The organism is Planococcus sp. CP5-4_YE (assembly GCF_019042655.1).
Taxonomy (GTDB): domain Bacteria; phylum Bacillota; class Bacilli; order Bacillales_A; family Planococcaceae; genus Planococcus.
In genome coordinates, this window is sequence record NZ_JAHPZO010000003.1 from 115344 (window position 1) to 172729 (window position 57386).

62 protein-coding genes and 1 riboswitch (2 of these 63 cut by a window edge) are annotated in these 57386 nt (G+C 48.2%); of the genes, 7 read left to right on the forward strand and 55 right to left on the reverse strand.

Translation table 11 applies throughout. The features are described 5' to 3' along the window. From gcvPA to comGA, 10 genes are all read right to left on the reverse strand, one after another. Nucleotides 1-1115 carry the 5' portion of an aminomethyl-transferring glycine dehydrogenase subunit GcvPA gene (gcvPA, locus tag KTG14_RS04955; protein ID WP_216970163.1) on the reverse strand. It extends 253 nt beyond the left edge of the window, so only the first 1115 of its 1368 coding nucleotides appear in the window; its start codon is at nt 1113-1115; the stop codon falls past the left edge of the window. 27 nt (nt 1116-1142) lie between these two features. Next, nucleotides 1143-2243 carry a glycine cleavage system aminomethyltransferase GcvT gene (gcvT, locus tag KTG14_RS04960; protein ID WP_216969908.1) on the reverse strand — a complete coding sequence of 367 codons (1101 nt, stop codon included), beginning with the start codon at nt 2241-2243 and terminating at the stop codon, nt 1143-1145. 159 nt (nt 2244-2402) lie between these two features. Further along, nucleotides 2403-2493, reverse strand: a riboswitch (glycine riboswitch). 130 nt (nt 2494-2623) lie between these two features. Then, the gene (locus tag KTG14_RS04965) at nt 2624-3148 is read right to left on the reverse strand and encodes a shikimate kinase (RefSeq protein ID WP_216969909.1); all 525 of its coding nucleotides are present in this window, start codon (nt 3146-3148) and stop codon (nt 2624-2626) included. A 19-nt stretch (nt 3149-3167) separates the two neighbouring features. After that, nucleotides 3168-3371 carry a hypothetical protein gene (locus KTG14_RS04970; protein WP_216969910.1) on the reverse strand — a complete coding sequence of 68 codons (204 nt, stop codon included), beginning with the start codon at nt 3369-3371 and terminating at the stop codon, nt 3168-3170. Next, a complete protein-coding gene (locus KTG14_RS04975) occupies nt 3349-3789 on the reverse strand; it encodes a competence type IV pilus minor pilin ComGF (protein ID WP_216969911.1) in 441 nt (146 codons plus the stop codon). Before KTG14_RS04975 ends, KTG14_RS04970 begins: the two co-directional genes overlap by 23 nt. Further along, nucleotides 3777-4049, reverse strand: a complete 273-nt coding sequence (locus KTG14_RS04980) for a hypothetical protein (RefSeq protein ID WP_254178002.1) — start codon at nt 4047-4049, stop codon at nt 3777-3779. The genes KTG14_RS04975 and KTG14_RS04980 overlap by 13 nt, the downstream gene beginning before the upstream one ends. A gap of 13 nt (nt 4050-4062) precedes the next feature. Further along, nucleotides 4063-4557 carry a competence type IV pilus minor pilin ComGD gene (gene comGD, locus KTG14_RS04985; RefSeq protein ID WP_258048457.1) on the reverse strand — a complete coding sequence of 165 codons (495 nt, stop codon included), beginning with the start codon at nt 4555-4557 and terminating at the stop codon, nt 4063-4065. Next, on the reverse strand, nt 4491-4808 hold the full coding sequence (gene comGC, locus KTG14_RS04990; protein WP_216969913.1) for a competence type IV pilus major pilin ComGC: 318 nt from the start codon (nt 4806-4808) through the stop codon (nt 4491-4493). The genes comGD and comGC overlap by 67 nt, the downstream gene beginning before the upstream one ends. Nucleotides 4809-4819: 11 nt before the next feature. After that, a complete protein-coding gene (gene comGB, locus KTG14_RS04995) occupies nt 4820-5863 on the reverse strand; it encodes a competence type IV pilus assembly protein ComGB (RefSeq protein WP_216969914.1) in 1044 nt (347 codons plus the stop codon). After that, nucleotides 5835-6860: a competence type IV pilus ATPase ComGA gene (comGA, locus tag KTG14_RS05000; RefSeq protein WP_216969915.1), complete on the reverse strand. Its 1026-nt coding sequence runs from the start codon at nt 6858-6860 to the stop codon at nt 5835-5837. The genes comGB and comGA overlap by 29 nt, the downstream gene beginning before the upstream one ends. 286 nt (nt 6861-7146) lie before the next feature. On the opposite strand from comGA, the gene KTG14_RS05005 reads away from it, so the two are divergent. Next, the gene (locus tag KTG14_RS05005) at nt 7147-7389 is read left to right on the forward strand and encodes a DUF2626 domain-containing protein (RefSeq protein WP_068462036.1); all 243 of its coding nucleotides are present in this window, start codon (nt 7147-7149) and stop codon (nt 7387-7389) included. A gap of 56 nt (nt 7390-7445) precedes the next feature. Here KTG14_RS05005 and KTG14_RS05010 read toward each other — a convergent pair whose 3' ends face one another. Then, nucleotides 7446-8081 carry an MBL fold metallo-hydrolase gene (locus tag KTG14_RS05010; protein WP_216969916.1) on the reverse strand — a complete coding sequence of 212 codons (636 nt, stop codon included), beginning with the start codon at nt 8079-8081 and terminating at the stop codon, nt 7446-7448. A gap of 153 nt (nt 8082-8234) precedes the next feature. Between KTG14_RS05010 and KTG14_RS05015 the strand changes: the two genes are divergently transcribed. Then, a complete protein-coding gene (locus KTG14_RS05015) occupies nt 8235-8417 on the forward strand; it encodes a DUF2759 domain-containing protein (RefSeq protein ID WP_058380897.1) in 183 nt (60 codons plus the stop codon). A gap of 96 nt (nt 8418-8513) precedes the next feature. On the opposite strand, the gene KTG14_RS05020 is transcribed toward KTG14_RS05015, so the two are convergent. The 13 genes from KTG14_RS05020 to KTG14_RS05080 all read right to left on the reverse strand — a co-directional run bounded on the left by KTG14_RS05020 (nt 8514) and on the right by KTG14_RS05080 (nt 21622). Continuing rightward, nucleotides 8514-10418, reverse strand: a complete 1905-nt coding sequence (locus KTG14_RS05020; protein WP_216969917.1) for an LTA synthase family protein — start codon at nt 10416-10418, stop codon at nt 8514-8516. Nucleotides 10419-10573: 155 nt separating this feature from the next. After that, the gene (locus KTG14_RS05025) at nt 10574-10780 is read right to left on the reverse strand and encodes a YqgQ family protein (protein ID WP_211654013.1); all 207 of its coding nucleotides are present in this window, start codon (nt 10778-10780) and stop codon (nt 10574-10576) included. Next, nucleotides 10777-11352, reverse strand: coding sequence for a 5-formyltetrahydrofolate cyclo-ligase (locus KTG14_RS05030; RefSeq protein WP_216969918.1), 576 nt, complete (start codon nt 11350-11352; stop codon nt 10777-10779). Before KTG14_RS05030 ends, KTG14_RS05025 begins: the two co-directional genes overlap by 4 nt. A gap of 115 nt (nt 11353-11467) precedes the next feature. Continuing rightward, complete coding sequence (gene rpmG / locus KTG14_RS05035; protein ID WP_082799233.1) at nt 11468-11617, reverse strand: 50S ribosomal protein L33; 150 nt, start codon at nt 11615-11617, stop codon at nt 11468-11470. Nucleotides 11618-11796: 179 nt separating this feature from the next. Next, the gene (gene phoU / locus KTG14_RS05040) at nt 11797-12456 is read right to left on the reverse strand and encodes a phosphate signaling complex protein PhoU (protein ID WP_216969919.1); all 660 of its coding nucleotides are present in this window, start codon (nt 12454-12456) and stop codon (nt 11797-11799) included. Nucleotides 12457-12527: 71 nt separating this feature from the next. Further along, nucleotides 12528-13349, reverse strand: a complete 822-nt coding sequence (gene pstB, locus KTG14_RS05045) for a phosphate ABC transporter ATP-binding protein PstB (protein WP_254178003.1) — start codon at nt 13347-13349, stop codon at nt 12528-12530. Nucleotides 13350-13375: 26 nt separating this feature from the next. Next, nucleotides 13376-14254 carry a phosphate ABC transporter permease PstA gene (gene pstA, locus KTG14_RS05050; protein ID WP_058380903.1) on the reverse strand — a complete coding sequence of 293 codons (879 nt, stop codon included), beginning with the start codon at nt 14252-14254 and terminating at the stop codon, nt 13376-13378. Between the two features lies 1 nt (nt 14255). Then, nucleotides 14256-15182: a phosphate ABC transporter permease subunit PstC gene (gene pstC, locus KTG14_RS05055; RefSeq protein WP_216969920.1), complete on the reverse strand. Its 927-nt coding sequence runs from the start codon at nt 15180-15182 to the stop codon at nt 14256-14258. Nucleotides 15183-15253: 71 nt separating this feature from the next. Continuing rightward, nucleotides 15254-16222, reverse strand: coding sequence for a PstS family phosphate ABC transporter substrate-binding protein (locus KTG14_RS05060; protein WP_216969921.1), 969 nt, complete (start codon nt 16220-16222; stop codon nt 15254-15256). A 192-nt stretch (nt 16223-16414) separates the two neighbouring features. After that, nucleotides 16415-18583, reverse strand: coding sequence for a penicillin-binding transpeptidase domain-containing protein (locus KTG14_RS05065; protein ID WP_216969922.1), 2169 nt, complete (start codon nt 18581-18583; stop codon nt 16415-16417). A gap of 113 nt (nt 18584-18696) precedes the next feature. Then, nucleotides 18697-19305: a superoxide dismutase gene (sodA, locus tag KTG14_RS05070; protein ID WP_216969923.1), complete on the reverse strand. Its 609-nt coding sequence runs from the start codon at nt 19303-19305 to the stop codon at nt 18697-18699. Between the two features lie 117 nt (nt 19306-19422). After that, nucleotides 19423-19905, reverse strand: coding sequence for a DUF456 domain-containing protein (locus KTG14_RS05075; RefSeq protein ID WP_216969924.1), 483 nt, complete (start codon nt 19903-19905; stop codon nt 19423-19425). An 85-nt stretch (nt 19906-19990) separates the two neighbouring features. Further along, nucleotides 19991-21622 (reverse strand): Na/Pi cotransporter family protein, encoded by a 1632-nt coding sequence (locus KTG14_RS05080; protein ID WP_216969925.1) that lies wholly within the window; start codon nt 21620-21622, stop codon nt 19991-19993. 170 nt (nt 21623-21792) lie between these two features. Between KTG14_RS05080 and KTG14_RS05085 the strand changes: the two genes are divergently transcribed. From KTG14_RS05085 to KTG14_RS05095, 3 genes are all read left to right on the forward strand, one after another. Further along, nucleotides 21793-22308, forward strand: coding sequence for a DUF1189 family protein (locus tag KTG14_RS05085; RefSeq protein ID WP_216969926.1), 516 nt, complete (start codon nt 21793-21795; stop codon nt 22306-22308). A gap of 176 nt (nt 22309-22484) precedes the next feature. Then, entirely contained in the window at nt 22485-23612 is a 1128-nt protein-coding gene (ispG, locus tag KTG14_RS05090; protein ID WP_058380911.1) for a flavodoxin-dependent (E)-4-hydroxy-3-methylbut-2-enyl-diphosphate synthase, read from the forward strand. A gap of 12 nt (nt 23613-23624) precedes the next feature. After that, nucleotides 23625-24212: a hypothetical protein gene (locus tag KTG14_RS05095; RefSeq protein WP_216969927.1), complete on the forward strand. Its 588-nt coding sequence runs from the start codon at nt 23625-23627 to the stop codon at nt 24210-24212. Nucleotides 24213-24322: 110 nt separating this feature from the next. Here KTG14_RS05095 and KTG14_RS05100 read toward each other — a convergent pair whose 3' ends face one another. The 5 genes from KTG14_RS05100 to KTG14_RS05120 form a co-directional block, all read right to left on the reverse strand. After that, nucleotides 24323-24733: a Fur family transcriptional regulator gene (locus KTG14_RS05100; protein ID WP_068462005.1), complete on the reverse strand. Its 411-nt coding sequence runs from the start codon at nt 24731-24733 to the stop codon at nt 24323-24325. After that, entirely contained in the window at nt 24730-25584 is an 855-nt protein-coding gene (locus KTG14_RS05105; RefSeq protein ID WP_216969928.1) for a metal ABC transporter permease, read from the reverse strand. Before KTG14_RS05105 ends, KTG14_RS05100 begins: the two co-directional genes overlap by 4 nt. Beyond that, nucleotides 25577-26350, reverse strand: coding sequence for a metal ABC transporter ATP-binding protein (locus tag KTG14_RS05110; protein WP_216969929.1), 774 nt, complete (start codon nt 26348-26350; stop codon nt 25577-25579). Before KTG14_RS05110 ends, KTG14_RS05105 begins: the two co-directional genes overlap by 8 nt. A gap of 255 nt (nt 26351-26605) precedes the next feature. Beyond that, nucleotides 26606-27508 (reverse strand): deoxyribonuclease IV, encoded by a 903-nt coding sequence (locus KTG14_RS05115; RefSeq protein ID WP_216969930.1) that lies wholly within the window; start codon nt 27506-27508, stop codon nt 26606-26608. Nucleotides 27509-27520: 12 nt separating this feature from the next. Next, nucleotides 27521-28816: a DEAD/DEAH box helicase gene (locus KTG14_RS05120; RefSeq protein ID WP_216969931.1), complete on the reverse strand. Its 1296-nt coding sequence runs from the start codon at nt 28814-28816 to the stop codon at nt 27521-27523. A gap of 131 nt (nt 28817-28947) precedes the next feature. Between KTG14_RS05120 and KTG14_RS05125 the strand changes: the two genes are divergently transcribed. Continuing rightward, nucleotides 28948-29928 carry a 4-hydroxy-3-methylbut-2-enyl diphosphate reductase gene (locus KTG14_RS05125; protein ID WP_216969932.1) on the forward strand — a complete coding sequence of 327 codons (981 nt, stop codon included), beginning with the start codon at nt 28948-28950 and terminating at the stop codon, nt 29926-29928. A 41-nt stretch (nt 29929-29969) separates the two neighbouring features. Here KTG14_RS05125 and KTG14_RS05130 read toward each other — a convergent pair whose 3' ends face one another. From KTG14_RS05130 to ccpN, 8 genes are all read right to left on the reverse strand, one after another. Beyond that, nucleotides 29970-31082 (reverse strand): Nif3-like dinuclear metal center hexameric protein, encoded by a 1113-nt coding sequence (locus KTG14_RS05130; RefSeq protein WP_216969933.1) that lies wholly within the window; start codon nt 31080-31082, stop codon nt 29970-29972. Continuing rightward, the gene (locus tag KTG14_RS05135; RefSeq protein ID WP_216969934.1) at nt 31069-31782 is read right to left on the reverse strand and encodes a tRNA (adenine(22)-N(1))-methyltransferase; all 714 of its coding nucleotides are present in this window, start codon (nt 31780-31782) and stop codon (nt 31069-31071) included. The genes KTG14_RS05130 and KTG14_RS05135 overlap by 14 nt, the downstream gene beginning before the upstream one ends. Before the next feature lie 59 nt (nt 31783-31841). Beyond that, complete coding sequence (gene cccA / locus KTG14_RS05140; RefSeq protein WP_216969935.1) at nt 31842-32231, reverse strand: cytochrome c550; 390 nt, start codon at nt 32229-32231, stop codon at nt 31842-31844. 191 nt (nt 32232-32422) lie between these two features. Next, entirely contained in the window at nt 32423-33562 is a 1140-nt protein-coding gene (locus KTG14_RS05145; protein ID WP_211653996.1) for an acyl-CoA dehydrogenase, read from the reverse strand. A 211-nt stretch (nt 33563-33773) separates the two neighbouring features. Then, nucleotides 33774-34928, reverse strand: a complete 1155-nt coding sequence (gene rpoD / locus KTG14_RS05150) for an RNA polymerase sigma factor RpoD (RefSeq protein WP_058380923.1) — start codon at nt 34926-34928, stop codon at nt 33774-33776. A gap of 33 nt (nt 34929-34961) precedes the next feature. Beyond that, nucleotides 34962-36767 (reverse strand): DNA primase, encoded by a 1806-nt coding sequence (dnaG, locus tag KTG14_RS05155; RefSeq protein ID WP_216969936.1) that lies wholly within the window; start codon nt 36765-36767, stop codon nt 34962-34964. Nucleotides 36768-36991: 224 nt separating this feature from the next. Then, the gene (locus tag KTG14_RS05160; RefSeq protein WP_216969937.1) at nt 36992-37801 is read right to left on the reverse strand and encodes a pyruvate, water dikinase regulatory protein; all 810 of its coding nucleotides are present in this window, start codon (nt 37799-37801) and stop codon (nt 36992-36994) included. A 10-nt stretch (nt 37802-37811) separates the two neighbouring features. Continuing rightward, nucleotides 37812-38450: a transcriptional regulator CcpN gene (ccpN, locus tag KTG14_RS05165; RefSeq protein WP_101190223.1), complete on the reverse strand. Its 639-nt coding sequence runs from the start codon at nt 38448-38450 to the stop codon at nt 37812-37814. Between the two features lie 311 nt (nt 38451-38761). On the opposite strand from ccpN, the gene KTG14_RS05170 reads away from it, so the two are divergent. Further along, nucleotides 38762-40138, forward strand: a complete 1377-nt coding sequence (locus tag KTG14_RS05170; protein ID WP_216969938.1) for a glycine--tRNA ligase — start codon at nt 38762-38764, stop codon at nt 40136-40138. Nucleotides 40139-40162: 24 nt separating this feature from the next. Here the strand turns inward: KTG14_RS05170 and recO are convergent, their stop codons facing one another. From recO to grpE, 18 genes are all read right to left on the reverse strand, one after another. Continuing rightward, nucleotides 40163-40948, reverse strand: a complete 786-nt coding sequence (gene recO, locus KTG14_RS05175; protein WP_068488373.1) for a DNA repair protein RecO — start codon at nt 40946-40948, stop codon at nt 40163-40165. A gap of 12 nt (nt 40949-40960) precedes the next feature. Next, a complete protein-coding gene (gene era, locus KTG14_RS05180; RefSeq protein WP_182093269.1) occupies nt 40961-41878 on the reverse strand; it encodes a GTPase Era in 918 nt (305 codons plus the stop codon). Beyond that, entirely contained in the window at nt 41862-42272 is a 411-nt protein-coding gene (locus KTG14_RS05185) for a cytidine deaminase (protein ID WP_216969939.1), read from the reverse strand. The genes era and KTG14_RS05185 overlap by 17 nt, the downstream gene beginning before the upstream one ends. A gap of 51 nt (nt 42273-42323) precedes the next feature. Continuing rightward, nucleotides 42324-42683 carry a diacylglycerol kinase family protein gene (locus tag KTG14_RS05190; protein WP_308461990.1) on the reverse strand — a complete coding sequence of 120 codons (360 nt, stop codon included), beginning with the start codon at nt 42681-42683 and terminating at the stop codon, nt 42324-42326. Continuing rightward, entirely contained in the window at nt 42664-43146 is a 483-nt protein-coding gene (gene ybeY / locus KTG14_RS05195) for an rRNA maturation RNase YbeY (RefSeq protein WP_216969940.1), read from the reverse strand. Before ybeY ends, KTG14_RS05190 begins: the two co-directional genes overlap by 20 nt. Before the next feature lie 21 nt (nt 43147-43167). Then, a complete protein-coding gene (locus KTG14_RS05200) occupies nt 43168-45297 on the reverse strand; it encodes an HD family phosphohydrolase (protein WP_216969941.1) in 2130 nt (709 codons plus the stop codon). A gap of 172 nt (nt 45298-45469) precedes the next feature. Further along, nucleotides 45470-46429, reverse strand: coding sequence for a PhoH family protein (locus KTG14_RS05205; RefSeq protein ID WP_216969942.1), 960 nt, complete (start codon nt 46427-46429; stop codon nt 45470-45472). 137 nt (nt 46430-46566) lie between these two features. Continuing rightward, nucleotides 46567-47109 (reverse strand): hypothetical protein, encoded by a 543-nt coding sequence (locus KTG14_RS05210; RefSeq protein ID WP_216969943.1) that lies wholly within the window; start codon nt 47107-47109, stop codon nt 46567-46569. A gap of 30 nt (nt 47110-47139) precedes the next feature. Next, nucleotides 47140-48132: a flotillin-like protein FloA gene (gene floA / locus KTG14_RS05215; RefSeq protein ID WP_216969944.1), complete on the reverse strand. Its 993-nt coding sequence runs from the start codon at nt 48130-48132 to the stop codon at nt 47140-47142. After that, nucleotides 48133-49461, reverse strand: a complete 1329-nt coding sequence (locus KTG14_RS05220; RefSeq protein ID WP_216969945.1) for an NfeD family protein — start codon at nt 49459-49461, stop codon at nt 48133-48135. A gap of 246 nt (nt 49462-49707) precedes the next feature. Next, the gene (rpsU, locus tag KTG14_RS05225) at nt 49708-49881 is read right to left on the reverse strand and encodes a 30S ribosomal protein S21 (protein ID WP_006828698.1); all 174 of its coding nucleotides are present in this window, start codon (nt 49879-49881) and stop codon (nt 49708-49710) included. A 95-nt stretch (nt 49882-49976) separates the two neighbouring features. Beyond that, nucleotides 49977-50645 carry a deoxyribose-phosphate aldolase gene (gene deoC / locus KTG14_RS05230; protein WP_216969946.1) on the reverse strand — a complete coding sequence of 223 codons (669 nt, stop codon included), beginning with the start codon at nt 50643-50645 and terminating at the stop codon, nt 49977-49979. A gap of 34 nt (nt 50646-50679) precedes the next feature. Continuing rightward, nucleotides 50680-52014, reverse strand: a complete 1335-nt coding sequence (gene mtaB / locus KTG14_RS05235; RefSeq protein ID WP_216969947.1) for a tRNA (N(6)-L-threonylcarbamoyladenosine(37)-C(2))-methylthiotransferase MtaB — start codon at nt 52012-52014, stop codon at nt 50680-50682. 15 nt (nt 52015-52029) lie between these two features. Beyond that, nucleotides 52030-52767, reverse strand: coding sequence for a 16S rRNA (uracil(1498)-N(3))-methyltransferase (locus KTG14_RS05240; RefSeq protein ID WP_216969948.1), 738 nt, complete (start codon nt 52765-52767; stop codon nt 52030-52032). Between the two features lie 12 nt (nt 52768-52779). Beyond that, complete coding sequence (gene prmA / locus KTG14_RS05245; RefSeq protein WP_216969949.1) at nt 52780-53721, reverse strand: 50S ribosomal protein L11 methyltransferase; 942 nt, start codon at nt 53719-53721, stop codon at nt 52780-52782. A 94-nt stretch (nt 53722-53815) separates the two neighbouring features. Continuing rightward, nucleotides 53816-54937, reverse strand: a complete 1122-nt coding sequence (gene dnaJ, locus KTG14_RS05250; protein ID WP_216969950.1) for a molecular chaperone DnaJ — start codon at nt 54935-54937, stop codon at nt 53816-53818. A gap of 116 nt (nt 54938-55053) precedes the next feature. Further along, on the reverse strand, nt 55054-56883 hold the full coding sequence (gene dnaK / locus KTG14_RS05255; RefSeq protein WP_216969951.1) for a molecular chaperone DnaK: 1830 nt from the start codon (nt 56881-56883) through the stop codon (nt 55054-55056). Between the two features lie 39 nt (nt 56884-56922). Next, nucleotides 56923-57386 carry the 3' portion of a nucleotide exchange factor GrpE gene (gene grpE, locus KTG14_RS05260; RefSeq protein WP_258048455.1) on the reverse strand. 142 nt of this gene lie beyond the right edge of the window, so 464 of the gene's 606 nt are visible here — the last part of the coding sequence; its start codon lies off the right edge, out of view; its stop codon occupies nt 56923-56925.

Consider the following 57386-nt stretch of genomic DNA (forward strand, 5'->3'; position numbering starts at 1 on the left):
GATTTCTTCAGCTGTTGCTTCATGTATTGTGTCTTAGCGATATTCTGCATCGCGATTTCCTTCGCGCCTTCCTTGCCGAGCGCCGTCATGGCGACAGAAGCTGCCAAGGCATTTAACGCTTGGTTCGAGCAGATATTCGACGTCGCTTTATCGCGGCGGATATGCTGTTCGCGCGCTTGCAAAGTCAAAACAAAGCCCCGTCTGCCCTCGTCATCTGTCGTTTCGCCGACAAGACGTCCTGGGACTTTGCGCATTAATTTCTGCGTTACGGCGAAATAGCCGCAATGAGGCCCGCCGAATGCTTCAGGAATGCCGAACGGCTGTGCATCGCCGACTGTAATATCTGCACCAAATTTACCTGGAGGCGTAAGTGCACCAAGTGACAGCGGATTGGATGACACCGTGAACAAAGCGCCTGCTTCGTGAACGATTGGTTCGAGCTCCTTTAAATTTTCTACTTGGCCGAAAAAGTTCGGGTATTGAACCATGACGGTCGCGGTATTTTCATCGACCATTTCCTTCAAAGCATCGATATCCGTACGGCCGTCTTTAAGCGGAACCTCCACAACATCGATGGACTGGCCGAGTGCATAAGTGCGGACCACGTCTCTCGATTCGGGATGGACAGCGCCGGAAACGAGGATTTTTTTGCGGCGTGTCTGACCGGCTGCAAGCATTCCCGCTTCTGCGAGCGCTGTGCCGCCGTCGTACATGGAAGAGTTCGCGATATCCATGCCGGTGAGTTCAGCGATCATCGTCTGGAACTCAAAGATCGCCTGTAACTCCCCTTGCGAGATTTCCGGCTGGTAAGGCGTATAGGCTGTGTAAAATTCAGAGCGGGAGATGACGTGATCGACAATGATCGGTTTGTAATGATCATAAACACCTGCGCCTAAAAAAGAGGCGTAACGGACGGAATCCGCGTTCTTGCCGGCGAGTTGAGCCAACTCTTTTGTCAGGGCCGATTCGGATTTTGCAGGCTTGATGTCGTATTCGCCTTTGAAGCGTACTTTTTCAGGAATATCCGAAAATAATTCGTCGATCGATTGGACGCCGATTGTCTCGAGCATATCTTTTTCATCTTGGGAAGTCATTGGTAGATAGCGATGTTTCATCATGTGCAGTCCCCTTCTTTAGTCGGATTATTTAGAGCGTTTATAAAATGGCGCTGCGACAATTTGTGCTTTTAGGCGCTTGTTGCGGATTGCTACTTCTACTTCCGTGCCAAGCTCGTTATGGTCAGCATCCAGCAAAGCCAAGCCGATATTTTTTTTCAATGTCGGCGACTGTGTACCGGTGGTGACTTCGCCGATTTTCACATCATCTTTGTAAACAGTATAGCCGTGGCGCGGAATGCCCTTATCGATCATTTCGATGCCGACGGATTTGCGCGGAACTCCGGCTTCTTTTTGTTCTGCCAAAGCCTGTTTTCCGATAAAATCGGAATCTTTTTTCAATTTGACCGCAAAACCGATTCCGGCTTCGAGCGGTGTGATGTCTTTAGACAATTCTTGCCCGTAAAGCGCAAGACCTGCTTCAAAACGCAGCGTATCGCGGGCACCTAATCCTGCCGGTACAAGGCCTTGCGATTCACCAGCTTCTAGAATGCGGTCCCATAGAGCCGTGACGGCATCCGGGCTTCCGTAAATTTCAAATCCATCTTCTCCTGTATAACCGGTACGGGAAACCAATACTTGTTGACCGGCAACTGCTACATTATCCTTGAACCGGAACGGGCGGATCGCCGATAAGTCTTCTTCTGTCAATGCAGACAATACTTTTTCAGCAAGCGGCCCTTGCAACGCCAGTAAACCGAAGCGGTCCGAGGCATTATCTAGTTCGACTTCGCCGTCGCGATGTTTTTGCATCCAATCGAAATCCTTGTCGATATTCGATGCATTGACCACCAGCAAATAGCGCTCGTCTTCTAGTTTATAGACAAGCAGATCGTCAATCGTGCCGCCGTCTTCATAGCACAAGGCTGTGTATTGCGCTTGCCCGTCTTGAAGCTTTGATACATCATTGGTCAGCAATTTCTGCAAATAAGCCAGGCTGTCCGGGCCTGAGACGAATATTTCGCCCATATGGGAGACATCAAATAATCCTGCCTTAGTGCGGACTGCTTCATGCTCGTCCTTGATGGAAGAAAATTGCACCGGCAATTCCCATCCGCCGAAATCGATCGTTTTGCCGCCGTAGCGGGCATACGAGTCAAACAAAGGTGTTCGCTTCAATTGTCCCAATCTTATTCCCTCCTGTTTTCAAAGTACGCATTTCAAAGCACACAAAAAGGACAGAAAATCCCCTTTACATAAAAGGGAATTCTCTGTCCTGGCACCTGAAAGTTTACCGTAACGGCTTTCCTCATCGGTAGCTGCACTTGTCAGCATTCTCCAGAGATGCGTCCTGTACGAGTCTTTTTGCCTGAGAGATTCATGATTGAATCATTTGCTCCTTCGGCGACGCTACTGCGTTCTCTCCCCGTACAATCATCCGCCCAAATCAACGTTGAATTGGTCCATCCCGCTATACAGAATAGTATAACTTCGACTACATCCTAACATTGAATCAGCGAAAGCGCAATCTTTTTTACCTTATCGACTCAAACACGAATATTCCAAACCTAAACCATCTGATCATTCGTTTTCAAACGTTTAACTTGAAATGCAGCATATTGGGTAATTTGCCGCAGCGTGCGGTGTTCGGTTCGGATAGTGATGTGCGCCGTGCGTTTATAATCACGGTAACGCGATTTATGGAGAGCTTCAATTTCCTCGCGTGTCGAGCGCCTGACAATCGGGCGGTTTGGATCTTTATGGATGCGCCGCCAGATTTCCTTAAAAGGCGCATCCAGGAATAACACAAGCCCCGTTTGGCGCATAAGCCGCTGGTTCACCTTGCGCATCGTGACCCCGCCGCCCGTGGAGACAATACAATGATCCTGTTGCAAATTTTGCAAAAATTCCGTTTCGAGATTCCTGAAATATTCTTCGCCGAAGCGCTCGAAGATTTCCGGTATCGTCATGCCCATCTGACGGACGATTTCTTTGTCCATATCATAATACGGCATTTTCAATAAAAAACTTAGCCTCCTGCCGACCGCACTTTTGCCGCAGCCCATAAAACCGATCAAATATATTCTGTTCATTGTTCCCACCCGTACTACCCTACTCAGGGATTTTATTTTGCCCAATTTCCATCAGTAGTTGTATAGTAGCATTTCTATGAACATTTTCCAAACTATCATAAGTTTGATATTCAATCGCATAAAGCAGCACCATATGGGATAACAGCGTCAGTGCGGACAGAAAAAACACAAGAGACAGCGGATAGACTGCGCCGGATTGGCTAGTCGGAAAGCGAAAGTTCATAATCGGCCTCCTCTTTTACGCCGCTTTGGAACTCCAGTCGTATCGTTAAACGCTCGCCTTCCACTTGAAAATTGCTATTTTTCACATCGGTCAGCATGATTTCATGGCCCAGCTGGTCTTTTCGCTTGCGCACAACGTTGCCGTACAATTCGACATCGTAGACAATCGCATCTCGAACAATGCGCACACCTTTTCCATCGCGCATGATGTAAACTTGTTCGCTGCCATCTAGATATTGTTGCAGCTCCATCACAAACAGCCGGAACTCTGTCGCGCCAGAATCCAGATCCACCAGAAAATGCGAGCTGAAAAGGTAGAACATCACGGCAAGCGGCAGCGTAATCGACAAAGCCAATAGCTCCAAAAGGCTGTCTAGAAATGTAAATCCTTTGGATGATCGGATGTTCACTCGATGCATAAGCGCACCTGCTTTTCTTGAAAATCCACGTACTCGACACAATGCCCCTCAGCTTGCCACAAATAGAGGATGCCGTTCACCGAGCGCTCACCATGTGTGCTGCCTGTTGATGCAATAATTTTTGCCGCCTCGTGCAAAGTCTCATAAGCCGCGAGACGCTCTTTCTTCATTTCGAGCCGTATCTGCATGTCATGAACGAGCGGCAGCAGTGAACCGAACACAAGAAAGACCATAAACAAGCTGAGTATCGTTTCTGCCATGGAGATGCCCCTGTCATTTTGAAACCACCACGCGCCCTTTTCCAAGGTGCACTGTCACCGTCCTTTCCCCGCGACTGGTCGAAAAGCGCATGGTGCCTGGGTGCCGAATCGATCCACTCGGCGTGAAATACACTTCACGCAGATTGCTGGCTGCGCTCAAGCTAACCGATTTCGGCATGGATCTGGAATATCCTGGATGGTTTAAGCCATACATCACTTCATAGCCCGGCTTGCCGTCTCGAAAAATCAAGACAACAGATGTTTCCAACGAATAACTCTGGCTTTGGACATAATGGATATCTTGCTCGAGCAATGCGAAAAAACGATCTTCTTCCCGCTTTCTTTCGAGCGGCGCAGCGGAAGCCACAACAAGCGAGGCACTGATTCCCACCGTCATCAACACGAGAAGCATTTCAATCAGCGTAAACCCTGAATTGCTCTTTAGGATCCTTTTGATGAGCTCACCACGCCGTCCACTGAAATATTGATCACTTCTCCGTTCGGGCAGTTCGTTTCGCCTGTCTTCAAATAGCCTTCAGATACCAAATCTGCCATCACCGGTACCGCTTTTTTATCCATTCGATAGGATTCCACTTGACCCTGGACCATTTGGACAAATGCCTTGCAGCCTTTTTCATCGACCGCCGACGTCTGTTTCGATACATTCGGGATGGCGATGGCGATCAATACCGTGATGATCAACATGACGATCAACATTTCAATGAGCGTAAAGCCTCGTTGGTTTTTTAATAGTTTCATCGTATTCCTCCTTAAATCGTATGGACAAGATTGTACATCGGCAAGAGAATCGCCAAATATGCGGCGACAATACAAACAGCAATCAACACAAAGAAACTGGGCTGGATGATTTTCAGGGAACGCTGGGCTTGCAGTTCAATTCTGTCGAGCAATACTTCGCTATATAGCATCAATTCTTTTCCAAGCATGCCAGTCGCTTCGCCGTGGCGGATGAATGCCGCCATATCATTTGCTGCAAACGCATGCCGTTCTACAGCGAACGACAGCGCGATGCCGGTTTTGACTTCGTCGTGCAAGGACTCAGCGATCCGGCTGATGATAGGATGATGCCGCTGAACACGCAACAGCTTCAGCGCTTCCTGCAAGGAAATACCGCTATGCAACAGCGTGCCAAGTTCCCTAGAGGCGAGTTGCGACCAATAAAGTCGCATAACAGGGCCTATGACCGGCAGCTTGATCAATAGCGCAATTTGGCGCTCGGCAGGCTGCCGCTTAAGGTATTCACGGAAGGCGAAACCCATCATCGCCGCAACTGCGAAGACTGCAATCGCCAAGTCCGGAATACGCAGCAAATAAACCGGAACCCCACCACCTTCTTCGCCGTGCTGCAGTGAAGAAATCAAGGCAGTTAGATTGGGCACATAATTGGTTCTGAAAAATAAGAACAACGCGGCCGTAAGAACCAATAGCGAAACAGGGTAGACGAGGATATTGCGTAGTTTCTTATGCACTTCTTCTGTCCGCTTAAATCCTGCAGCGATGCCGTGGATCGCTTCGCCAAGCTTGCCATGGAATTCGGCAATCTCGACCGGGAATAGCACGCGCTCGCGAAACCCGAGAAATTTAAGTACTTCGGCAGCATTGCCGCCGCCCTTCAAGATGCGGTCCATTCCCGTAAGCGCTTCTTCTACACGGTCTGTGTGCATCGGCAACAGCAGCGTCATGGCAACTGGAAACAGATAGCCTTCTGACATTAAAACCGAGAGCCTCGTCAGAAACTGGGCGCGTTCACGAAATGGCAAACGCCTAGAACTCGAAACCGGAATGAAGCGCACCGATCCTCACCCCCTCCCGGATCTGACCACCGAACGATAGATGCTCCGGCAACTCATAATCCTGCTGTTGTCTTGCTGAACGTATGGCGTCCGCCAAACTTGCATCACACAAAATTTCATACAATGCGCGATGCCTCGTCTGGAGCTGTTCCAGATCCTCGTACATCGGAACAATTTTCTGGGCCGCAATGCCGATAAGAGTCTGCAGCATGTCTTCATAGGGGATGCCGAGGTCATGGAGCCTGTGAAGGCAGCCGACCGAATGCCTGGCATGGATCGTCGAAAACACCAAATGTCCTGTCAACGCAGCCCTGACAGCTATTTCAGCCGTTTCCGCATCACGGATTTCACCTATCATGATAATATCGGGATCATGCCTTAAAATCGCTTTCAAGCCGGTCGCATAATTCATCCCCGACTTTTCGTTTACTTGAATTTGAAGAAAGGCAGGATTTTGGCGCTCGACAGGATCCTCCAAGGTAATGACATTGCGCTTAAGCCGTTCTGAACAATGGCGCAAGAGAGAATATAGAGTAGTGGATTTGCCGCAGCCGGTCGGGCCCGTCAATAGCATTAAACCCTGCCGTTCGCCGGCAAGCTTCTCCAGCTGCCTAGCCGAATCGCGGAATGCCGCCAATTCGTCAAGAAATAACGCTGTGCTGTCAGGGATGACACGTATGACAATACTTTCTCTCGTCATCACGGAAGGCAATGTCGAAATTCGGAAATGGTGGGTATGCCCATTCATCTGGAGATGAAATGAGCCAGTTTGGGGTTTTCGTTTTTCGCTCATGTCCAAAAGGGAGAGGTATTTGAAGTAAGCAATCATGCGATCGCCTAAATCGAAGGGGATTTTCGTCACCGGCCTGAAGTGATTATATGTCCGGTAGGTGATGTTGTAATCATGGGGTTCTGGCCTGATGTGGATATCTGTGGTTTTTTCTGCTACGGCGGAATGCAATAAATCAACGCATCGCCGTTCAATTATCTCTTGCATATTCACCTCCTATCCGGGTCTGTGAGCGGAGGCTGCCTCCCCGCTCACCATTAGTATAAGCACATGGATTACCTTTGAAAATCGAAAATACCAAAATAATTATTTGAACGCTGCAATGCCTTGAAATCCAAGTTTTCAGGGCCTGCATCTATCGCACAGGAACGCTTTATGAACAAGCCTACACCGCTTTGTCACAAACTGGCATGAAGTCCTTGTTTACACATAGACTCGTCTTCCTATATAATGAATAGGAGATTATTGTATAGTGGCAAAGGAGGGATTACCCATGGATAATATGTTTAAATTAATGGGATGGTGGACTGGAATCTTTGCAATTTTATTTTACGTCGGCGACATGGTAGAAGTATCATTGCTGATGGTTGCCAATACCGGCTTGTTCGTTCTTCTTGGATACTTAAACATTTCTGAACGCATGTACATGTATATTTTTGCAGCCTACCTGACAGTCTTTTTCGTTGGCTTTACTTACTACTCTACGTTCATCCACATCCCAGGAGCAGGTCATTAATAGAACTTGAATGTGAACGCAAAAAAAACGGCCATCGCGGCCGTTTTTTTTTACGTTTATATGCGCAAGAACGGATTGTGTTGGCGTTCTTGCCCAGGCGTTGTTTCCGGGCCATGCCCAGGAAACAGGAACGTTTCTTCTGGCAAGGTCAATAAGGAATCACGGATCGATTTTAACAATACCGATTCCGAACCTTCCGTTAAATCAGTCCGTCCAATACTTCCCGAAAATAACGTATCGCCAACAATCGCGAAACGGTCTTTCGCAAAATAGAAGCTCACGCTGCCCGGTGAATGCCCAGGAGTATGGAATAGCTCCATTTGGAACGGACCGATTTCTAGTGCTTGTTCATCGGTGATCCATTCATCTGCATCCGCTACGCGATAATCCGGCAATGCCGCATATTTGCCTGAGCCGTTCAAGTTGGGACGGCTCAGGAAATCGCGTTCTTTGTGATGAAGATAGACGGGAATCTGATATTTCTCTCTCAATTCATCGACCGCTCCGATATGATCGAAATGGGCGTGTGTCAAAAGAATCGCAAGCGGCGTCAATTGCTTGCGCTTTAATACTTCTTGAATTTTCCCCGCTTCCTCGCCGGGATCAAAAATGACACACTGTTTGTCTTCCCCTGATATGATGTAGCAATTCGTTTGTACTGAGCCGAGTTCCAGCCGATCAATTTTCAACATGTCTTTCACCTCATTAGCAGTATATCATGAACACATTCTTTTGCTTGTTCAATAGAATGACATTTTTACGCCTCGACAAACTTGCAGAATTTCTTTACAATATAAAGAGTAGAAGACGGCACTGGCTGTTAAAGTTGAAGGGAGTGTCATAAGATGAGTTGGATTTTGATGGTTATTTTCGGCCTCACAGCAGTTCTTGCTGCAATCGGTACAGTTCAAACCCTAAGAAACAAAGAAGTGTTAGGATTCTTATTTAATTTTGGGACCTTTGTTATTTTCGGCGGTTTCACCGTTGCGACTCTCATTACACACGGTTACCCACCTGGCCTTCATTAAGAAACCACAAAAACCGGCGCATCCATTGTGCCGGTTTTTTGATTGGCCGTAGAAAAGGGCTGCCTTAACCATCGCGGTTAAGGCAGCCCTTTTATCTTACGGTTGTTGTTGTTCATCCAATGACTTCAATTGGCCGTTTTCCTCTTCGTAGAACCTCAGCAAGTCGCCATTGATGATCGATTCAGAATACTGGAGCTCCTCAAGGGCACGTTCAGCATATGGGTCGCACACACTTTGGTCTTCTACCGGTTCCCCCGTTTCGATATCGTAGCAAACATTCGCTGCATAGACGTATTCATCGGTCACAAAACGCCCGTCACGGAAAATGACGAATTCCTCGTGTTCTTCAGAGAACAAGTCGCCTCCGAATTGAATGTCTTTTTCGGTTTCCATGCCCATCAAATGAAGGATCGTCGAACGCATATCCACTTGGCCGCCGATTTCTTCGTCTACATAGCCCTTTTCATACCCCGGAATATGGACGAAAAACGGCACTTTTTGCAATTGCGCCGATTCATATGGCGTAATTTCCTTGCCTAAGTATTGCGCCATCGCTTCATTGTGGTTGTCGGAGATGCCGTAATGGTCACCATACATCACGATGATGGAGTTTTCGTATAGCCCTTGTTCTTTCAAGTCTTCGAACAATGTCTTGACCGCTTCATCCAAATAGCGCACCGTCTGGAAATAACGGTTCAAGGTGCCTGAATTGGAATCAAATTCACTGATTAGCTTATCTTCTTCATCCAGTGTAAATGGGTGGTGGTTCGTCAGTGACAACAGACGCGTGTAGAACGGCTGCTGCATGTCAGACATATGGTCCACTGATTGCTCAAAGAATGGGATGTCCTTCATGCCCCAGTTGACAGCTTGCCCTTCCCCCACCGTGTAGCTTTGGATATCGTAAAACTTGTCAATATTGAGCGATTCATACATCATGTCGCGGTTCCAAAAGCTTTTTGTATTGGCGTGCTGGACATTGGTCGAATAACCTTCATCGCCCATCTTCTCCGCCATGGAATTGAATGTATTGCCGCTGTGTGTAAAGAACACGGCGCCCCCGCTCAACGGATACATGCCGGTCTCAAGCAGGAACTCGGAGTCGGATGTCTTTCCAAGCCCGGTCTGGTGATAAAAATTCGGGAAGTAAATCGTATCTTCATCTTGTGTCAATTCGTTCATGAACGGCGTAATGGTCTCGCCGTTCATTTCGTTGTTCAAGACGAAGGTCTGCAACGATTCGAGCGTTACGACGATCAAATTGCGTCCTTCCGCCGCACCGAACATTTCTTCAGACGGTTCTGCCTGATTCGAGCGAACGTAGTTGGTCACTTCCGTTAATTCGGAACCATCCGCAAGCGCTCGCTGGGCTTGTGATTTCGATTGGATATAGACATCATACAGATGGTAATTGTACATCCCCAGGTTCTTGACGAGCATTTCGCGGTCAAAGCTTCTCGTCAATAATTGTGGGCGTTCCGCTTCCGCAAGCCCGAGATTGAAGAACAGCACTGCTGCCGACAGGACGAAATATGCTTTGCGGTGTGTCGCTGCCGATTTGGCTGCTGACTGTTTCTCATTCACGAAGCGCATTGCTAAGAGAATGATGATGATATCGGCGAAATAAAGAATATCGGTCCAGTAGATGCTCGCCGCAGCACTGGATCCAAGATCGCCGAAATTATCGGTCTGGAACAATACAGGCAGCGTGATGAAATCCGTAAAGAAACGGTAAAACGCCACGTTGCCGTATAGAATAATCGATGTCACGACCGCGATAACTAGAATATAGCGGTTTCGTGCTTTCTTGCTCTTGAAGAAGAGCGCGCCTCCATAGGCGAATAATAATAAGCTTAATGGGTTCAAGAACAGGATGAATTCCTGCAATGCATTGTCGATTGTGATGGAAAAGGCCGTTTTGTAGACGACATATGTCGTCAGCCATGTCGCGATGACTGCGATGGCCAAGACCGAATGCTTAGGCCATTCTCTGTTTTTCATTGCCGCACATCCTCCTCGTCTTACCGGAGCGTTTGTCCGGTTCGTGCGAATTTCAGTTTCAAGTAAAATGGAAATTCAATACCTTATAGTATAGAACAAATCATCCTCAAGCGAAAGTAATTCCCCTTAATAGACGTTCCAAAACGCTATCGGTTTCATGATTTTCCTTTTTTCTCATATTCTGTGCGTTTTTGCCGCAAGATCATCAAGGCGGATGCATATTCACGCGGAGTGATGAAATCGTGGTCGTATAGATCGCGGATATCGGATTCCATCAAATCGATATCCGAAATGAAATCCGCCGTGTAGATGATCGTGCCGTATCTTTTCAGCAATTGCATTACATCGTAAAGGTCTTTCATGTTCTCACCGCCTTCGAGTCGATTGTTCTTTTTTCCGTAATGATGCCATCGACGGGAATATCGTGGCTTTCGATAGGCAATTCGCCATCCAGCTGGAAATCAAAAGCCAACGAACGGGTATGGCCGCTAAATCCGCTCAAATACCGGTCGTAATAGCCTCCGCCAAAGCCGATACGGTAGCCGCTTTGTGTAAAGACAACACCCGGCACAATCAATAAATCGATGCTTTCGGGGCCGATCGCTTCTGTTTCGGCTTTGATCGGTTCTTTGAGGTCCATGTACACCACTTCCAATTGGCCGAGCTTGTTGAACAGCCGGAAATCCATCGTCCGGTCTTTTGCAAAACATTTCGGGGCGGCGACTCTCTTCCCCAGCCGCCAACACGTTTCGATAAGCGGAATCGTATCCACTTCCGGCCAGCGCGAGATGGTCACCCCGACAGTTTCAGCTTTTTGAAAATCGGGATCTTCCAGAAGTTTCTCTAAAATCGCCGATGACATTTGGGCATGTTGTGATTCTGTAAGTTCACTCATTTGGCCGATGACCGATTTCCTCAACACTGCTTTTTTCATTACGCAAACGCCCCTTCTGCTGAACTGTAGATTGTCTCTATGTATAGTTTCTATAGTAAACTGCGCATAACAAAAGAAAAAGCCAAAACCCCGAGAGGTTTTGGCAGTCAATTACTTACTTCGTTTCACGGTGTGTTGTCATTTTCTTTTCACGTGAGCAATATTTTTTCAATTCAAGACGCTCAGGGTTGTTGCGCTTATTTTTAACAGTGCTGTAGTTTCTTTCGCCACAGTCTGTGCAAGCTAGTGTAATGTTTACACGCATCGATATCCCTCCCAATTCTTTCAAAAAATCCATTTCATTAATAAGCGTGATCTATACGACTTAATTATTATAGCATACCTTCAGTGTTTGTCTACTGAAAAATGCCGCTTCTCCATCATTTCCCTAAATAAAAAACCACGGTCGAGGCTGTGGTTTTGTTCATTCATTCATTCATTCATTTATTTGTTCAGATCGTAATGGCGGCCGCGAACGAGGTAGAATAATTGCTCCGCGATATTGGTCGCATAATCCGCAGATCGTTCCATATAACGGCAGACAAATGCTAATTGCGTCACTTGGCTGAGCTTTTCGGGCTCTTTTGCGCTGTGCCGGAACAACAGCCGGATCGCTTCACCGTACAAATCATCGACTTCGTCATCGAGGTCGGCAATTTCCTTGGCTTTTTCCACGTCTTCTTCTATCAAGGCTTCTATGCCTTGGCGCAGCATTGAGGTTGCGAGTTCGTGCATGCGCTGAATTTTATTGATCGGCTCGAGCAAATCCTGCTGCCCAATGCGGATCGTTTCTTTTGCGATGTTGACGGCGTAATCCCCGACCCGCTCCATATCCGAAGCGACTTTGATCGTGACGATCAAACGTCTGAGATCGGTCGCAACCGGCGATTGCTTGGCAATTAACAGGATCACTTGGTCGTTGAGTTCTTCTTCAAGGCGATTGATATTGGCGTCATCGTCAATTACTTGAAGCGCCTTGTCGATGTCATGGGCGACGAGTGCCTTCATCGATTTGTCGAGTGCATCGATGGCCATCGTGCTCAGTGTAATTAATTGTTCCTGTGCTGAATGTAATTCATATTCAAACTTTTCGCGTACTGCCATTTACTGTTCCTCCCATTCATCCATTTGTAACGGCCAGCGGGAAACCCATTCCCACTGATTGAAGTTGTGCATCAGCCGAAGCGACCTGAAATGTAATCCTCTGTCCGTTTATCTGCAGGATTCGAGAAAATTGTATCGGTGCGGTCATATTCGATGACTTCGCCGTTCAAGAAGAAGGCAGTTTTATCGGAAATCCGCGCAGCTTGCTGCATATTATGGGTTACGATGATGATGCTGTATTGCTCTTTCAATTCCTGCACCAATTCTTCGATTTTCAAAGTCGAAATCGGGTCAAGTGCAGATGTCGGCTCGTCCATCAAGATAACGTCCGGTTCGATCGCCAATGTCCGTGCGATGCAGATCCGCTGCTGTTGGCCACCTGAGATGCCGTACGCATTTTCGTTCAGGCGGTCTTTCACTTCGTCCCAGATCGCTGCGCCGCGCAAGCTTTTTTCGACGATTTCATCCAGGATTTTCTTGTTTTTGATGCCGTGGATGCGGGGGCCGTATGCGATATTATCGTAAATTGATTTCGGAAACGGATTCGGCTTTTGGAATACCATGCCGACGCGTGTGCGCAATTCTTCAACTCCATAACTGGAATCGAAGATATTGCGGCCGCGGTAATGGATCTCCCCTGAAGTCTTGACAGAAGGCACCAGTTCCACCATGCGGTTCAATGTTTTCAGATACGTCGATTTCCCGCACCCAGATGGCCCGATAATCGCCGTGACTTCGTTTTCCCCGATTTCCAAATCAATGTTTTTCAAAGCATGGTTATTGCCATACCATAAATTCAATTGACGCGTGCTATAAACACTTTCCTTCTCAACTTGTTCTACTGAGGTAGGCTGTGCTGTATTGATTTTCGTTTTGATCGTTGCTGTGTTCATAATGAACTCCCCTTCCGCATGACACTTTAATAGGATTTATCGAATTTGTTCCGAATGAAGACTGCTATTGAATTCATGAATAGCAACACGACCATCAAGACGATGATGCCGGCTGCTGCGACCGTCTGGAACTCAGCTTGCGGACGGCTCGACCAGTCATAGATTTGCATCGGCAAGGCGGTGAATGTGTCCATGACGCCTTCCGGCAAAAACTGGATGATAACCGGAATACCCACAACGATCAGCGGTGCTGTTTCGCCAATGGCCCGTGACAAAGCTAAGATGCTGCCTGTCAGAATTCCGGGTATCGCTGCTGGCAAGATGATGCGCACGATGGTCTGCCATTTAGTTGCACCCATTCCGTAGGATGCGTCGCGCAGTTCGCCCGGAACCGAACGGATCGCTTCCTGTGCTGCTACGATAATGACCGGCAGGATGAGCAAGCTCATCGTAAAGCCTGCTGCAAGGATGCTGTTGCCAAGCGCCAATGCGCGGACAAAGATCGTCAACCCCAAAAGTCCGAAGACAACTGACGGAACCCCTGCCAAATTGGAAATATTCATTTGGATAAATGTCGTGATGCGCCCTTTTTTGGCGTATTCTTCTAAATAAATCGCAGATCCCACGCCAAGCAAAATGGATGTAGGAGCAACGACTGCCATCAGCCAGATCGACCCGACGAGCGCCGCTTTAATCCCTGCTTGATCCGGGAACCGTGAAGCAAAATTGGTCAGGAAGTCTAGCGACAGATGTCCCGCTCCTTGACTGACGATCCGGTACAGCAAGATCACCAGCGCCAGCAGTGCGAGCGCCGTCGCAAACATGAAGAGCCCTTGAAAGACCCGGTTGACGACCATCCGACCGTTCATTCGACGGACAACTTTTTCCTGTTCAATGTATCTCATCTTAATATTCCTCCCGGAAACGTTTTGACATATACCCAGCCAGGATATTCATCGCCATCGTGAAGAGGAATAACGTAAACCCGACCGCATAGATGGAGTAGTAAATCGTCGTTCCATAACCGGCATCGCCTTTGGATACTTGCACGATATAGGCGGTCATCGTCTGGATCGAACCAGTGAAATCGCCATCGAATTTCGGCGTTGACCCTGCCGCAAGCGAAACGATCATCGTCTCGCCGATCGCACGGGACAAACCGAGCACAACTGAGGCAATAATGCCGGACAACGCGGCTGGAACGGTAATTTTCCAAGCGACTTCAAACTTTGTCGAGCCCATGGCAAGCGCCCCGTCGCGAATGCTTTTCGGGACAGACGACATGGCGTCTTCCGATAGCGAAGCGATCATCGGGATGATCATGATGCCGACGACGATCCCTGGTGAAATCGCGTTAAAAATCTTGATGTCCGGGAAAAAGCTTTGCAATACAGGCGTCACGAACGTTAAGGCGAAAAAGCCATAAACGATGGTCGGGACTCCCGCCAAAACTTCAAGAACCGGCTTGACGATGCGCCGTACGTTGTCAGAAGCGTATTCGCTCAAGTAAATGGCAGCTGAAATGCCGATCGGCACAGCCACGACGATCGCGATACCGGTGATTTTCAGCGTCCCGACGATCAACGGCCAAATGCCGAACTGGGCTCCGCTATTGGCGAATGGCAGCCAAGTCGTGCCAAGGATGAAGTCGGACAGCGGTACTCTTGTAAAGAAGGTAATGGTTTCAATGATTAATGTCAGGACAATCCCGATGGTTGTCAAAACCGACACAGAAGCGATCAAAAACAATAGGATCGGGATGAGCTTCTCAATAATTTTTTTGCTTTTCTTATCTTTCGACTTTGCGATCAGTTCCTGAACCGATGTCCGCATAATAGAATCCCCTTTCAACCGCAAAAGGCGAGCAGCAGCTGCTCACCCTAAGACTGAACTTGCAACTTGATTTATTTCAACGCTTCAAGATCTGCCAAGCCTTGCTCGTAATCCTCTTCTGCCAATGGAACGTATCCGACTGCTTCAGCCATTTGTCCTGCATTTTCTAAAGTGAACTGCATGAAATCATATGCCGCTTCATCTTCAGCGATTTTCGCATTGTTGGCGTAAGTGAAGAGCGGGCGTGATAGTGGCGAATAGTCACCGGATTCAATTGTTTCCGGGTTTGGCTCGACGCCATCAATAGTTACGACTTTCAAAGTGTCTTGGTTCGCAATGTAGTAAGCATAGCCGAAAAATCCGATTGCGTTTGGATCTCCTTGAATCCCTTGAACAAGCGTGTTGTCGTCTTCAGATAATGTTGCCGATTCGACGATGTCTTCTTCTTCGAGGATGACTTCATTGAAATAATCGTATGTTCCAGAAGCTGTTCCTGGTGCATAAAATACGACTTCTTCATCCGGCCATTCCGGGTTGATGTCTGACCACATTTTTGTGCTGCCATCTTCTACCCAAAGTTTTTTCAAGTCTTCAACCGTCAAATCTTCCACCCAGTCGTTTTCCTGGTTGACGACTACTGAAAGCCCGTCATATGCAAGAAGGAATTCCGTATATTCGATGCCTGCTTCTTCAAGGCTCGCAATTTCTTCTTCTTTAATCGGTCTAGAAGCATTTGAGAAAGCTGTTTCACCTTGGACGAATTTTTCGAATCCGCCGCCCGTACCGGAAACGCCGACCGTTACTTGGACTTCAGGTTGAACTGCTGCGTATTCTTCAACAATTCCTTCAAGGATAGGCGCGACTGTAGAAGAACCGTCACCTGTGACAGAACCTTCCAGTACTGCTTCGTCTGAAGCGGTGTCTGTTGTCGTTTCTTCAGTTTCAGAACCTGTAGCTGTTTCTTCCGTGCTGCCACATGCTCCAAGTACTAGTGCCGATCCAAGAATTGTTGATGCCATAGCGAACTTCCAGTTTCTCATTTTAATGTTTCCCCCTAATATGGTTTGTTGTTTACAAGACCAACTATACGGTTCTATTGTTGAGGACATATGAAGCCATTGTTAAGAAATTGTAAATGACAAAAGACTTATAGGGAAAAACAAAAACCGCCCGACCAGCGTCCATTTCAGGACTTTGGTAGGGCGGTTTGCTTTACATGGAAAAAAACATATTTATTCGATGCGTGTTCCGCTAAAAGGCGGCTTGATTTCATTCGCTTCGTCTTCGCTGCGCTGCGCTTTTAACTCAAAATACTTGTCTGCTGCAGCGCGGGCAATTTCATTGTTTGTTCTTGGCACTTTGGTAGGGTCGGTCGTCACATAGGGAATGACCACGGCATAAGCGATTTCCGGGTCCTCGTAAGGCGCGAAACCAACATGCGCGATGTTGACGTTCACCGTGTTATGAAATGGATTGCCGCGTTCGAAGTAGAAAGCTTCCGCTGTTCCGGTCTTGCCGGCTGCAGTATACGGCGTATCGCTGAACTGCGCGCGCGCCGAGCCGGAGCTGCCGATATACACATTACGCATGCCTTCTTTGACACGGTCGATTTCTTCTTGCGTATTATTGATGCGGTTCATGATTTTCGGTTCGATAACTGTCTCGATGGGCCCAAGCGTCTCGCCGTCAGGAGAAGCTTTGCGGATCTCCTTGACGACATGCGGCTGCATGCGGTAGCCGTCGTTGGCAATGGTGGAGATATACTGGGCGAGTTGCATCGGTGTATACGTATCGAACTGACCAATAGCTAGATCTAGCAGTAAACTCCCTTGACTCGTATTTCCAAGATATCCGGTGCCTTCGTTCGGCAAATCAATACCGGTCTCTACTCCAAGTCCAAATTGTGCAAACGAGTTACGCATGATTCCAAAGCTTTCAGGCCCTATATTGAGACCTCGGTTATACTGATATTCTAAACCTGCAATTTTTAATGCAATTTTAAACATATAGACGTTGGATGAACGTTCAATCGCCATCAAATCGTTCATTGGGATGCGATTAAACGGCGTTGTGTTGAAAATTGAATTTTTCTGTTTAGTGCTCCTAAACTTCAATGGTTCATCGATTTGCACTTCGCCAATCTCCACGGCATCTTGCTCATATCCTGTCAGCAAAGTGGCGCCTTTGACGGTTGAACCCATTTCGTGGGCAGCCGTAAACGTACCGAACGCATAGTCGTTGACGACGCGTCTGCCGTTTTCATCTTCGCCGACACGTTTACCGACCATCGACAAGACATCCCCCGTTTGAGGATTCATCATGACCAAGTACGCATCCTTGACTAGTTGCGAGTTTGGACCTGCTTTCAATGCAAGTAATTTTTCTTCCACGATTTTTTCCAATTCATATTGAAGTTCGCTGTCAATCGTCAAGACCAAATCTTTTCCAGGTTCGCCTTCATCAACCGGTACCGTTTCGATGACGCGGCCGCGGCCGTCGGTGACGTTTTTGACGCTCGATTTCTGGCCTTGCAGCACATCTTCATACTGTTGCTCCAAGAAGCTCGTGCCGACGCGGTCGTTGCGGGAATAATCGCGGCTTAAATAATAATCAAGGCGATTGGCCGGGATCCCTTGGTCAGGCGTCGTCGTACTGCCGAGGATCGTCAAATCGGTCATTTTTACGCGCTTCCAGTCAGTGACTGTGTTGACGCCTTCCAGTTTTGGATTGGTCAAGCGCTCTGATACGACGGCGAATTCTTCATCTGTGACGCCTTCACCTTTAATGATTTGCGGAGACAACGCATAGCCAGAAGTCATTTCCCGGTAAATCGCCAGAACTTCTAATTGTTCCTCTGTCAGGCTAGCGAGTTCTTCATCGGTGATTTTCTCACGAATCAAGGCATCAAGCTTCTGCTGCTTTTCCTTCTGAGACGCGTCTTCCGCTTCAATCGCAGCGCGTTCTTCAGCCGTCACTTTTTCGGTTGCGCTTTCCGTATTCAATTGTATGTAAAAGTCTTGCTTATCGCGCAAAGTCACTTTTTCAGTATCTTTTTCAATCAATTTGGCAAGTTCTTCAGCCACTTCCATCATCTCGCTGCTTTTTGTCGTCTGCATCTTCGTATATGTGATGCTATTGACGGGCTCGTTATCAACTTGCAAGCGTCCGGCAGAATCAAAAATCCGTCCGCGCGGCACACTAGTGTTGACCGCCACTTCCTCGGTTCTGGCAATCGCACGGGCGTAATCTTCCCCTTTGACGATTTGCAAATACCCTAGGCGCAGAATGAGCATAGAAAACAACAGGAAAATAGCAAAAAAGAGGATGTTCATCCTGAAGGTCGTGTTGGACTGGAGTTTGGATTTCGCCAGCGAAACACGCCGTTTTTGAGGGTTTTTCATGAGCGCGTAGCTCCTTTCAAAAAAATATCCAGTTGCTAGTATAGCACCGGACATAAAAAAACACACACTTTTTCAGACGAAAAAGTGTGTGCCTGGGTTTCATTATTTAACAATTATTTAGCAGCTTCGTAGCGCTTGGACACTTCGTCCCAGTTGACAACGCTCCAGAATGCTGCCAAGTAATCCGGGCGGCGGTTCTGGTATTTCAAGTAGTAAGCATGTTCCCAAACGTCCACTCCAAGAATCGGCGTTTTGCCTTCAGATAGTGGAGAATCCTGGTTTGGCGTTGAAGTGACTTCCAATTCGCCGTTGGAAACGACTAGCCAAGCCCAGCCAGATCCGAAACGTGTTTTGCCTGCAGCTTCGAATTTTTCTTTGAACTCGTCAAAGCTTCCGAATTTGCTGTTGATGGCGTCAGCTACTGCACCAGTTGGCTGTCCTCCGCCATTTGGGGAAAGAAGCTGCCAGAATAGCGAGTGGTTCGCATGGCCGCCGCCGTTGTTGCGGACAGCTGTGCGGATATCTTCCGGCACTGCGTTCAAGTCAGAAACCAATTCTTCGATTGATTTCGAAGAAAGATCTTCATGACCTTCCAAGGCCGCATTTACGTTTGTTACGTACGTGTTATGGTGTTTCGTGTGGTGAATGTTCATTGTTTCTTTGTCGATGTGCGGTTCTAGCGCATCGTACGCGTATGGTAGTTCCGGTAGTTCGTATGCCATGATTAAATTCCTCCTTGAGTCTATTGTTCTACTTTGTTAGCGTATCAAAATTTTCAGACCGACACAAATATAAAGCATATCGGCACATATTTTTCAGACCTTAGTCGGAGAAGGCAGTCAAATCACCCAGAAGAATAAACCGACCATCACTGCTTGAATAATACCTTTCGTCAACGCAGAAGTGATGAACCCGACAACCGATCCGATACCTGAGCGGATCGATTTTTTGATCGACGATTTATTGACCACCATTTCCGCAATGATGGCGCCGATGAACGGCCCGATGAGAATGCCAGCAAATGGAATGACGAATGGACCGAAGATCAATCCGACAGTGCTGCCCACTAAACCTGCTTTTGAACCGCCGAATTTTTTCACGCCAACTGCATTGGCCAATAAGTCTGCCCCGAACAGCAGCAGGACAAATAAGATCTCGATGAGCCAGAACCACCACGGCAAATCAGCGAAACTGAAAAATAGGCCATAAATGATGAAGCCTCCGAAAATGAACAGCGACGCCGGGATGACCGGGTACACAAGTCCGATGAAACCGATGGCAAAAAATACAAGCACAAAAACCCAGCCGACAATTTCGAGCATCTCGAACCCTCCTTTTCCGATATAAAAACTCCCTTTCATCGTGCCCTACATTTCAGAAAATGTAAAGGATGAAAGGGAGTGTGGATCAAGTGCGGTTGCCGAGTATGGCTTCCGCGATATTGACAGAGTGATCGCCGATCCGCTCCAAGTTGCTGACGATATCGACAAAGACGATTCCCGCTTGTGCGGAACATGCCCCTTCGTTTAGGCGAAGGATATGTTTCTTACGGAATTTGCGTTCCATTTTGTCGATCAGGTCTTCCTGTTCTGCCACTTCACGCGCAAGCTCGTGGCTTGTCGTGTCGAGTGCATCCAGTGATTTCGAAACCGTGGCAATGGTCAATGTGAACATTTCGTCCAAGTCTTCCATCGCTTCGCCGGTCAATTTCACTTTATTGGCTTCCTGGTAATCGATCAATTCGATGATGTTCTCGAAATGGTCGCCGATCCGTTCGATGTCACGAACCGTTTCCATCAACATCGTGTGGCGCGTGGAATCTGCCGCTGAAATCGACTCTGCGGAAATTAGCACCAAGTAATCGGTAATTTTTCCATCCAGGTTATTGATGGCATCTTCCAGCTGGTAGCCCATCTCAGCATTTTTCTTGCTTTTCGTTTTCAAATATTCATAGGTTTCTTCCAATCCTTGCACAGAATATTTACCCATGCGCAATACTTCTTCTTTCGCTTGTCCAAGAGCGATTGATGGCGATTGCTCGATAAAATTCAAGTCCAGGTGCTTCGGCTTGAATTCGATCAGCACTTCGTCTCCCGGAATCACTTTTGTCACAAGGTATGCCCAAGCGCCAATTAACGGGAATTGGATCATGGTGTTGACAATGTTAAAGGTTCCGTGCGCAAAAGCAATCTGCATTTTCGCTTCCAGATTCAAAACGCCGGTAATCCATTCGACGTACGCTGTAAATGGCACGAGCAAGATCAGGAAGATGATGGAGCCGATGACATTGAATAAGACGTGGACAGCTGCTGCACGGCGCGCGGCAATGGATGTGCCGAGTGCTGCGAGCACAGCTGTCACGGTCGTCCCGATATTGTCACCGAATAGAACCGGCAATGCGGCATCAAGCGTAACTAAGTTCTCTGCATAGAGACCTTGAAGGATGGCGATCGTCCCGCTGGAGCTTTGGACGATGAAAGTGAAGATTGTTCCAGCTGCAACGCCGAGGATCGGGAATTCACTCAAATTGACCGTCATGTCGATGAAAGCCGGCAATTCACGCAGCGGCTTCATTGCCCCGCTCATCGTTTCCATCCCGAAGAACAATCCACCAAAACCAAAAATGACTTGACCGATATTTTGGATTTGGTTTTTCTTGATGAAGAAAATCAAGAATGCACCAACCGCCATGATTGGCAATGCGTAGGCACCGACGTCCAGGCCGATGATGAACGCCGTCACGGTCGTCCCGATATTCGCACCCATAATGACGCCGATTGCTTGTCTCAGCGTCATGAAGCCTGCGCTTACAAGGCCGACGACGATAACGGTCGTCCCTGAGCTCGACTGGATCAGAATCGTTACTACAATACCGACCAAGACACCCATAAACGGATTGGTCGTAAAACGGTCTAAAATGTCCCGCAGTTTATCGCCCGCAGCTTTCTGCAAAGCGTCACCCATATACTTGATTGAGAATAGGAAAATACCGAGTCCCCCAAAGAAGGTAAACAGCAATTCCTGCCAATTCATTTCCACGATTCACATTCAACTCCTAAATATAACGTAATCACACCTCACCTATTATGAAGACTTCGCTAAGTAAATGTAAATACCTTTAGTGAAAATTTACAAACCCGTAACATAAGCCCGATTTTTTCCGTTTCAGTCATGATAATATTACACTACACACGGAAAGGAAGATGGCTGTGAATCTCTACCAACTATTGAAAGCAAGCTTTATGGAACCGAAAAAAAGGGCAGCGGTCCGCATTATGCCAATCGGCCGCATCATGAAATTCGTTTTCTGGTTTATCGCCCTGCTTTCGCTTATCTCTTTCGCTGAGTTCATGCTTGGCATCGGCTCGAGCTCATCGGAACTGGAAGGCCTGCTGCAATTCATAGAAGAAATCGAATGGCTGCTTTACCCGTTTGCACTCGTTTTTTTATTCGTTTCAACTACTCTTTATCATTTTATTAAAATCAGCGTATTTGCGGCATTCGGCTATGGCTTTCTCGCCTGGCTCAAGCGGCGCGGGGAATACCGGCATATGTGGCGCACAGCGGCACTCGCCGTTACCGTGCCGACTATCGCTGCGTATGTGGCGAGCTTTTGGGTCAATAGCCTATGGATTTCGCTGTTAACGAGTTTATGGACACTGTTCCTTCTATATAGTGCAGCGCGTTTCTACCCGAAAGCCCCTCCAGCAAAAAAACCGAGCTAATATTGCAAAGCTGTAAAGAATCTGTAAGGAACAGCCGTCTTTCTTGTCTTTTCAAACGAGACACTGCTAAAATGGCTATAGGCAATAGAAATAGACCCACACATAAATTTTGTGCAAGGGTAAGCTGAGTAATCGTCCGGTTTACCGGAAACTCACAAAAAGGAGAGATTTTTAACATGAGCGAAATGACTCACCGTTCAAAAACACGCCCCGTCAAAGTCGGCGATATAACGATTGGCGGCAGCAATGAACTATTCATACAAAGTATGGCGACGACGAAAACACACGATGTGGAAGCAACGGTAGCGGAGATTCTCCGTCTCGAAGAAGCCGGATGCCAAGTCGTCCGTGTCGCCTGCCCCGATGAGCGGGCAGCTTATGCCATCGGCGAGATCAAGAAACGCATCAATATCCCGCTCGTAGTCGATATCCATTTCGACTATAAATTGGCCTTGATCGCCATTGAACAAGGTGCCGATAAAATCCGCATCAACCCAGGCAATATCGGCCGCCGCGAAAAAGTTGAAGCGGTTGTCAATGCAGCAAAAGCGAAAGGCATCCCAATCCGCATCGGCGTAAACGCTGGTTCACTCGAGCGCAAAATCCTCGAGAAATATGGCTATCCGACGGCGGACGGCATGGTAGAATCAGCATTGCACCATATCAAGATCCTCGAAGATCTTGATTTCCATGACATCATCGTCTCGCTTAAAGCATCCGACGTGAGCCTTGCTGTGGAAGCATACGAAAAAGCGTCGAAAGCATTCGACTACCCGCTCCACCTCGGCATCACGGAATCCGGCACCTTGTTCTCCGGAACCGTGAAAAGTTCTGCAGGCCTCGGGGCGTTGCTCGCAAAAGGGATCGGCAATACACTCCGCGTGTCCTTGAGTGCAGACCCTGTCGAAGAAGTCAAAGTTGCCCGCGAACTATTGAAAGTCTTCGGCTTGTCTTCCAACGCTGCAACACTTATTTCATGTCCGACTTGCGGACGCATCGAGATCGACTTGATTTCCATCGCGAACGAAGTGGAAGAATACATCTCCCACATCAAAGCACCGCTTAAAGTCGCTGTTCTCGGCTGTGCCGTCAATGGCCCAGGCGAAGCACGCGAAGCCGATATCGGCATCGCCGGCGCTCGCGGGGAAGGCCTTCTCTTTATGCACGGGAAAACAGTCCGTAAAGTTCCTGAAGAAACAATGGTCGAAGAATTGAAGATCGAGATCGATAAATTGGCAGAAGAATATTTCGCCAAACAAGCGGAAGAGAAAAAGCAAAAGGAATTGGAACAACAACAAGCATAAGGTTGTGATCATATGTACCGATTTGGCATCGATATCGATGGCACCGTCACCTGCCCCACTTCATTGATTCCCCATATCAATGAAGCATTCGGCAGCGAGCTGACCATCGAAGATATCCGGGAATACGACCTGACAGCGGCCTTGCCGCAGCTCGATAAAAAAGAGTTCTACTCCTGGTTCAAAAAGCACGAACCGAAGATTTATGCGGCTTCTCCTATTTCGAAAGACGCCAAGCAAATCATCAATAACTGGAAAGACCAATACGAACTGTATTTTATCTCCGCTCGCGGAGATAACGTTCGAAACGTTACATTCGACTGGTTTGAACAACATGCCATTGCCTACGATCATATCGAATTGATCGGCACGCATAAAAAAATCAGCACCGCCAAAGCGCATAATGTCGATTTGTTCTTCGAAGACAAACACGACAATGCGGTAGAAATTTCCGAAGAACTGGACATTCCCGTCATTTTGTTCGACACCCCTTATAACCGTGAGCCGGCGCCGAATAAAGTGATTCGCGTCTATGATTGGCTCGAAGCCGATCAATGGGTGAAAAAAGAGTTCGGCGTACAACAGGAATTGCTCAAGCGGTAAACGAAGAGCGCAAGTTAGACTTGCGCTCTTTTTTATTTGCCCGTTTCTATTGTGAGTAGATAAAAAAGGCCTGACAGCATTAGCTGTCAGGCCCTTTTCATTACTAGCGTTTATTTACACTCCGGGCATTTCCCGTAGATTTCGAATTTATGGTTGTCGATTTCATAGGCCGGCAATGCCGCACCCAATAAGTCCATTGGACATAGCGGAATTTCCTTAATCTTGCCGCAGTCCATGCAAATGAAATGATGGTGGTGATGGTCGCTTTCGCAATGCATGCGGAAATGCTTTTCGCCCGACAACTCGGTAGCCTCCAAAATGTCCAGCGATACAAACGTCGCCAAGTTGCGGTAGACGGTATCATAGCTCATGCTCGGATAGTCTTTTTGCATAACATCCAAGATATCACGGGCGGTCAGATACCGTTCGTCCCCTTCGAAGATTTCCAGAATCTGATTGCGTTTTGTCGTTTCTTTAAAACCGTTTTCTTTCAGGATGCCCCACGCTTTATTTAAGTTCATGCGGCTGCCCCCCTTTTCTTAGATAACGAGATTTTTCGATAAGCCAAAATTACTAGCAAAATGGCAATGGATGTGACGACGATCGTGCCGCCTGGCGCCAAATCAAAGTAAAAGGCGGCGACCAGCCCGGTCAGGACCGATATTTCACCGAACAGGATTGATAACCAGATGGTTTGCTTGAAGCTTTTGGCGACGCGCATTGCCGTCGCTACCGGAATGGTCATGAGTGATGATACGAGCAGAATGCCGACGATGCGCATCGAACCGGAAATGACTAAGGCCGTGACGATCATGAACAGAAAGTGAATCCATTTTGCAGGCAGGCCGGATGCCCGTGCATATTCGTCATCAAAGGACAAGACGAATAGTTCCTTGAAGAAAATGCGGATAAACGCCAGTACGATCACTGCGATCCCTGCGACGATATAGAGATCCTGTCGGCTGACGGCTGACACGGTGCCGAAAAGATACCCGAACAAGTCGCTCGAAAATCCTTCTGCGAGAGAAATGAAAATGGCGCCGAAGCCGATGCCTGCGGACAGGATGATTGGAATGGCCAGTTCTTCGTAATGCTTATAGACGCTGCGCAGCCGCTCGATGAGCATCGAACCCATCACCGACGAAGCAATCCCGAGGTAAAGCGGGTTCAAAAGCGCGAGCGCCCCGACACTTTGGCTTAAATAAAGGCTTCCGGCAATGCCTGCGAGCGTCACATGGCTCAGGGCATCAGCGATCAGCGACAGCCTTCTCACGACGATGAAAACGCCGAGCAGCGGCGCGATAACACCGATGATCAAGCCGGATGCGAATGCGTTTTGCAGAAATTCATAGGACAGGATGGCGTCAAGCATGCGTATGGCTTCCTTCCGTATGATGGATTTTCCGCACGGAATGGCCATACCACGCTTCGCGCTTCTCATCGCTCATCATATGCAATTGGTCTTTAAAGCCGTGGAAATGGATGGTCTGGTTCAAGCACGCGACATGTGAGATGCGGTCGGTCACCGTATCGACGTCATGCGTCACGAGCACCAATGTAATATTTCGCTCTCGGTTGAGTGCAGCGAGCATGTCATAGAACGCCTGCACGTTCTGGACATCGATGCCGACAGTCGGTTCATCGAGTATGAGCACTTTCGGCTTGGCAACAAGTGCACGAGCGATAAAGACGCGCTGCTGTTGGCCGCCGGAAAGTTCGCTGATGCTGCGGTTTTTAAAGGCTTTCATCCCCACTGCATCGAGCGATTCCTCGACTTGCTGGGCTGTGTTTTTCGGCAACTTGTGAAACAGCCCGGCTTTTTTCGCTAGCCCCCCTGCCACCACTTCCTGCACAGTAGCAGGAAAAGCCGAGTTGAACGAATTCGATTTCTGCGATACATAGCCGATCCATTCGCGGTGCTTAAACTGCTTCGAATCAATGCCGAACAATTCCACGCTGCCTTCGGAAGGCCGGATGAGTCCGAGCATGATCTTCAACAAGGTCGATTTCCCTGATCCGTTCGGGCCGAGTATCGCCAGGAAATCACCTTCCTCCACTTTCATTGAAATACGGTCCAGTGCTTTTGTTTGCTCATATTCATAGCTGACTTCTTTAATGTTGATCAATGGCGCTGCCATAGGGTCGCCCCTTTTCCAATAATAATGATTACGATTTACTATAGAAAGTATAGAGCAGTTGTGTGCTCCTGTAAACCGTTTGGCCTTTTAAATAATGCTTTTAGAAGTGGAGTTGGGAAATTGCAAATCGTAAAGGCGCGCATCGCATTGTCTTGCGTGGTCTTTTTTCGGCGCGCCTGCCCTTTTTTCAAATGAAAAAAAGGCTGTCCGAAATGCCATTTTTCACGGCATTTCGGAACAGCCTTGTCATCTGCTTTATTGGGATTCGATCGGTAATTTCATCTTTTCGATTTCATCAGGTGCGAATACGCCATTTTTAAGCATCTCAATTTCGTATGCATACGGCGCTTGTTTCTTTTTCGCATCCGAGCCGACATATGGTGTCTCGAGTATTTTCGGCACATGCATCAATTGTTTATGGTGGACAATCGAATTGAGTGCGTCAAAACCGATTTCACCGAAACCGATATTCTCGTGGCGGTCTTTCCCTGCCCCGCGCACGTTCTTGCTGTCGTTGATGTGCAGTACTTGCAAGCGGTCGATTCCGATGATGCGATCGAATTCCGCCAACACACCGTCGAAATCTTCTTTGATGTCGTAACCGGCATCGTGAACGTGGCATGTATCGAAACATACCGACAAGCGCTCGTTATGCGTCACCCCGTTGATGATCTCAGCCAACTCCTCGAAATTGCGGCCGATTTCACTGCCTTTTCCCGCCATCGTCTCAAGGGCGATATTGACCGGGAAATCCTGCTTCAGCACTTCGTTCAAGCCTTCAATGATTTTCTGGGTGCCGGCTTCTACTCCTGCACCAACATGGGCACCAGGATGCAACACGATTTGTTCCGCCCCGAGTGCTGCGGTGCGTTCGATTTCCGATTGGAGAAATTCGACACCAAGCTCGAATGTAGCCGGTTTGGTCGTGTTAGCGATATTGATGATATAAGGAGCGTGAACGATGATATTCGATAGGCCATGCTCCGCCATATGTGCTCGTCCCGCTTCGATATTCAGTTCTTCGATCGGTTTGCGCCGCGTGTTTTGCGGTGCCCCCGTGTAGATCATGAAAGTCATGGAGCCGTAAGAAGCGGCTTCCTCGCTCGCGCCGAGTAGCATCTTCTTGCCGCTCATCGAGACATGCGATCCTAATAACATTTGAATGACCCCTTACTTTTTACGGTTTTTGCGTCGTTCCGCTTTTTTGATTTCGTCCATTTTCCATTTCATTTTCTTTTTATACATCGGTTTGACGCTTTTCGGTTTATGAACCATTGATTTCGCCTTGGTATCGGCCTCATTTTCTGTACGTACACGCTTTTTGCGGCCGTGGCGCTCTTTCATATCGACAAATTCGCCTTTAACGATATCTTTTTGCTGAAATGGGATGCCCATCTTTTCGATGCGGACAATCGCATCTTCATCTTCCGGACTGAACATGGTGATTGCGACGCCTTTAAGCCCCGCACGTGCTGTCCGGCCTACGCGGTGAATGAAGAATTCCAGGTCTTCCGGCAATTCGTAGTTGATGACGTGGCTGACGCCTTGGATATCGATTCCACGTGCGGCAAGATCTGTCGCTACGATGTATTGATACTCCAAATCGCGCACTTGTTTCATCATCTTGACGCGTTCGCGCGGTGCCAAATCTCCGTGAATTTTCCCTACGCGAATGCCATTTTTCGATAATTCCTCTGCGACATAATCGGCATTCGTGCGCGTGTTGACGAAGATGATCGCGAGATACGGATTGATGATTTTCATCATTTCTTGCAAACGCTCGACTTTTTTCTTGCTGCGCACCGGCACCAGATAAAAGTCCAAGCCTTCAGCCGCAGGGCGTTTGTCGCCGATTTTGATATGCGCCGGGTTGGCCATGTATTTTTTAAGGAACGGCTTGAGTTTTTCAGGAATCGTGGCGGAGAATACGTACATTTCTAAGTCGTCGCGCATTTTCCCTGCGACTTGGTCGATTTCTTCGATAAAGCCCATATCGAATGCCAGGTCTGCTTCATCCACGACCAAAACCTTTGCAGTATGGACGAGTAACGCATTTTCGTTGACGAGGTCTTTCAAACGGCCCGGTGTCCCGATCACGATATGCGGCTGCGTTTTCAATTTATTAATTGAACGCTGTTTATCCGTTCCGCCAATGAACGATTTCACTTCGATGCCGGAATCGCCGATCAGTTTTTGGATTTCGTTGAAGATTTGCGTCCCGAGTTCACGCGTTGGGGCAGCAATGACTGCCTGTACTTCCTGTTTCGAAACATCTATGCGTTCGACGATCGGGATGATAAAGCTATGGGTCTTGCCTGTACCTGTATGGGACTGGCCAATGGCACTGTTTCCACTCATGATTTGTGGAATCATTTCCTTTTGGATCGCTGTCGGTTCTGTGAAACCGAGTTTTTCGACCGCTTCAAGCAAAAATGGCTTGAGACGGTATTCGTTGAATTTTGTCATGGGATATAGTTCCCTCCTTAAGCTCTAGCTATTATAGCATAAAATGGCTCTTTTTAGCGATGCAACTTTTGTAAACAAGCAGCGTCTCCGTTATAATGAAGTCATGATGTTGAAAGGAGTGCGGTTTGATAATGAAAGTAAAAAAGATTTCGCCAAGAGGCTATTGCTACGGGGTAGTGGATGCCATGGTCATTGCAAAAAATGCAGCCATGGATGAAACCTTGCCGCGCCCGATTTATATACTGGGCATGATTGTCCATAATAAACACGTAACGGATGCATTTGAACAAGATGGCATCATCACGCTCGATGGCACCAACCGCCTCGAGATCCTGGAAAAAGTTGAAACGGGTACCGTGATTTTCACAGCGCACGGCGTATCCCCTCAAGTACGCGAACTGGCTCGCAGAAAAGGCCTTGTGTCGATCGATGCCACTTGCCCGGATGTGACAGTGACGCATGACTTGATCCGCGAAAAAACAGCGGAAGGCTACCATATCATCTACATCGGTAAGAGCGGCCACCCGGAACCAGAAGGCGCAATCGGCGTTGCTCCGGATCTCGTCCATTTGGTCGAAAAGATCGAAGACGTCAACGCCCTTGAGCTGGAAGAAGATAAAATCATTATCACCAACCAGACGACGATGAGCCAATGGGATGTCGTTCATTTGATGGAACGCTTGAAAGAACGTTTCCCCCAAGCGGAAGTGCACAAAGAGATTTGTCTCGCTACACAAGTTCGGCAAGAAGCCGTTGCGGAACAAGCCGGTGAAACCGATCTGTTATTGGTTATCGGCGATCCGATGAGCAACAACTCCAACCGACTGGCGCAAGTATCCCAAGATATCGCAGGAACGCCTGCTTACCGTATCTCTGATTTGTCTGAACTGAAGTTGGAATGGCTGGAAGGCATTGAAACGGTCGCCTTGACGGCCGGTGCATCGACGCCGACACCAATCGTTAAAGAAGTCATGAAGTTCTTGGATCAATACGATCCGCAAGATCCGGAAACCCACACACTGGAGCGTTCCGTGCCACTTAATAAAATTTTGCCGAAAATCAAGCATCCGAAACCATCGGACCGCATCGAACCGTATCCGGTAAATGAATAAGCTATAAAAAAGAGGCCCTGAATGGGGCCTCTTTTTTATATTTACTTTACGCGAAACGGTTCTGTATCCACTTCAGACGCAAGAAACTCGCATTGCCAGTTTGCGCCTTTTTCCGTCATATGGTCTACGACTCCCTGGATCATTACTTTCTCAACATGATGCCCTGGGTCAATCACAGACAAACCAATTGCCTGTGCATCTTGTGCGACGTGAAAATACAAATCGCCCGTCACGTAAACGTCCGCCCCAGCGCGTTTGGCTTGCTGGATATATTTATTGCCGTCGCCGCCAAGCACCGCCACTTTTTTGATAGTTTCATGGCCAGTGCCGACGACACGGACAAACGGTACATCCAAACTCTTTTTCACATGCTCCGCAAACGTATCCAAGCTCATCTCTTCTTTCAAGCGACCGATGCGGCCAAGCCCCATTGGCAGCTCTTTGTTTTCCAAGGTGAACACGTCATATGCCGGCTCCTCATAAGGATGGGCTGCCATCATCGCACGGATTACGCGGTCTTTCTCGGCTTTCCGGACAACGACTTCAATTTTCGATTCCGCGGTCTCTTCCATTTTGCCCGCTTCCCCGATATATGGATCGGCTGAAGCATTCGGCTGGAAGCGCCCGGTGCCAGACAAGGTATAGCTGCAATACTCATAATCGCCGATTGCTCCGGCACCCGCTTCGCCGAACGCTTTTCGCACGTGGTCTTCATGGCTTTCAGGCACGAACACCGCGATCTTCACGAGCTCCGCTTCGTATGTTTTCACCAATACTTCCGTGTCGCTTAATCCGAGTGCATCCGACAACAGGTCATTGACGCCGCCCCATGCAACATCGAGATTGGTGTGTGCAGCATATACGGCAATATCGTTTTTGATCAATTTTTCCATCAATTGGCCTTGAGGAAAATCCGTCTGGAGATTTTTCAAGGGCCTGAAAATCGGGGGATGGTGTGCAATGATGAGGCCAGCGCCTTTTTCAATCGCTTCGTCCACTACCGCATCATCAACGTCCAGCGTCACCAATACGCGTTCAATCTTTTTATTCAAAGTGCCGACATGCAGCCCGATCGGATCCCCTTCCATCGCCAAATATTTTGGCGACCATTTCTCGAACCGTTCGATAATCTGTTGCCCGTTAGGAATTTTCATCCGCGAACACCTCTTCCATCAATGCGATTTTTTCGAGCAATTGCTCTTTTTTCGTACGAATGTCTTCGGTTTGTTGTGTGTTCTCCAAGTGCTCCGCAATGGCTTTCCATTGTGTTGCTTCGCGTTGCCACTTTTCCTTGAAAATTTCGTTTTGCTGTTTTAATAGCTCTGGGCCGAATAGCAACTCTTTCGCATCCAGCTGCACCTCTTCAGCACTCGGTTCCAACACGAGAATCTCATAAATCTTGTCTTTTTCCTTCAAGATCTCTTCTGCGACCGTTTTCCAGCCGTTTTGGACAGCCCATTGCCGGATTGCCTTAGCATGGACGTTAGGCTGCAGGATCAAGCGCTCCACGCCTTCGAGCCGTCCCTGGCCTTCTTCTAAGATTGAAGCGATCAATGAACCGCCCATTCCAGCGATTGTGACCGCTGTGACCCCGTCTTGCGGCTCAATCGCTTCGAGTCCTGGAGCCAATCTAACAACGATTTTTTCTTCAAGCCCTTCCGCGCGCACTTGCTTTTTCGCCGATTCATAAGGGCCTTTGACGATTTCTCCGGCAACCGCACGGCTGGCGATGCCGTGATGGAGAAGGTGGCAGGGCAAATAAGCGTGATCGGAGCCGATATCCGCCACGACCGCACCTGCTTGAACATATTCTGCCACTTTCATTAATCGAACTGATAATTGCTGCGCGTTCATAAAGTTCCTCCTAATTGACAAAAAACCCTTAGCTCCAGAAGAACTAAGGGTTTTTGATGCTATTCGAGTGAAAGTACCCACTCAGCCATTGCTGAAACGTTCTCTTCAGGAACAAGACCTGGAGGCATTGTTCCTTTACCATTGATCAAAATTTCTTCAATTTCTTCTTGACCAAGCTCTGTAGCCACTAATGATGGGCCAACTCCGCCTTCATAGCTTGAACCGTGGCAAGAAATACAGTTGGCTTCTGCTGTAGCTTCTGGGTCGAAGTCGCCGCTTGCTGCTTCTTCTCCGCCTTCACCTTCAGCCGCTTCGCCGCCTTCTTCTTCTGCTGCATGTTCTTCAGCAATTTCAGCTTCGTTGCCGACTCCTTCCAATGATAGGAAGAAAATCAGGCCAATACCGAAAGCCATGATTAAGATATAAGGTACAATTGCATTCTTTTGCATCCGTAACCCTCCTTCTGCTGTGTTCTGCTTGATGATAGTATAAGTATCATTCATTATTGTACTGTATTATCCAGTAAACGAAAAGCCATAACGAATAATAATTGCCGTATTGTGACAAAATCGGTAAATTCGAAGGATTCAGTTGACGGCACTCATCAAGCAGGTAAAGCTTCACAGTTTTGATGATTCAATCAGCAGCCGACAAGCCGTGAAATAACCATGCGCTGCACTTCGGATGTCCCTTCGCCGATCTCCAGGAGCTTGGCGTCGCGCATATAGCGTTCGACTTCATATTCCTTCATATAGCCGTAGCCGCCATGGATTTGGATGGCTTCATCAGCCACTTCCATCGCCATCTCGGAAGCATATAATTTAGCCATGGACGCTTCTTTTGTGAACGGGCGTCCTTGGTCTTTCAGCCATGCCGCTTTATAGACCATATTGCGGGCGAGTTCGATCTTCATCGCCATATCCGCGAGCTTGAATTGTGTCACTTGGAATTCCGACAAAGTTTTGCCAAACTGCTTGCGTTCTTTCGCATAAGCGAGCGCTTTATTGAACGCGCCTTGCGCGATCCCGACAGCCATCGCCGCGATGCCGATCCGCCCGCCGTCAAGCGTCACTAGGAATTGCTTGAAACCTTCGCCGCGTTTGCCGAGCAAGTTTTCTTTAGGTACGCGGACATTTTCCAATACCAATTCAGTCGTATTCGATGCATTCAAGCCCATTTTTTCGTAATTATCGATGATGGTAAAGCCTTCAGCATCCGTCGGCACGATGATGGCGCTGATTTCTTTTTTACCGTCATTCATGCCGGTGATGGCGGTAATCGCCAAATGCTTCGCATGGCTTGCATTGGTGATATATACTTTCGATCCATTGATGACCCAATCGTCGCCATCTTCCACTGCGCGGGTTTCTGTTCCCCCGGCATCCGACCCGGCATTCGGTTCTGTCAGCCCAAACGCGCCGAACGATTCTCCCGAACAAATCGGCGTCAAATATTTCTGTTTCTGCTCTTCTGTCCCAAATAAGCTAAGCGGTGCGCCGCCAAGCGAAATATGGGCAGAATATGTGATGCCTGTTGATGCACAGACACGGCTCAACTCTTCTGTGACGATGGCAAAACTTGTCGAATCCGCTCCAGCCCCGCCATAAGCTTCATCAAACGGCAAGCCCATCATCCCCATGTCGGACAGCTGCTTAAAGGCTTCTTTCGGAAATTCTTTCGTACGGTCGCGGTCGACTGCACCTGGTGCAACCACTTTATCAGCGAATTCCCGCATCGTTTTTTTGATCATCTGTTGTTCTTGCGTCAAATCGAAATTCATATCTTACATCCCCTTTGCTGTGAATACGCTTACATTATTCATTATATAGCTAAAATTCCGACACAAGCAAGGCATAACGGAAAGTTATTCCAATATGTTGTTGGACAGATGGAAAGCTCGCCTTTTCCTTAGACAGCTGCACCGCCTCGGCACTGCCATTGAACGCAAAAAAAATCCTTCCAGGCTCTGGGCCCGGAAGGAATCATTCAACTTACTCCAAGAAATCTTTCAAGCGCTTGCTGCGCGATGGATGGCGCAGTTTGCGGAGAGCTTTTGCTTCGATTTGGCGAATTCGCTCGCGCGTCACGCCAAATACTTTGCCGACTTCTTCGAGCGTCCGCGTGCGGCCGTCATCCAGGCCGAAACGCAGACGCAAGACATTTTCTTCTCGGTCAGTCAAGGTATCGAGAACATCTTCCAATTGTTCTTTTAACAACTCATAAGCCGCATGGTCAGAAGGTGACTGCGCATCGGAATCTTCAATGAAATCTCCTAAATGCGAATCGTCTTCTTCGCCGATCGGCGTTTCAAGTGACACCGGTTCTTGGGCGATCTTCAGGATCTCACGCACTTTTTCAGGCAAGAGGTCCATCTCTTCGCCGATTTCTTCCGGTGAAGGCTCGCGTCCAAGGTCTTGCAATAGTTGGCGCTGTACGCGGATCAGTTTGTTGATCGTTTCAACCATATGGACCGGGATGCGGATGGTCCGTGCTTGGTCGGCAATAGCGCGTGTAATGGCTTGGCGGATCCACCACGTGGCATAGGTGCTGAATTTAAAGCCTTTCGAGTAGTCGAATTTCTCAACTGCTTTGATTAGCCCCATATTCCCTTCCTGGATCAAGTCCAAGAACAGCATGCCGCGGCCTACATAACGTTTCGCAATCGATACAACGAGTCGCAAATTGGCTTCCGCGAGGCGTTTTTTCGCTTCTTCGTCGCCTTGTTCGATCAATTTCGCAAGGCGCACTTCTTCTTCGGCTTTCAAAAGGTCGACGCGTCCGATCTCTTTCAAGTACATGCGGACCGGGTCGTTGATCTTGACGCCTGGCGGAACGCTCAAGTCGTTCAAGTCGAACTTCTCTTCCGTCGGTTTCATGAGACGGTCTAAATGCTCTTCATCGTCGCTCTTGCGTTCGAGTTCGATGCCGTGCCCTTCCAATTGATCAATGAATTCCTCTACTTGGTCCGATTCCATTTCAAAAATAGCCAATTTATCGGCAATTTGTTCGTAGTTCAATTCTCCGGTTTTTTTCCCTTGTTCAATCAATTGCTTTTTCGCGTCTTCTACACTTGCTTCCGGGCCTTCAGCAGGCAACGGGATGCTGTTTGTTACGACTTCTGTTTGGCGTTCAGATTTCTCAGCCATACAACTTCCTCCTTTAGAAAAAACCGGAATAATCTACAATGATTTCCGTAAAGCAATCACTTCTTGTGCTAGAAGCAAAGCGCGCTTCAAATCATGCTGTTTTTCCGCTTCTTTTGATTGCTGGATTTTTAAATTGATTTGTTGTTCGATTCGGTGCTTGTTCAAATGCTTCAGGCAATCTTCGATCTCTTCTTCCGGGTGTTCGGGATCTCTCTCGGCCAAGGCCGTCTCCATCACTAACTTCCGGAGTTCCTGATCCGTTAGGGTTTCCAAGAACTTATGGAAATCCGCTTTTTCCCATTCCTCGCAAAAACCGAGCAGCTGGACATAAAGTGCTTGGTATTCTTCACTGATGAACGGAATGGTTTCCACTTCACGGGCCAGCTTGTCCATCACGGCCGGGTCTGCAAGCGCGTGTGCGAACAGCAAACGTTCTGCGCGGTGCAGCGACGTGATTTTCTTTTGCTCCCTTTTGGGGGCTGCCTGGACCGATTCAGCGGCTTTTGGCCGGCTGCGTTCGATGCTGCGTGTTTCTAAGCGCCTGTACTGCTGCAATATGGCTTCTTCTGAAAGCTTTGTTTCGGCCGACAGCTGCTTAATATACAAATCCCTTTCAACAGGAGAGGATTTTCCAGCCAGAAGCTGGAGTACCTCTTGGATGTATTGAAGGAGATCGTTTTCATATTGAAAGTTCTTATGGCGGCGTGCATGCATCATCGCGAATGCGATAAAGGTTTGCGGCTTTTCGATAACGTTCTCCCGAAAAGCATCGGCGCCGTTTTGGCGGACATAATCATCGGGATCCATGCCATTCGGCAGCACCGCAATCCCGACTTTGAAATTCGCTTCCTCAAGCGGCACCGCCGCCCGTTTCGCCGCTTCCCATCCGGCGTCGTCGCCGTCAAAGCACACAACCACTTCCTGCGCAAAGCGCTTCATTTGGCGGATATGCTGCGATGTCAGCGATGTCCCCATGGTCGCGAGCGCATTGTCGATGCCAGCCTTTCCGGCAGCAATGACATCCATAAATCCTTCGAACAGGACAATTTTCCTATTCTTCCGGATGGCGCCGCGTGCCAGATGGACATTATAGAGAACTTGGCTTTTTTGGAAAATCGGTGATTCGGGACTGTTCATGTATTTCGCTTCTTGCTTCGACTGCTCAAGGACCCTACCCGAAAACGCAATGGCTTTGCCGTTTTCGTTCATGATCGGAAACATGATCCTGCCTCGGAAACGGTCGAACCAGCCATCGGATTTCTCACGCTTAATGGCCAGCCCGCTCGCTTCCAATTGTTCATCGTCGTAGCCTTTTCTACGCAGCGCTACTTCCATATAGTTCCATTCAGGAAGCGCCCAGCCGATCCGGTATTTTTCGATGATCTCCTGGGTGAATCCCCGATTCTCCAAATAATCAAGAGCTGCTTGCCCTTCTTCTGTGTTCAGCAAAATGTGATGGTACATATCTGCGGCGAATTCATGCATCAAAATGAGCGGATCGTCATTTCTTGCCTGAGCTGCCCCTTTGCCTTCACCTGGCTGCACATCGATTTCAATTCCTGAGCGCTCGCCAAGTTTTACCAGCGCTTCCTGGAAGCTGATGTTTTCAATATCCATCAAGAACGTGATGGCATTGCCCCCAGCCCCGCAGCCAAAGCAGTGGAAAATTTGCTTATCGGCGGTCACAGAAAAAGACGGTGTGCTTTCCCCATGGAAGGGACAGAGGCCGAACCAATTGCGGCCTCTTTTCGTCAATTGGACGTATTCGCCCACGACGTCCACAATATCCGCTTTGGAGCGGATTTCTTCAATCACTTCTTCAGGAATTCGATTGGACACCTTATCACCATCTTTATTTGCTTACTTTACTTTATTCGTTGAAACCCACTAAAATCCTTCAAATTTCGACAAAAAGATGGGAAAGCTTATCATGTTGTTAGTAAGCTTTAGCCACAATTCTTCATTATAAAACGTTTTTTTGTAAAAATCCATAGAAAGGCGTAGAAAAGCGGTCTTTCTATTATACAAGCATAAGAAAAACCGCCCTGTCAGGCGGAATCCTCTTATTGTTTCTGGAGTTTGCCAAGAATCAAATTAGCAGTTTCCTCAACGGCGCGATTCGTGACATCAAGTGTCTCGCAGCCGATACGATCGACCACTTTACGGAAATGGACGATTTCTTCATGGATACGGTCCAACTTCGCATAATTGGCATCATCATTCAAGCCGAGTGCAATCAAGCGTTCTTTCCGAATATTGTTCAGTTTCTCCGGTGATATGACCAAGCCGAAGCATTTTTTAGGATCCACATCGAATAGTTCATCCGGGGGGTCCACTTCAGGCACTAGTGGCACATTGGCAACTTTCAGCCGTTTATGGGCCAAATACTGCGATAGCGGAGTTTTCGATGTTCTCGATACTCCCACCAAGACGATGTCCGCAAGCAAGATGCCGCGCGGGTCTCGCCCATCGTCGTATTTGACCGCAAATTCGATCGCTTCGACTTTTTTGAAATAATCGTCATCGAGCTTGCGCACCAGGCCTGCTTCGCCAATCGGCGCCGAATGCAGTTCCTCTTCTAGCGCATCAAGCAACGGCCCCATCAAGTCGATCGCTTTGATGTTGTGGCGCGCCGTTTCACGCTCGACGAAATGGCGTAGTTCTTTCGACACGAGCGTATAGACGATCACTGCCCTCTGTCCTTCCGCCAATTTGATGATCTCCTGCAAGTGTTCGATGGAATCGATATACGGGAACCGTTTCAAGACGGCATTCTGTTCTGTATTCAAGTACTGGCTGATGGCCGCTTTCGCGACTAGTTCTCCAGTTTCGCCCACGGAATCGGAGACGATAAAAACACGCAATAAACTCATATTCTGCACCTCACAGTTCGTGGTTTTCCGATAGGGACAAAAATGCCCGCGTAATATTGGTCTTTGTCAGTCTGCCGACGACCTTATACCCTTCCGGTTGTTCTTCGACGACCGGCAATGCGTCGATTTGTTGGTTGATTAGCCGGTTCGCAGCCTGTATGAGCGAATCATTGCGCAAACAATAAGTGATATTCGGCATGCGCGTCATGATAATATGTACAGGAATTGCATTCAAGTCCTGATTGCCGAGGCTGGTGCGCAATAGATCTTTGCGCGACAGGACACCTGCAAGGCAGGATTTTTTATCCACAACAAAAAGCGTCCCGACGTCATCCAAAAACATCTGGCTGATGGCATCGTATACGCTGACATCCTCCCTGACTACAACAGGGATTGACTGGAAATCCTTCACTTTCATATTGTTCATCGTATCGGTGATGTCCTGTCCGGGTTTCTTGCCCGAATAAAAATAGCCGACACGCGGCCTGGCATCCAAAAAGCCTGCCATCGTCAAAATCGCTAGATCTGGCCGAAGCGTTGCACGCGTCAAATTCAGACGGTCCGCAATTTGCTCGCCTGTAATCGGGCCATTGCCTTTGACGATCTGTAAAATTTCCTCTTGCCGCTTATTGAGTTCGATTGGACTCACCGCCTCAAATTCAAATATGTTATACTCAATATCGATTATTATATACTATTACATGCTATATTGCGAAGAAAAGATTGCCGTGATACAATAATCTGGAATCAAATATTGGTATTGAGGGATCGATAAGTACCGCGCATGAAGCGAGCAGGGATGGTGAAAGCCTGCAACTGCGGGAAACGGCAATCCGGAGCCATAGGCAAGCAAGAGGGCTGGAGTTTCAGCCAATCGAGGTGGAACCGCGGGTAACGTACTCGTCCTCGGACATTAGTCCGTGGCGTGTGCGATTTTTTTATTTTATGGAGGTCATGAAGATGTCAATGGAAAAAGTAGTATCATTAGCCAAACACCGGGGATTCGTCTTCCCAGGCTCTGAAATTTACGGCGGTCTCGCCAACACGTGGGATTATGGCCCACTCGGCGTGGAGCTGAAAAACAATATCAAAAAAGCATGGTGGAAAAAATTTGTTCAGGAATCCGTCCATAATGTTGGTTTGGACGCTGCCATCCTGATGAACCCGAAGACATGGGAAGCATCCGGCCACCTTGGCAACTTCAACGATCCGATGATCGATTGCAAATCCTGCAAATCGCGCCACCGTGCCGATAAGCTGATCGAAAATGCTTTGGATGAAAAAGGCATCGAATTGATCGTCGACGGCTTGTCATTCGAGCGCATGAAAGAATTGATCGACGAACATGAAATCACGTGCCCGACTTGCGGCAAAGCTGATTTCACGGAGATCCGCCAATTCAATTTGATGTTCAAGACATTCCAGGGCGTCACTGAATCATCGACAAACGAAGTGTATTTGCGCCCTGAAACGGCACAAGGAATCTTCGTCAACTATAAAAATGTCCAGCGCTCGATGCGCAAGAAAATGCCTTTCGGAATTGCACAGATCGGCAAAAGCTTCCGCAACGAAATCACGCCAGGGAATTTCACGTTCCGCACGCGTGAATTCGAGCAGATGGAGCTTGAGTTCTTCTGCAAGCCAGGCGAAGACCTTGAATGGTATGCCTACTGGCGCGACTTCTGCAAAAACTGGCTGCTCGGGTTGAACATGAGCGAAAGCAATATGCGCTTGCGCGAGCACGATGCCGATGAGTTGTCCCATTACTCGAACGCCACTGTCGACATCGAGTACAAATTCCCATTTGGCTGGGGCGAACTTTGGGGCATCGCTGACCGCACCGATTTCGATTTGAAGCGCCATATGGAGTATTCGGGTGAAGATTTCAATTACATCGACCCGCAGACCAACGAACGCTACGTGCCGTATTGCATCGAGCCTTCCCTTGGTGCAGACCGCGTAACACTCGCTTTCCTTGTGGATGCATTCCAGGAAGAAAGCTTGGACAATGATGATACACGTACTGTGTTGAAGTTCCATCCGGCACTTGCGCCATACAAGGCTGCTGTATTGCCTTTGTCGAAAAAACTTTCCGAAGGCGCGACGGAAGTATTCGCAGACCTTGCGAAGCATTTCATGGTCGATTACGACGAATCTCAATCGATTGGAAAACGCTACCGCCGCCAGGATGAAATCGGTACGCCATTCTGCATCACTTATGATTTTGATTCGGTCGAAGATGGCGAAGTGACCGTGCGGCACCGCGATTCCATGGAACAAGTCCGCATGCCAATCAAAGACGTGCAAGCATATATCGAACAGCATATCCAATTCTAATCAAAAACAAAAGACATCCCGAGGCTAATCGCCTTCTGGGATGTCTTTTTTAGGTTCCGGGAAAAACTCCGGGGTCCGCTCGAGCTGTTCGAGAAACGAACGCGACTTCAACCGAATGCCCGCCTGTTCTTCGTAAATGGTCCGAACGATCTGCTTGAGCAAGGTTTTCGACTCTTTTTTCAAGGTCAATGCCCCGACTCGTTCAATCGGCACGAAGTAAAATGTCCGGATCAGTTTTACAAGCGCCGGGCTTAAGCGAATAATATAGCGGTCGAGATGGAAACAACGGTGGCACAAAAAGCCCAATTCCTGGAACGAAAAGGCAAATTCCCCTTCTGTCGCCCCACAATTGGCACATTCATGCAATGTTGGGGTCAGCCCGGCCACGCGCAACATTTTCCATTCGACAAATAAGGTAATCGCTTCCGGGTCATAACCATCTGCAATTGCATGAAGCGCTTGATACAACATATCGTAAATGGCCGGCTGCGGTTCGTCTTGTTCGGTCAGCCGGTCGACAAGTTCTGTCACATAGCTCGCATAAGCAGTGGCCATGATGTCTTCGCGAATGTAACGCAGCGATTCCAATTGGTCACCCGCCTGCAGCGTGCCCATACCACGCCCTTTATAAATTGAGAAGACGCCGTGGGTAAATGGCTGTGTAATCGCTGCCAGGCGGCTTGCGGGCTTCTTGGCCCCGCGCGCCATGCACGTAATCTTCCCTGCTTCTTTTGTGAACAAGGTAACGATTTTATTGTTTTCCCCGTAGGGACGTGTACGGATAACAATGGCTTCGAGTTGGTTCTGCATGAGCCAGGCTCCTTAGTATTCGTCGTCTCGGAAACCGAAATCACGGAGATGCATTGCTTTATTGCGCCAATCTTTCTGGACTTTGACCCACAGTTCCAAATACACTTTCGTGCCAAGCAAGTTTTCGATATCCTTGCGTGCGCGAGTTCCAATTTCTTTCAACAATGCACCCTTTTTACCGATAACGATGCCTTTTTGGGAATCGCGCTCGACCATGATCGTTGCCTGGACGCGGATCATGTTTTCGCTTTCTTCGTCTTTGGCGATTTTATCAATGACCACAGCGATCGAATGCGGAATTTCCTCGCGCGTTAAATGCAAAGCTTTTTCACGAATCAATTCCGAAATGATGAAACGTTCCGGATGGTCCGTCACTTGATCGGACGGATAGTATTGCGGCCCTTCCGGCAAGCGCTCTTCGATTTTTGCAAGCAAATTCTCGACATTATTGCCCTGCAAAGCAGAGATCGGAATAGCTTCCGCGAAATCGAATTCGTTGCGATAGGATTCGACGATTTTCGGCAAATTATCAGGATGCACTTGGTCGATTTTGTTAAGTACTAAGAAAACCGGCACATCGATGCCCTTTAACATATCGAGCACATAACGATCCTGTTTGCCGATACGGTCTGCTGCACTGACGACAAATAACAGGACATCCACTTCACGAAAGGTGTTTTTCGCGACTTTCAGCATGAAATCCCCAAGCTTATGCTTCGGTTCGTTGATGCCTGGCGTGTCGATAAAGACCATTTGGCTATTATCATTCGTCACGACGCCTTGAACTTTATTGCGAGTTGTTTGCGGCTTGTCGCTCATGATGGCGATTTTTTGCCCGACTACGCGGTTCAAGAACGTTGATTTCCCAACATTCGGACGGCCGATGATGGAGATGAATCCTGATTTGTATCCGTTATTTCCTTGATGCATAGTCTAAATCCCCCGTTGTGAAGGCGCCCGGAAGCAATTCAGCGATTGTTGTCTCAGACACGGCACCTTCTAGATTCGTTAAATAAACCGGCATATCGGGAGCACAGAACTCCACCAATACTTGTCGGCATGCCCCACAAGGCGCAACCGGCCCTTTCGTGTCAGCAGCTACTGCCAAAGCCTCGAATTGGTTAACTCCTTCTGATACTGCTTTAAAGACTGCTGTGCGCTCTGCACAATTGGTCAGTGAATAGCCCGCATTTTCAATATTGCAACCCGTATAAACTTCGCCATCTTTCGTCAATAGCGCCGCTCCTACCGGAAATTTCGAATACGGCACGTAGGCATTGCCGCGCGCCGAAATTGCTTGTTCCATCAATTGTTGTTTGTCCATTTTCATCACTCACTTTTCTGTATTCACCATAGCATCCTGCTGCCCGAGCGGTTAAAACCATTTAGGCAAAAAGATCAGTAAACCGATTATAGCACTTGTCACAGCAAATACCAAAACCGCTCCTGCTGCCATATCTTTCGCTTGCTTCGCCAACGGATGGCACTCTTTGGTAACAAGGTCGACCGTCCGCTCCAAAGCGGAATTGACCAATTCAAGCGCCAGCATGCCGCCGATCAGCATAATCACCAACATCCACTCAATCGGCTCGAGACCAGCCCAGATTCCAGCGATCAAAACGATCACCGCCGAGAACGCATGCACTCTCATATTCTGTTCCTGCTTTATGGACGCGCCAATCCCTTGTGCGGCAAACCTGAATGACGAGAGAAACTTACTCAGCTTCATGCGCATCACGCGTAACGCCAAGGGAAGCTAAAATTTCTTCCTGCCTGCCAAACATTTCTTTTTCATCCTGTTCATTCATATGATCGTAACCTAGCAAATGCAAAAATCCGTGCACCGCCAAAAAGCCGAGTTCACGTTCGAAGCTATGCCCATATTCCTGTGCTTGGAATTTGGTGCGCTCCACGGAGATGATGATATCCCCGAGCAGGCGCGGCCCGGTTTCACCGATAATGGCCACTTCATCTTCCCCTCGTTCTTCCATTGAAAAGGAAATGACATCCGTCGGCTGGTCCTTCTCCCGGTAATCCCGGTTGATCGCACGGATTGATTTATCGTCCGTAAATGTAACCGATACTTCCGCTTCCCCTGTTTTTTCATGCTGGGCAGCATGCTCCAATACCTTGCTTACAAAAGATAACGCCTTATCGTCCAGTTGTTCCGTTTCGTCTATGAAATCGATTGTCAGCATCGCTTTCCCTCCTCCAGTAAACTATTTTTTATCATCGGGATAGGCGATTCTTGAATGGAAGATCCCATTCAAAGTTTCGCACATGACGCTTTTTACCCGTTTCAGTTCTTTTAACGTTATATCACATTCGTCAAACTGTCCATCTTTCAACTTGTCTTCCGTGATGGAATCGACCATCTTGCGAATTTTTTCCGTACTCGGTGATTCCATCGAGCGCACCGCTGCTTCTAGACTATCGGCGATCATAATAATGGCAATTTCCCGGCTCTGTGGCTTCGGTCCTGTGTAGCGGTATTCTTGTTCGGGAAGCTCCTCATTTTTTTCTTTCGCCTTATAATAGAAGAACTTCAATAACGTGGTGCCATGATGCTGCTCTGCAATATCGATCAATTCTTTCGGCATTTTTTGCTTGCGCAAAATCGCCGCACCGTCTTTGCCATGCGCGAGAATGATATCGCGGCTTTGCTGTGGTGTAAGATAATCATGCGGATTGCCGTGTGATTGATTTTCGATAAAATACTGAGGGTTGATGGTCTTGCCGATATCATGATAGTAGCAGCCGACTCGCGCAAGCAAACCGTTCGCCCCGACCGCTTCGCACGCCGCATCCGAAAGATTTGCCACCATGACACTATGGTGATACGTTCCCGGCGTCTCAGTTAAAATCTTCTTAAGCAAAGGATGGTTTGGATTCGACAATTCGAGCAGCTTCATCGTCGATAGAATACCAAATGCCGTTTCAAACAATGGCAATAAACCAGTCGCAAGCGTCCCGGATAAAAGACCAGCCGCCAAAGCCGCTGCCACATAAAAAGCAATTTCTTCTACCGTGTATTGGCTTTGGTTCAAGAGCAGGTAAAATGCTATGTAAAGCAGATGAACCCCGCCGACTGCCAAGCTGATGGGCAAAATCCGGATGCTTCTATGCCCATTACGTATTAAGTATATCCCCGTCAGGCCGCCAAACAATACATATAAAGCGGAATCCATCTGAAAAACGCCAGCATAGCCGCTTTGCAGCATCATTCCTGCACAAGCGCTGAGCAAAATTGTCACATAGACCGCCGTTCGCTCATCGATCAATAAACGCACCAAAATGCCGGCCAGTGCTGTCGGATAGATAAAATCGACAACCACGCCGAAATTACCGCTGATAATCTCGAGCAGCTTCATGATTACCAATGACAAAGCGAAAACGAAAAAAACAATTGTCAGCCGAATGGCTTTTTTGACGCCTTCGACTTTCGCGCTCTGCAGTACTAGCAGCAATAAGCCCGCCGTGATTAGTACAAACAGGCCCAACGCGAGTACTGGCCGATAATTCGATGGTTGCTCGGTCATTCCTGCCAGTTCAAGCTGGCGATAGACTTCGCGGTCGATCAATTGGCCTTCCTGAATAAGGACTTGTCCTTGCAAAATGCGTGTCGGCTCGACACTCGCCTGAGCTTGTTCGGATTGCTGTTCCGTCAGTTCCTCATTGATGAGTTCATTTGGGACAATGTTAGCCCTGGCAATGGCTACTGCCACCGGAATTGCGGAAGCTGGCACTTGGTCATCCCTGCGAATTTCCTGTTCGGCCGAATTGCGTGCTTGCGTAAGCCCGGTCTCGCGGAGGGGGTCCTGCAGAACTGCCAGCACTTGGTTGCGCACTTCGCGTTCCACGCGCAAAAGCACATCATTTTCCAAGGCAAGCAGCGATAAGAGCATGTCGTCCGTTAAGCGAAGCCCGTTTTCATTTTGTTCGAGCAAACGGATTGATTCGCGAAGACTGGCTAGAGCCCCCACTGCATCACGTGGATCCGGTTCATCCTCTCCGCCTGCTTCAGTTGCCCGTTTCGCTTCAAGAACATAGCCGAACAGCGAATCGACGACGGCCGCTTGGTTATCGGCAATTTCTTCGATATACCGGTAGCTCGGCTGCACTTCCGCTGCTGCCCTTGTGCGTTCAAGCTCGGTCCTTACCGGGTCTTCCACAGTTTTTGCCGCCCGTATCGTTTCCTCAGACAATTGGAATAACTCTACCTCATATGTATCGGTTGCCATCGTATCGTATAAAAATCCAAACATGAGCAACGCTGTCATGAAACTGATGCCGACCAAGACTACAGGAGCCCCGAACCGCAAATAAATGCGCCTGATCCATCCCGCCATTTGACCACCCCACTATTCTCCTTTCATCATATCAATACCTCGTGCTTTTTTCATCGTCCCTTCCAAATTAATAACAATTTCCTGGACCATCCTTGCTTCCTTAGCAGCTTCTTCTTCCTATAGAGAAACAAGAGCAAATCTTCTCCAAGTCATTTCAGGAAAAAAACCAGCCTTAGCTAGGCTGGTTCTCATAAGCTTCGATAATTTTCGAGACGAGTGGATGACGGACGACATCGCCTTTTTCAAGATACTGAAATTCAATACCTTTGACGCCGTGCAAATTCTTCTCTGCAGCGATCAATCCCGATTCCGCCCCACGAGGCAAATCAATCTGTGTTTTATCGCCGGTGACGATCATTTTCGAGTTAAAGCCGAGGCGCGTCAGAAACATTTTCATCTGTGCTTTCGTTGTATTCTGGGCTTCATCCAAGATAATGAATGCTTCTTCGAGCGTACGGCCTCTCATATAAGCGAGCGGGGCCACTTCGATTGTTCCACGCTCAATCAGGCGATTGGTCTGTTCCTGTCCCATGACGTCATGCAAAGCGTCATATAAAGGACGCAAATACGGATCGACTTTTTCCTTCAAATCGCCTGGCAAGAATCCGAGGCTTTCTCCTGCTTCGACTGCAGGACGCGTCAAAACAATCTTTTTTACATGTCCGTTTTTCAAAGCTTGCACAGCTAACACAACGGCCAGATAGGTTTTCCCAGTTCCGGCTGGGCCGATTCCGAATACCATATCGCTTTTTTTGATGGCGTGGATATAATGGCGCTGCCCAATCGTTTTGGCACGGATGGAACGGCCGGTCGCACTGCGCGCCACTTCCTCATCATAAAGTTCAGCAAAATATTCAATTGTCCCATTTTTCGCCATTTCGATAGCCGAAACGATATCCCGCTGGTCAATATTGATACCTTTGCGGATGACTTGTAATAACTGCTCCAAGAGCAATTTCCCCGTTTGGCGTCCTTCCTCGGACCCTTCAAGGCGAATTACTTCGCCGCGGGTAATAATGTGTATATCAAAACTTTCTTCGATCAGCGACAGATGGCTGTCGGATGTACCGAGAAGCAAGACTGCTTCATTCGGATCTTTCACATGCAATTCGAGTAGGCTATTTTCTGTCATTTAGACGCTCCTTGGATCGTGTTTTTACTTCTCTTCAACTCTATCATTTTCTTCATATAAATGTAAATCAATTCAGATGACTTAAGTTTACATAATATTAATATGAGAAATAATTAACAAAAAGAAAAAGACCGGCATTAAATATGCCGGCCTTGCTTTTGACGCTTTGATTTAGGCGGTTGTAAAATCTCCGCTAAAATGATGCCTTTTCTTACATCTTGTTCATTCAGCGGGAATAGGTCTCGCTCGTCTTCTTTTGCGATTGTCCGTTTCAATGGCTCTTTTTGATGAGCGCTCAATCTTCCGGGACGGCTTTTTGGCTCAACGGCTTGCTTTACCTGGACAGGAGTCCGTTTGTCTACTTCGTCCTTTGCCCGCGATTTGGCCCGTTCCGCCTGTTGCTTGACTTGGCGTGCCTGTTCCGCCCGTTTTGGGTCGCTCTCCAGCTGGGATTGAAATTCACCGTATATTTCCTTAGCGTAATCTTCAATGCGTTTAAAGCTACGCTGTCCACCTCTGGGCGTCTGTTCTTGTCTTTGCTGTGCCTGTCGGGTAGGAGCGCCCGGGACTTGTTGGCGCTTTGTCGGCTGAGCGGTTTGCTGATTTGCATCAGACTTTTTGTTTTTACTGAACACTGCACTGACAGCCGCAATGATCAGCATCATGATAAGGGGTTCCATTCCAAAACCTCCCTTGAGTTATGGCGGAATTTATTGGTTTTCATCCTCTTGTTTTTCCGTTCCGCTTTTCGAAATGGATTCACGCATGCTTGTATCAGCTTGGATATTCTTGTAATTGATATAATCCATCACACCGATATTTCCTGAACGGAGTGCTTCTGACATCGCCATCGGCACTTCGGCTTCGGCTTCGACAACTTTCGCGCGCATCTGAACAACTTTTGCTTTCATTTCTTGCTCGCTAGCAACCGCCATTGCACGGCGTTCTTCTGCTTTCGCCTGTGCGATTTTCTTATCGGCATCCGCTTGTTCAGTCTGAAGCTCGGCACCGATGTTTTTGCCGATATCCACGTCTGCAATATCGATCGACAAGATTTCAAACGCTGTCCCGGAATCCAGTCCTTTGCCAAGTACGGTTTGGGAGATGAGATCTGGGTTTTCAAGAACTTTCTTATGGTTCGTGCTCGAACCGAGTGTCGAAACGATCCCTTCGCCGACACGGGCAACGATGGTTTCTTCACCCGCACCACCGACAAGACGATCGATATTGGCGCGCACGGTAATCCGCGCTTTCGCTTTCACTTCGATCCCGTCCATTGCAACACCGGCGATAAACGGCGTTTCGATGACTTTCGGGTTAACCGACATTTGAACCGCTTCGAGCACATCACGGCCGGCAAGATCGATAGCTGCTGCTCGTTCGAACGGCAAATCGATATTGGCACGGTGTGCTGCGATTAAAGCATTAACTACACGGTCGACGTTACCGCCTGCCAAGTAATGGCTTTCCAATTGGTTGATCTGTACGGAAAGCCCTGCTTTAGAAGCTTTGATCAATGGGTTAACGATGCGCGATGGGATAACCCGGCGCAATCTCATCCCGATCAATGTGAAGATGCTGATGCGGACGCCGGCAGCTAAAGCCGAAATCCATAATGTAACGGGTACGAATGTGAAAAAGATGGCGAGTACGACGATAATCCCGATTATCGCGGCGCCTAAGCCGATTGCTTCAAGTCCCATTTACTCTTCCTCCTCTTGTTTTTCGAGTTCACGCACAACAATGCGAGACCCTTCTACCTTGATAATCTTAACATCTTTATTGCTGTCGATAAACCGCCCTTCGGATACTGCATCGATGTATTCATCACCGAGACGGATGGTGCCAGAAGGCCTTAGGGCATTGGTGGTACGGGCAATCTGGCCAATAAGTTCCGGCCGGTTGACGGCCGAGACATAACCATGCTCCGTATCGGTGGCATCGGTCAGGATAATTCGCTTGAACATGTTCAACTTTTTCCCGAAAAATTTCACTAAAATCACCATCCCTGCTGAAGCTACAAGTAGTGCAATCAAAATCGCGATTGCTGTTGACTGGACATCTTCACCCGCTAACAGAACACTTCCGATGACCGCCAGTATCCCGAGAATTCCCAGTATGCCGCCCGGAACGAAAAATTCCAGCAGGATCAAACCGAGGCCAAAGACCAACAGCAGGATCGACTCATACCCGGCAAGCCCCGCCACTAAATGCCCATAGAAGAACAGCATTAGCGAAAGCAAGCCGAAGAATCCAGGAATCCCGACTCCTGGCGTGAACAGCTCAAGCAATAAGCCAAGCCCTGCTACTGACAGTAAGATCGGAACCACAATCGGGTTCGTCAAAAAACGCGCAAGAGTCTCTGACCAATTTTCTTCCACTTGAATGACTTCAGCACCAGACAGGCCTTTCATTTCGAGAAGCTCATCAAGAGACGACACGGTTCCTTCTGAATAATCGACATCGAGCGCTTCTTGGGCACCGAGTGTCAACAATTCCCCTTCACCAGCACGATATTCCGGAAAGTCCATGCTGGCATCTGCCATGGCCAGTGCATACTCGGGGTTGCGGCCGGATGATTCCGCAGCGCTTCTCATCGAAGATAACCAGGCAGAATTCGCCTTATCGGCAGCCGCGTTGCCCGACTGATCAATGACTTGCGCCGCCCCCATACGGCCGTTCGGGTGCATATAGATTTCATCGTTGTGCAAAGCCAGAAACGCACCAGCCGAGAGAGCATCCTGGTTGATGAAGGCAATAGTTTCAGGTTCAGCCTCATCCAATAAACGTGCGATGCCATCAGCTGCATTAACAAAACCGCCCGGGGTATCGATTTCAAAGACAATGGCTTCCGCCCCGGCTTCTTCGGCTTCATCAATGCCCCGTTCCAGAAACGACTGCAAGCCCCGCTCCACTTCCGCTTCAATCGGAATAACATAAACTTTTCCGTTATCCGCCGAAATGGCTGGAATCGCTAAAGCGAATGCGATCACTAGGAACAAAAAGCCGATCCAAGCTTTCTTTCTACGCACGGCAGGTTCCCCCTCTCCTTCATGTAAACTTTAGGATAATTATGTATACGGATGAGTTGAGTTGCGGTTTCAAAAGTCGGCTTCTTTTTTCATTATAAAGCAATTTTCTCTAAGTTACGATGGAATGCGCTTACATCTTGATCATTTAGTGACCGTTTTAAGGCATAAAAAAACCGGAAGCACATTTGTGCTTCCGGCCTTAGCTGTTCGTTGCTATTTTTAAAAGTCATTTAAGATCAAAGTCAATTAAAATTTACGTTTACGCGCAGCTTCTGATTTCAATTTACGTTTCACGCTCGGCTTATCATAATACTCGCGCTTTCTTACCTCTTGCATTGTTCCGGACTTCGAAACAGTGCGTTTGAAGCGGCGAAGAGCATCTTCAATTGATTCGTTTTTACGAACTGTAGTTTTTGACATCTCTTTTTCCCTCCCTCCGAACACACGTTGAAGCAAATAACAACAAGTGTTATATACTAGAAAATTATAACGCATGATTTGACCTTCGTCAATACTTAATAATCGTTGTCTGAAGTGAGGCCTTGCATGATCTGGACTCCTGAACTTGCACCGATGCGAGTCGCTCCTGCTTCAACCATTTTCTCCACATCTTCGAGGCTGCGGACAGCCCCAGAAGCTTTGACGCCAAGATCAGGACCAACTGTTTCGCGCATCAAACGTACGGCTTCGACAGTTGCGCCGCCAGTTGAGAAGCCAGTTGAGGTCTTGACGAAATCCGCTCCCGCTTCTTTTGACAAACGACTGGCCAATTTAATTTCTTCATCCGTCAACAAACAGATTTCAAGGATGACTTTTACGATTGCTTGCCCTTTAGCTGCATTGACAACCGCTTCGACATCCGATTTCACGACATCTTCCTGGCCGCTCTTCAATGCGCCAATGTTCAAGACCATATCGATTTCGCCTGCGCCTTTTCCGATGGCATCTTTGGTCTCGAACGCTTTCGTTTCTGAAGTCGAGGCGCCCAGTGGGAACCCGATCACCGTGCAGACTTTTACATCGCTCTCGTTAAGATGCTTAGCAGCAAGAGCAACCCATGCCGGGTTGACGCAGACAGAAGCGAAATGATATTCTGCCGCTTCTTTGCAAAGCTGTTCGATTTGCGGGGCTGTAGCTTCCGCTTTCAATAATGTATGGTCGATTAAAGATGCAATATTCGTCATGATTCAGTTCTCCATTCTACTAGTAGGTTTTCTTTCAGACAGGCAAATTGTCCATCACGCGGACAAATTGCCCTTCGTTCAACGGATATCCCGATTTGGTGATTTTCACCTTGACGATTTTTCCGATCAGCGATTCATCGCCAGAAATGGCGACTTTCAAGTAATTATCCGTGTAGCCGACAAGCATGCCGCCTGTCGGATGGTCTGTCGATTCTTCTTCGGGGATGATCTCCAGGAGCTCGCCTTCATAACGGCTGGCGTACTCCTTTGCCAGCTGATCGTTCAATTCGATCAGGCGGTGGACGCGTTCATTTTTGACCGCTTCATCGATCTGGCCATCCATACGCGCGGCTGGCGTGCCGGTGCGCATCGAATACGGGAATACATGAAGCTCCGAGAACCTGTGGTCGCGGATGAAATTGAAGGTGCCCATGAATTCCTCTTCCGTCTCTCCCGGAAACCCGACGATGACGTCAGAAGTAATCGCCAGATCCGGCAAGGCATCGCGCAAACGCTCCAGGCGATTGGCGAAGAACGCCATCGTATACTTCCTGCGCATCCGTTTCAGGACCGTGTCGGAACCGGATTGGATCGGGATATGGAGATGGCGCACGACGATATTGGATTGTTTCAAGACCGCGATCACTTCGTCTGTCAGCTGGCTTGCTTCGATCGAAGAGATGCGCAGGCGTTTCAAACCTTTCACTTCTTGTTCCAAATCGCGTAATAGCTGCGCCAAATTATAATCTTTCAAATCTTCCCCATAGCCGCCTGTATGGATGCCGGTCAAAACGATTTCCTGATAACCGGCATCGACCAATTGCTGTGCTTGGCGGATGACTTCCTGCGGATCTCGTGAGCGCATCAATCCACGCGCCCACGGAATGATGCAAAACGTGCAGAAATTATTGCAGCCTTCCTGGATTTTCAACGACGCGCGTGTACGGTCCGTGAAGGCAGGGACATTCAATTCTTCATAGATGCGGTTCTTCATGATATTGCCCACGGCATTGATCGGTTTGCGCTCAGAGCGGTATTGTTCAATGTATTCCAGGAGCTTTGTCCGGTCTTGCGTACCGACAACAATATCCACGCCGGGAATGGCCATGATTTCAGCAGGCGAAGTCTGGGCATAGCAGCCTGTAACGCAAATGACCGCGTCCGGATTGGAGCGGACGGCACGGCGGATAACTTGGCGGCTCTTTTTATCGCCTGTGTTGGTGACGGTGCAGGTGTTGATAACGTATACATCGGAAAGACGTTCAAACTCAGTACGCTCATAGCCCTGTTCTTTGAATAACTGCCAAATCGCTTCGGTTTCATAATGGTTCACTTTGCAACCAAGAGTATGAAATGCGACAGTTGACATCGGTGGCCACCTCTTTCATTCAAATTCATAGGATATTGCAGACAAAGCATAAAGCGGAGCCGTCTCTGTGCGCAGAATGCGCGGTCCAAGCGCGGTGAATAATGCGCCAGCTTTCTTGAGTGCGTCGGCTTCCGTTTCCGAAATGCCGCCTTCTGGCCCGAAAACAAGCAGTATTGAGTCTTTATCATACAATGATTCCAGAATTTCGGCAAACCGCCTTCCGCTGCTCTTTTTCGCCTCTTCTTCATAAGCGACGATGACCACATCGTAATTTCTCGCGGTATTTGCCAACTCTTTAAAGCTGTGTACCCTCTGTATGGCAGGGATGCGGCTGCGATGCGATTGCTCCGCCGCTTCCTTGGCGATTTTTTTCAACCGCTCGATTTTTTTCGCACTTTTGGCTGCGTCCCACTTAACGATCGAGCGCTCCGCCGAATAGGGCAATAGCGCGCTCATCCCCAATTCCGTTGCTTTTTGGGTGATCAGCTCGAGCTTATCGGCTTTCGGGAGGCCACAGGCGATCGTCACTTGTTTCGGCGATTCACTTCGGTCCTCGAGCTCACGGATGAGTTTGACTTGAACAGCCGAGTCAATCTCCATGATCTCCGCCAAATAAACTTTACCGGCCACGACAGCAATCAATTGTTCACCAACTGATTGACGCATCACTTTAGCAATGTGCTTGGCGTCATCGCCTGTAATCGTCAAATAACCATTGACGGATTCTTTATCTTCCAAAAAATATCGTTGCATGGTCGCACCCCATTATAGCGGTTTTTTCGAAATGATCGTTACCCAGTCTTCCATCATCATGATATCTTCGATGACAAAGCCTGAAGCTTCGAGAGCTTGTTTCACGTCATTTTTCTTCTGGGCAATAATTCCTGACGTGATGTAAATTCCGCCAGCTTTAACCGCTTGATACGCATCGTCGGTAAACGACATGATGATTTCTGCCAAAATATTCGCTACGACCACATCTGCCGGATTGTCAATCGCTTCGAGCAAGTTGCCGTGGAATACATGGACGCGGTCTTGTACTTTATTCAATTTAACATTCAGACCGGCCGCTTTCACCGCGATTTCATCAAGGTCCAGCGCTCTGACTGACGCTGCTTCAAGCAAGGCTGCCCCGATTGCAAGCACGCCTGAACCCGTGCCGACATCAATAACCGTATTGCCTTTGCCCACATGCTTTTCGAGCGCTTGCAAGCTCATGACAGTTGTGGGATGCGTTCCGGTTCCGAATGCCATGCCCGGATCGAGTTCAATGATCAATTCGTCGCTTGAGACTGGGTGATAGGTTTCCCATGTCGGCACGATAGTGAACCTTTCGGAAATTTTTACCGGATGGTAATACTTCTTCCACGAAGTCGCCCAATCTTCTTCGTTCACTTCACTGATAGTCACGACATTGCGTCCGACGTTGATATTGAATTCCGCCAGACTGTTGATAGCTAGTTTGATGCCTTCGACGGCTTCGCCGAGAAAGCTATTGACCGGCAGATACGCCTTTAGAATGACGCCTTCGGTAGGGAAATCCTCGGGATCGAGTGAATAAATTTCACCGAATACATCTTCACGGTCTTTCGTCAGATCTTCGGAGTCCTCAATGACAACTCCGCTCGCCCCTGCTTCATGCAGAATGTTGGAAATTGATTCAATCGCTTCGTTCGTTGTATGAATCGACAGCTCAGACCATTTCACTTACGACCAGCTCCTTTATTGAACAATTATGTAACAGACAGAAAACTCCCTACTTCACGGGAGTTTTCCATTTATCCAAGGCTATACCTAGCTATTAATCACCTTTAATAGTTCTTTTAATCTTATCGAACAATGAACTGCTTTGCTCTTCTGGGATATCTCCGGAAACTTCGGCAAACTCACGCAGCAATTGTTTCTGCTTTTCGCTCAACTTGGTCGGCACTTTCACTTTGATAGTGATGTGTTGATCGCCGACGCCATATCCGTGAACGTTTTGTACACCTTTTCCACGCAAGCGGAAACGGGCGCCGTTTTGCGTTCCGGCCGGAATTTTCAGTTTCACTTTCCCGGATACCGTTGGGACTTCAATCTCGTCACCAAGCGCTGCTTGCGGGTATGTGATCGGCAATTCCAAATGAATGTCATCCCCATCGCGTTCGAAATGCGGATGCGGTTTGACGCGGAACAATACATAAAGGTCACCAGCAGGACCGCCATTGAAGCCTGGACCGCCTTGTCCCGATACACGCAATTGCTGCCCGTCATCGACACCAGCTGGAACCGTCACTTTGATTTTCTTTATTTTTCTTACTTTACCTGCCCCGCGGCAAGTTGTGCATTTTTCTTCAATGATCTGGCCGGTACCTTCACAATGATGGCATGCGCGGCGATTGACCATCCGTCCGAATGGCGTATCTTGCGCCACGTTCAACTGGCCTACCCCTTCACAGTACGGGCAAGTCTTCTTGCTCGTTCCAGGCTTCGCGCCAGAACCATCGCATGTTTCGCATGTTTCGTCTTTCGGGATTTCAATTTCTGTCTCCTGTCCGAAAACCGCATCCAGAAAATCGATGTTCATCGAATATTGAAGATCATCGCCTTTTCTCGGTGCATTCGGGTCGCGGCGGCGTGTGCCGCCTCCGAAGAAGGTACTGAAAATATCATCAAAGCCGAAGCCTTCCGCCCCGCCAAATCCGCCGCCGCCGAAGCCTTGGTTTGGATCCTGGTGGCCAAATTGGTCGTACTGAGCACGTTTTTGCTCATCACTCAGCACTTCATAAGCTTCCTTGACTTCCTGGAACTTCTCGGAAGCATCTGCTTCCTTGTTGATGTCCGGGTGATATTGTTTAGAAAGCTTTCGATACGCTTTCTTGATTTCTTCTTTTGAAGCATCCTTAGAAACACCAAGGACCTCGTAATAATCTCGCTTATTCATAGGTCACTCTCCCTCTTGCAGTCAACTGTAATTGTACACGGTTTAAATTGCGCTTGCAAAGGCATTGAAAAAGCCAAAGCAGTTGCTTTGCTTTGACTTTTCCGGCCTTGCATATCTTACTTGTCTTTCTCGTCGTTCACTTCTTCAAAGTCAGCGTCAACTACGCCATCGTCATTGCCTTGTTGTGCTTCGCCTTCAGCGCCTTCTTGGTTCTGGGCTGCTTGCTCATAAGCTTTCATAGCGAAGCCTTGAAGAAGCTCTTGCAATTTATCTTTTTTCGTACGGATGTCTTCAATGTCTGTGCCTTCTAGCGCTGTTTTCAATTCATCGCGCGCTTCTTCAGCTTGTTTTTTCTCGTCTTCTGAGACGGCTTCACCTAGATCTTCAATCGTCTTATCTGTTGTGAAGACTGCTTGGTCCGCTTCGTTGCGAAGTTCTACTTCTTCTTTGCGCTTCGCATCTGCTTCAGCATTTTCTTCCGCTTCTTTTACCATGCGGTCGATTTCGTCATCTGTAAGCGTTGTGCTGGATTGAATCGTGATGGTTTGCTCTTTTTGCGTGCCAAGGTCTTTCGCTTTTACGCTGACAATGCCGTTTTTATCGATGTCGAAGCTGACTTCGATTTGCGGCACGCCGCGGGGTGCTGGCGGAATATCTGCCAACTGGAAACGGCCAAGCGTTTTGTTATCCGCTGCCATCGGGCGTTCACCTTGCATGACATGAATGTCAACAGCCGGCTGGTTGTCCGCTGCCGTAGAGAACGTCTGCGATTTAGATGTCGGAATCGTTGTGTTGCGTTCGATCAATTTCGTGAACACGCCGCCCATTGTTTCAATACCTAGAGAAAGTGGTGTTACGTCTAGCAATACAACGTCTTGAACGTCACCAGTCAATACGCCGCCTTGTACAGCTGCGCCCATTGCAACAACTTCATCCGGGTTAACGCCTTTATGAGGGTCTTTGCCTGTTTCTTTCTTAACAGCTTCCTGAACGGCTGGGATACGAGTAGATCCACCGACTAGGATTACGCGGTCAAGTTCTGAAGCGGAAACTCCTGCGTCTTTCAATGCTTGGCGAGTAGGTCCCATCGTGCGTTCAACTAGAGCTGAAGTCAACTCGTCGAATTTCGCACGTGACAAGTTTATTTCCATGTGAAGCGGTCCAGCTTCGCCAGCTGTGATAAACGGCAAGGAGATTTGAGTTGTTGTAACACCAGACAAATCTTTTTTCGCTTTTTCAGCAGCATCTTTTAAACGCTGTGTTGCCATTTTGTCTTTCGACAAGTCGATGCCATTTTCTTTTTTGAATTCTTGGACTAGGTAATCGATGATCAGTTTATCAAAATCATCCCCGCCCAAACGGTTGTCGCCGGCAGTTGATTTTACTTCGAAAACGCCGTCGCCTAGTTCAAGGATCGATACGTCAAATGTACCGCCGCCAAGGTCATAAACCAAGACTGTCTCGTCTTTCTCCATTTTATCAAGACCGTAAGCAAGTGCTGCAGCTGTCGGCTCGTTGATGATGCGTTCCACTTCAAGTCCAGCGATGCGGCCAGCGTCTTTCGTCGCTTGACGTTCTGCATCGTTGAAGTATGCCGGTACTGTGATAACGGCTTTCGTGACTTTTTCTCCGAGATAATCTTCAGCATAGCCTTTGATGTATTGAAGAATCATCGCAGAAACTTCCTGCGCTGTGTACTCTTTGTCTTCAGCCGTTACTTTTTCTTCGGTACCCATCAAACGTTTAACGGATTGGATCGTGTTTGGGTTCGTGATGGATTGGCGTTTTGCTACTTCACCGACTTGGCGTTCGCCGTTTTTAAACGATACGACAGATGGTGTTGTGCGGTTACCTTCTGGGTTTGGGATGATTTTTGGTTCGCCGCCTTCTAAAACTGCGACCGCTGAGTTTGTTGTACCTAAGTCAATTCCGATAATTTTGCTCATTTAAAATTCCTCCATTAACAGTAGATTGTTGAGTTTCAGTTATTCGTTCACTTTTACCATAGCCGGGCGGAGCACTCTGCCATTCAGGGTATACCCCTTCTGAAGCTCCTGTAACACCGTTCCCGGTTCGCTGTCTGCATCGCTTTCTTGCATAACCGCTTGATGGAAATGAGGGTCGAATGGTTCGCCAACCGCTTTGATCTCTTCCAAACCTTCCGCCGTTACAGCGTCAGCAAGGGATTTCTTGACCATTTCAAGACCCTTCAAAAGAGAGGCGGATTCTTCGCTTTTTGCTTCAACGGCGAGAGCACGCTCAAAATTATCCAAGACCGGCAATAGATCCGTTAGTAAAGATTGAGAACGGAATTGTTTTGCCAGTTCCTGATCCTTTTTCGCGCGGCGCTTGAAATTGTCATAATCTGCAAGCAGGCGCAAGTATTTGTTCTGCTCTTCTTCTAGCTGGGCTTGAAGGTCGGCTTTCTCATCTACCGGCTCTTCCGTTT

Coding starts and splice junctions, on each gene's coding strand:
- ybeY (WP_216969940.1), bottom strand. CDS start 43,146: ATGCTGACAATCGATTTCATAGACGAAACGGAACAACTGGACGATAAG.
- phoU (WP_216969919.1), bottom strand. CDS start 12,456: ATGGCAGTACGCGAAAAGTTTGAATATGAATTACATTCAGCACAGGAA.
- KTG14_RS04975 (WP_216969911.1), bottom strand. CDS start 3,789: ATGCATCGAGTGAACATCCGATCATCCAAAGGATTTACATTTCTAGAC.
- comGC (WP_216969913.1), bottom strand. CDS start 4,808: ATGAAACTATTAAAAAACCAACGAGGCTTTACGCTCATTGAAATGTTG.
- KTG14_RS05095 (WP_216969927.1), top strand. CDS start 23,625: ATGTACCGATTTGGCATCGATATCGATGGCACCGTCACCTGCCCCACT.
- KTG14_RS05115 (WP_216969930.1), bottom strand. CDS start 27,508: ATGTTATTAGGATCGCATGTCTCGATGAGCGGCAAGAAGATGCTACTC.
- KTG14_RS05130 (WP_216969933.1), bottom strand. CDS start 31,082: ATGAAAATTCCTAACGGGCAACAGATTATCGAACGGTTCGAGAAATGG.
- KTG14_RS05240 (WP_216969948.1), bottom strand. CDS start 52,767: ATGCAACGATATTTTTTGGAAGATAAAGAATCCGTCAATGGTTATTTG.
- KTG14_RS05185 (WP_216969939.1), bottom strand. CDS start 42,272: ATGGACAAACAACAATTGATGGAACAAGCAATTTCGGCGCGCGGCAAT.
- KTG14_RS05100 (WP_068462005.1), bottom strand. CDS start 24,733: ATGAACTTAAATAAAGCGTGGGGCATCCTGAAAGAAAACGGTTTTAAA.
- era (WP_182093269.1), bottom strand. CDS start 41,878: ATGCATCAAGGAAATAACGGATACAAATCAGGATTCATCTCCATCATC.
- mtaB (WP_216969947.1), bottom strand. CDS start 52,014: ATGTCAACTGTCGCATTTCATACTCTTGGTTGCAAAGTGAACCATTAT.
- comGA (WP_216969915.1), bottom strand. CDS start 6,860: ATGCAAGAGATAATTGAACGGCGATGCGTTGATTTATTGCATTCCGCC.
- KTG14_RS05010 (WP_216969916.1), bottom strand. CDS start 8,081: ATGTTGAAAATTGATCGGCTGGAACTCGGCTCAGTACAAACGAATTGC.
- KTG14_RS05005 (WP_068462036.1), top strand. CDS start 7,147: ATGGATAATATGTTTAAATTAATGGGATGGTGGACTGGAATCTTTGCA.
- KTG14_RS05160 (WP_216969937.1), bottom strand. CDS start 37,801: ATGAGTTTATTGCGTGTTTTTATCGTCTCCGATTCCGTGGGCGAAACT.
- KTG14_RS05015 (WP_058380897.1), top strand. CDS start 8,235: ATGAGTTGGATTTTGATGGTTATTTTCGGCCTCACAGCAGTTCTTGCT.
- KTG14_RS05205 (WP_216969942.1), bottom strand. CDS start 46,429: ATGACAGAAAATAGCCTACTCGAATTGCATGTGAAAGATCCGAATGAA.
- ispG (WP_058380911.1), top strand. CDS start 22,485: ATGAGCGAAATGACTCACCGTTCAAAAACACGCCCCGTCAAAGTCGGC.
- KTG14_RS05025 (WP_211654013.1), bottom strand. CDS start 10,780: ATGAAAGACCTTTACGATGTAATGCAATTGCTGAAAAGATACGGCACG.
- KTG14_RS04965 (WP_216969909.1), bottom strand. CDS start 3,148: ATGAACAGAATATATTTGATCGGTTTTATGGGCTGCGGCAAAAGTGCG.
- KTG14_RS05200 (WP_216969941.1), bottom strand. CDS start 45,297: ATGGCGGGATGGATCAGGCGCATTTATTTGCGGTTCGGGGCTCCTGTA.
- KTG14_RS05105 (WP_216969928.1), bottom strand. CDS start 25,584: ATGCTTGACGCCATCCTGTCCTATGAATTTCTGCAAAACGCATTCGCA.
- KTG14_RS05020 (WP_216969917.1), bottom strand. CDS start 10,418: ATGAAAAACAGAGAATGGCCTAAGCATTCGGTCTTGGCCATCGCAGTC.
- rpmG (WP_082799233.1), bottom strand. CDS start 11,617: ATGCGTGTAAACATTACACTAGCTTGCACAGACTGTGGCGAAAGAAAC.
- sodA (WP_216969923.1), bottom strand. CDS start 19,305: ATGGCATACGAACTACCGGAACTACCATACGCGTACGATGCGCTAGAA.
- KTG14_RS05145 (WP_211653996.1), bottom strand. CDS start 33,562: ATGAATTTCGATTTGACGCAAGAACAACAGATGATCAAAAAAACGATG.
- KTG14_RS05060 (WP_216969921.1), bottom strand. CDS start 16,222: ATGAGAAACTGGAAGTTCGCTATGGCATCAACAATTCTTGGATCGGCA.
- KTG14_RS05125 (WP_216969932.1), top strand. CDS start 28,948: ATGAAAGTAAAAAAGATTTCGCCAAGAGGCTATTGCTACGGGGTAGTG.
- KTG14_RS05075 (WP_216969924.1), bottom strand. CDS start 19,905: ATGCTCGAAATTGTCGGCTGGGTTTTTGTGCTTGTATTTTTTGCCATC.
- KTG14_RS05135 (WP_216969934.1), bottom strand. CDS start 31,782: ATGAACGCGCAGCAATTATCAGTTCGATTAATGAAAGTGGCAGAATAT.
- pstA (WP_058380903.1), bottom strand. CDS start 14,254: ATGAGATACATTGAACAGGAAAAAGTTGTCCGTCGAATGAACGGTCGG.
- rpsU (WP_006828698.1), bottom strand. CDS start 49,881: ATGTCAAAAACTACAGTTCGTAAAAACGAATCAATTGAAGATGCTCTT.
- pstC (WP_216969920.1), bottom strand. CDS start 15,182: ATGCGGACATCGGTTCAGGAACTGATCGCAAAGTCGAAAGATAAGAAA.
- KTG14_RS05065 (WP_216969922.1), bottom strand. CDS start 18,583: ATGAAAAACCCTCAAAAACGGCGTGTTTCGCTGGCGAAATCCAAACTC.
- deoC (WP_216969946.1), bottom strand. CDS start 50,645: ATGACGAATATTGCATCTTTAATCGACCATACATTATTGAAAGCGGAA.
- KTG14_RS05030 (WP_216969918.1), bottom strand. CDS start 11,352: ATGAAAAAAGCAGTGTTGAGGAAATCGGTCATCGGCCAAATGAGTGAA.
- KTG14_RS04970 (WP_216969910.1), bottom strand. CDS start 3,371: ATGAACTTTCGCTTTCCGACTAGCCAATCCGGCGCAGTCTATCCGCTG.
- KTG14_RS05190 (WP_308461990.1), bottom strand. CDS start 42,683: ATGCGCATGAAGCTGAGTAAGTTTCTCTCGTCATTCAGGTTTGCCGCA.
- KTG14_RS05170 (WP_216969938.1), top strand. CDS start 38,762: ATGTCAATGGAAAAAGTAGTATCATTAGCCAAACACCGGGGATTCGTC.
- KTG14_RS05210 (WP_216969943.1), bottom strand. CDS start 47,109: ATGGAACCCCTTATCATGATGCTGATCATTGCGGCTGTCAGTGCAGTG.
- dnaK (WP_216969951.1), bottom strand. CDS start 56,883: ATGAGCAAAATTATCGGAATTGACTTAGGTACAACAAACTCAGCGGTC.
- pstB (WP_254178003.1), bottom strand. CDS start 13,349: ATGAACACAGCAACGATCAAAACGAAAATCAATACAGCACAGCCTACC.
- KTG14_RS04980 (WP_254178002.1), bottom strand. CDS start 4,049: ATGGCAGAAACGATACTCAGCTTGTTTATGGTCTTTCTTGTGTTCGGT.
- cccA (WP_216969935.1), bottom strand. CDS start 32,231: ATGCAAAAGAATGCAATTGTACCTTATATCTTAATCATGGCTTTCGGT.
- rpoD (WP_058380923.1), bottom strand. CDS start 34,928: ATGGCTGAGAAATCTGAACGCCAAACAGAAGTCGTAACAAACAGCATC.
- floA (WP_216969944.1), bottom strand. CDS start 48,132: ATGGGACTTGAAGCAATCGGCTTAGGCGCCGCGATAATCGGGATTATC.
- KTG14_RS05110 (WP_216969929.1), bottom strand. CDS start 26,350: ATGGCAGCGCCATTGATCAACATTAAAGAAGTCAGCTATGAATATGAG.
- recO (WP_068488373.1), bottom strand. CDS start 40,948: ATGCAGAACCAACTCGAAGCCATTGTTATCCGTACACGTCCCTACGGG.
- KTG14_RS05120 (WP_216969931.1), bottom strand. CDS start 28,816: ATGACAAAATTCAACGAATACCGTCTCAAGCCATTTTTGCTTGAAGCG.
- dnaJ (WP_216969950.1), bottom strand. CDS start 54,937: ATGAATAAGCGAGATTATTACGAGGTCCTTGGTGTTTCTAAGGATGCT.